This is a genomic window from Leptospira saintgironsiae (assembly GCF_002811765.1).
Taxonomy (GTDB): Bacteria; Spirochaetota; Leptospiria; order Leptospirales; family Leptospiraceae; genus Leptospira_B; species Leptospira_B saintgironsiae.
Genome location: NZ_NPDR01000001.1, coordinates 288,358 through 346,028 on the forward strand (window position 1 = coordinate 288,358; position 57,671 = coordinate 346,028).

Genomic DNA, 57,671 nt, shown 5'->3' on the forward strand with positions numbered 1-57,671 from the left:
GGAGGCTCTGCAAAGTAGGATAGAAGATTGTAAACCAAGACTGATCGTAACTTCCGACGGAGGTTATAGAGGTGGAAAAAGTCTAGACCTCAAAAAAGCTGTGGATACTGCTTTGGATCAATCTTCTGAAAAAGTAAATAATGTGATCGTTGTCAGGAGAACCGGACAAGAAACAGAACTAAATTGGAAAGAAGGAAGAGATCGTTGGTGGCATTATTTAATAAACGATCCGAATCTTCCTGCTTATTGTAAGCCGGAGCAAATGGATTCGGAAGATCCTTTGTTCATTCTATACACTTCAGGTTCTACAGGGAAACCTAAAGGAGTTCTTCATACAACTGGAGGATATCTTTTAGGGGTCAATATGACCTTTCATTATGTTTTTGATATCAAACCTACAGATACATATTGGTGTACTGCTGATATTGGTTGGGTAACTGGTCATAGTTATTTAGTGTATGGCCCACTTTCTAATGGAGCTACTTCTATCATGTTTGAAGGAGTTCCTACATATCCTGATGTGGGAAGATTCTGGGATGTGATCGATAAACACGGAGTTACAGTATTCTACACTGCGCCTACTGCCATCCGTTCATTAATGAGAGAAGGAACAGATCCTATCGAAAAAAGAAACCTAAGCACTCTTAGATTGATTGGATCCGTGGGAGAACCTATCAATCCTGAAGCTTGGGAATGGTATTTTAAATATGTAGGAAAATCCAAATGTCCTATCGTAGACACTTGGTGGCAGACAGAAACTGGAGCGATCATGATCTCTCCTTTGCCTGGGGCAATTGCACAAAAACCTGGATCTGCAACTCTTCCCTTCTTCGGAGTTCAACCTGTTCTTTTAAATGATGAAGGAAAAGAGATTAACTCCAAAGGAGAAGTTTCCGGAAACTTAGCGATCAAATCTCCTTGGCCTTCCATGATGAGAGGAGTGTTTAAGGACCCGAAAAGATTTTTCGATACCTACTTCTCCATTTATAAAGGATACTATTTTACCGGAGACGGAGCAAGAAGAGACAAAGACGGATATTATTGGATCACTGGTCGTGTAGACGATGTAATTAACGTATCAGGTCATAGGATCGGCTCAGCGGAAGTAGAAAGTGCACTTGTAGAAAATCTTTCCGTTGCAGAAGCAGCGGTTGTAGGATTTCCACATGATATCAAAGGCCAAGGAATTTATGCGTACGTCACAGTAAAAGAAGGTGTGACTACAAATGATTCTCTTAAAAAAGAACTGATAACCACTGTGGAAAAAATGATCGGAAAGATCGCAAGACCTGATGTGATCCATTGGGCACCCGGACTTCCTAAAACAAGATCTGGAAAAATTATGAGAAGGATCTTGCGTAAGATCGCATCCGGCGAATTCGAAGGTTTAGGAGATATCTCCACCTTGGCTGATCCAAGTGTAGTTGAAAAATTAATAGATGATAAGAAGAAGTATCACAGTTGAGTAAAATCGGTCCGCAAAGAATCGTATGTTTAACTGAAGAGACCACGGAACTTCTCTATTTATTAGGAGAAGAAGAAAGGATCGTGGGAATCTCCGCGTATACAGAAAGACCTCCTCAGGCAAAAGAAGAAAAGCCTAGAGTATCCGCTTTTATTAACGGAAACATTAAGAGGATCAAAGAACTGGATCCAGATCTGGTCGTTGGTTTTTCGGATATTCAGGCACAACTTTCTCATGATCTAGTAAAAGAAGGACTGAATGTTCTGATCACTAATCAAAGAAGTTTGGAGGAAATTTTCCAAACCATTTTGATGGTGGGATCATTGATCGGAAAAACGGAACAGGTTTCGAAACTTGTAGAATCGTATAAGGAAAAATTAAACGATATCAAAGAACGTTCTTCTTCTAAACCAAAACTTAAGGTGTTTTTCCAAGAATGGGACCATCCGATTATAACAGGGATCAGATGGGTTTCCGAATTATTGGAGATTGTAGGAGCAGTAGATTGTTTCGGTCATTTGAAAGAAAAATCCTTGGCCAAAGACAGGATTATAAGTCTCCAAGAAGTAGCTGATGCAAAACCGGATCTGATTATCGGAAGCTGGTGCGGAAAACCTATGGACTTCGAATGGGTGCGCACCAGAGAAGAATGGAGAGACATTCCAGCGATCAAAAACGATAAAATTTTCGAAATGGATCCTGCGATCATTTTACAACCTGGGCCGGCCTTATTTGAAGAAGGCATCCTAGAAATGGATCGTATTTTAGAAGAAGTGAGATCTTCTCATTCTTAAGATCCGAAACTAATATTAGGCGAATTTAATAAATTAAAATCTGCCGGAAGGTGAATGATGAATTCCATGGTAAATTCCGCGATCTCTAAAGAATCGTCTATAGCGAAAATCTGGACGAACGGTGCTATCGTTATCAACCGGATCCGCTTAGGATTAGTAGTTCTTTTTATTCTAACCTTGATCGGGGTTTCTAAAACAAACCATCCCACTCAGGTAATCGCTCATTCTGTGGGAACAGGTTTGATGGCATTATACTGCATCTTCGAATTTTTTCTGGCGAGAGGTGGAAAGGTTGGGATCAGATTCCAAAAGACATTAGTGATTTTGGACGTAATCATTCTTTCTGCGATCATGGCTGCTGACTGTAGTATCGGTGCGATAGTGGCGAGAGATACCCTTGCAAACATGATCCTATTCTTCATTTATTTTTATATAATGATCTATTCTTCTTTATTGGGAGAAAAAAAATTCGTACTTCTTATTGGTTTATTGACCGCCATCGGAGTTGCAATCGCACTTTATGTAGGCTGGAAAAGTGGACTTATATTAACTGAGAATGCAAGTAAGGCAAAAGACCCTGACACTCTGATCTTCTCCGTTCAAATCGTAAAGATCGGTTTTATGATCACTGCAAGTGTGATCCTATACCAATTGATGAGATTATTCGAAAATCTCACTGCAGAAGGTTCTAGATTATTTGGAGAATCCCAAGTATTCTTAACTCAAATCAAAAATAACCAAAACATCATTCGCAACTCAGCGGAAAACTTAGAAACATCTATTAAAGAATTTGCAGGTTATATTGCAAGGACTGGAGAAAAGATGGAATCCCAAGCTGCCGCTTTGGAGGAAGTAAATGCAGTATTAGAAGAACTTTCTGCATCTTCTATCAATAATACTCAATCGATTGAAACTCAAAATGAAGGTATTTCGGGATTAGCTTCCAACTCTCAAAAGCTGGGAGGTATCATAGGAGATATTACAGAATACAGCGAAACACTTTCCGTATTTGCAGAAGAGAACAAAGCAGATATGGAGAATGTTACCATCGCCGCCGAAAAAACGAATTCATATCTCGCAGACATTGCAAACTCATTCAATAAAGTTGATGAGATCAACCAGATCATGGGGGAGATTGCAGATAAAACAAACCTTCTCGCATTAAACGCGTCTATCGAGGCAGCTAGAGCAGGAGTTGCAGGAAGAGGATTCGCTGTAGTAGCAAACGAAGTCAGCAAGCTTGCAGATTTCACTTCTGAAAATGCAAAATCCATCTCTTCTATCGTGAAACAATCTCAGAGTTTTATCAACGAAGCAAAAGTCGCTTCAGCAGAAACCGGAGATTTAACTGAAAAACAAAAATTCAAACTGATCCAAACCACTGATCGTATCGTCCAAATGAACGAGCTCTATAAGGAGCAAAAATTCATTCTCAAAAGTTTCCTAAACGAGTTGGATACAATCAAGTCTGCGTCCACGGATATTCTGGAATCCACAAAAGAACAAACTCTAGGTCAGAACGAGTTGATGAAGACAATGAGTCAGTTGGAAAAAGACATAAACGAGATCAGTGAAGAATCCACCAAACTGAACACTGAGATCGACAAGATCAATAGCCAAGCTTCAGAGTTAAGAGTATTGAGCGGACATTCTTCCGAATAAAAGAACACCAACGTTAGTCTGATTAGGGAAATTCCGTCTACTTATCTTAGTCGAGGTAAGAATGGAAACTTCCCATCTAAAAACCGAGTCCACGATTTTACAAATCTGGAAGAACGGAGCTATCGTAATCAACCGGATCCGATTGGGCTTGGTCTTACTTTTTATTATTTCCTTAGCGGGAGCTTATAAAAGTTTTCAACCTCTACAATTTCTAGTCCATGCAGGTGGCACCGCCTTCATGGGCATTTACTGCATTTTCAATTTTGTAGTGAATCGTAAAAGGAATATGTCTATCGGATACCATAAACTTTTTGTGTTATTCGATGTGAATGTTCTAAGCGCCACCTTGATCTTGGACACTTTCGTTTCTCCGGACGTTGCAGCTGGGACATTAAAGAACGTTGTCTTATTCTTCATTTATTTTTACATAATGATCTATTCCTGTCTTTTAGGAGAAAGGGTTTTCGTTTTGATCGTTGGAGCATTCTCTACTGCAGGTGCAATCATTGCTCTTGTATGTGCGCTTCAAAATGGCGTCGGGTTTGTGAATGATCCGGAAGCAGCAAAACTTCCCTATAACCTAAGCGGTTCTACTGAGATTATCAAGATTGCATTCATATTTGTTGCAAGTGTGATACTTGCCCAGCTAATGAGATTATTTTTAAGATTAACGGAAGAAGGAAATCGCCTCCATACCGATTCCAAAGAGCTACTCGAAAAATTAAGCGAGAATCAAACAATCATTAAAGATTCTGCAATTAGTTTGGAAGATTCTATCGTTAAATTTGCACAGTTCATCAATCGCACTGGAGAAAAGATGGAATCCCAGGCTGCTGCTTTGGAAGAAGTTAATGCAGTGTTAGAAGAACTTTCCGCCGCTTCTACAAATACTTCTAGATCGATTGAATCACAGAATATTAGTTTGAGCGAACTTTCAGATGATTCTAAGAAGTTGGGCGAAATAGTTTCTAATATCACAGGTTATAGTGAGGCACTTTCTACATTCGCAAATGATAATAAAGCGGATATGGAGAATGTGACAATCGCCGCTGAAAAAACAAAATCCTATCTTGCTGATATCGCGGGCTCCTTTGACAAGGTGGATCAGATCAACCAGATCATGGGAGAAATTGCAGATAAAACGAACCTTCTCGCATTAAACGCATCTATTGAAGCTGCCCGTGCGGGAGAAGCAGGGAGAGGATTTGCAGTAGTAGCAAACGAGGTCAGCAAGCTCGCAGATTTCACTTCTGAAAATGCAAAATCCATTTCTGCAATCGTAAGACAGTCTCAGAGTTTTATCCAAGAAGCAAAAATTGCATCTGCAGAAACAGGAGATCTGACCGAAAAACAAAAATTTAAAATCCTGGAAACGTCTGATAGGATCGTTCAGATGAACAAACTTTATCTGGAACAAAGAAATATTATCCGTAAGTTCTTAAGTGAATTGGAAAGTATCAAATCAGTTTCAAATGAGATCCATGAATCTGAAAAAGAACAATCCTTGGGCCAAAAAGAAATGATCCGAACCATGTCCCAACTAGAAAAAGATATTAATGAAATTAACGAAGATTCAGCTAGCTTAAACTCAGAGATTGATCGGATCAAAACGAAGGCTTCTGAACTAAAAGTATTGAGCGATAATTCCTAAAACCTTTTCATTTCCTTCTTCTTTACAATAGGACCTATATTTCGATATATGGAATTTATTCCGATTCAAGGAGAAGGATATGGGGACTAAAGTAAAAGCTGCAGTTATCGGAGGCACAGGTCTCTATAGTCTGGATGGAATGGAACTCGTCGAAGAAGTTCTTCCAGAAACTCCTTGGGGCAAACCTTCCGACACGATCAAGATCGGAAAGATCCATGACAAACTAATCGCATTTCTCCCTCGCCATGGTGTGGGACATTTTATCATGCCTCACGAAGTCCCAACAAAGGCAAACATCTGCGCACTTAAAATTTTAGGCGTAGAGGAAATAGTAGCATTTAGCTCCGTTGGAAGTTTGAGAGAAGAGATCAAACCTTTGGACTTCGTCCTCCCAAGCCAAATCATAGACAGAACGAGAGGAAGAGAGTCCACATTCTTCGGAAAAGGTGTAGTGGCTCATGCTCCTTTCGCAGATCCTTTCTCTCAAAATTTAAGCGATAGAATTAATAAAGCTGCCGCAAAAGTAAATCTTCCGATCCACCAAAACAAAACTTTGGTTTGTATGGAAGGTCCTTTATTCTCTACAAGAGCAGAATCTCATATGTATCGTTCTTGGGGTGGAGACATCATCAATATGAGTGTTCTTCCAGAATCAAAACTTGCAAGAGAAGCAGAGATCGCTTACCAAATGGTCTGTATGTCCACCGACTACGATTGTTGGAGAGAAAATGAAGAAGCAGTCACTGCAGAAATGGTGATGGCAAACCTTGGAAAGAACGCAGAAAATGCTAAAAAACTTTTGAGCGCTCTGATCCCTGCACTTGGAAACGGAGATGATCTGAGTTTAAAGAATAGTACCAAGTATTCTATCATCACAGCACCTGAACGCAGAAATCCGGACACTGTTGCAAAACTGAAAGTGTTATTCCCGGATTATCTCTGAGAATTTGATTTTCTTCGGTTTAAATGGACCGCTCCTAAAATATTAGCCAATCCCTTTTGGTATTCTGGAAAGAAGGAGAGATTATTATGATTTCCTCCTTCTATTTCCAGAAACTCTATTTTAACTCCAGATTCCAAAGCGGTTTTGAATAATTTCTTTCCTTGTCTGAATGGAACGATCTCGTCTTCGTTTCCATGTATGATTGTTACTGGAGAATGTAATTTCCCGATCTTATTTTCTGACCTAAGAGAATAAGCTAAAAACCATTCAGGCACAAATGGGTAATATTCTTTTGCTAGATCTGCCAAAGAAGTATAAGGAGTTTCTAATATAATATAACCTGGATTTGTTTTGGTTCCTAAATCTACTACAACTCCAGTTCCTATAGATCTTCCATAAAGAATGATCTCATTTTCTTTTTTCAATTTATCCGTTTTCAAATATTCATACCAGCGTTCTGCATCCTGGTACATTCCCTTCTCGCTTAGCTTGGCTCTACTTTTGCCATAACCCCTATAATCGGTCATAAGAAGGTCCCAACCTCTTGGGACAAAGTCCTCTGCAACTCCGCCCCAACTTCTTAAACTCCCTGCGTTTCCATGAAAATACAGAACAGTACCTTTGGAAGGACCTTGGGCGGGAAAGAATAATGCATATATTTTCTCTCCATCCTCTAACTCTAAAGAAACCTCCTGGAATGTATAAGGGAAGGAGAAGTGAAAATCCTCAGGCAAAATTTCAGGGAAGAAAATCAGCTTGTCCTGATTTGAATATAACAAGCCGAAAAGCCCCAGAAAAATAATGAATATAACCGAAAGAAGATATAACATAAATTTTTGGATTTTCATTTGGCCTTTATATCCCTGGACCAAAGTTCTATTCCGGCAGAATCAAAAACTCTAAACACCAAGCTCCTTTGTTTTAAGGGACCTGTAATTTCTATCGTTCCAAAATTTCTTTTATCATCCACCATTGTACCTTCTATCCTTAATGGATTTTTTTCGGTAATCGGTGGATGTGTAGAAGAAGTTAAAGGTGAAACTGTAAAATCATATACTGGATATTCGAATCCTTCCTGAATATATGATAATTCTGTAAAGTGTCTATCTCCGGTCAAAAATACCAGGTTTTTTATCTTCAATTTGGAGATTTTGGAAAGAAGTTTTTCCCTTTCTTCTGCATATGTTGAATAATTTTCAAAGACGGATAACGGATTTAAGACCTGGCCACCAACTACTACAAACTTAAAAGTCGCTTTGGAAAATGCTAGGCCATTCACCAGCCAATCCAGTTGTTCTTCTCCGAAAAATGATCTGGGGCCAGTTTTATTATCATTTGCAGTCCTAAAACTACGATCGTCCATCAAAAAGAATTGTGCATCTCCCCAGGTGAAAGAACCGTATATTCCTTTTTTCGAATAGTTTGGGTTTGCCCAAAATAGTTTGAAAATTTCTTCTGCGGTAGCACCCATCCAAAAGGAGCCGTCTCCATCATTTGGCCCCCAGTCATGATCATCCCAAACAGCATAATGATGAACATTTGCAAGTAATGGTTGGAGTTCCGCCAAAGACCTTTGTTCTGTATAACGATAAATGAATCCAGTTCTAGATTCCCAATCAGGTTCTCTTAGATAAATATTATCTCCCATCCAAAGCATGAAATCCGGCTTTTGAGCAGAGATGGATTTGTAGATAAAATATTCTCCGCCGTATGGTTTTGCTTGTGTATCGTATTTAGGATCGTTTACGAACGCGCAACTTCCCAATGCAAATTTGATATCCGGAGGACCACTTGGCTTTCCTATCCAAATAGGTTGCGCTCTAAATTTTTGTTCCGACTTAGGTTCTTGGTATTTTCCGTTTACATAAATTATATATTCGTATGTTTTTCCAGGTTCCAATACGTCCGCGATCAAATGAGCAACATTCCCTTTATGATGTTCTGTATTTACTTCTCGAGTTACATGACTTTGTTCTGAATTTCCGGAAATAAAATATTTCGCATAAACTTTAGAAGGATTCTTAGTCTGAACCCAAATTTTCACTTCTTTATGAGTTGAGTAGCCTAACATCGGCCCCGATTGGATACTAGAAGGCGAGGCTGTGTCGGTTGACTGACTTTTTCCATAAATTGCAAAATCGATGTAAAAGAATCCAAACAGTAAAATCAACAAAGAGGTGGATGATAAAAGCGATATGCGTCTCATTGTCATGAAATATCTTGAAGCCTTAGGCTTCTTTCAAATCAAAAAAAAGGGAAAGAACGGAAATGACGAGGGGAGAATCTAGAAAACTCAGATGGAGACTGACCTTAGGCTTGGAGCTACTAACTTCAGTTCTTGCCGTCCCTTTGGCCGTTTTATTTATTATCGCTGCCGGAGCGTATGATTTCAATAAGGCGATTGCACTCATTGGGTCGTCCACAGTCGTATTGACCACCTCATATTTTTTCCCTACAATACGATTTTTATATTTAGGAAGGCTCTTATCGAAGCTGGAACCCAATAATTGGGAAAAGTTAAACACAAAAGGAAAGGTAGATGTTAAGAAAAAACTTCTGAACTTCCCTCTTCTCAACACTGGATTTTATATCGTACAATGGAGTTACGGAATTCCAGCAGCTTGGAAAATGATGCATTTATTCTTCATCCCCGAATTTTTCGAGTCTGCTCCATTTCTGCTCTTACCTTTGATCATTTACCCTACTTTAGGAATTTCTCATTTCTTTTTAACCGAATCCGTACTCGCAGAAGTGCTGGAATCAGATAGATTAAATGGCCTTCCGTTAGAGGAAAAAGATATTCGTAAGGTTTCTATCTTCATAAGGATTATTTCTACAATCGCATCAATCGCTATGCTGCCTGTGGTGATCTTCGGATATCTTTTAGTAGAAGAGACTTCTGGTTGGTTGAAACTGGGAGATGTTACCTTAGCACTTTCCCTCACTATAGTTTTTATGGTGATCACTCTTACTATCTCTTCGTATCTATTGGCTTCCAGTATTCGTAGGAACTCTAAAAATATGATGAATGCGTTTACGGAAATGTCCCAAGGTGAATTGAACATCCTACTTCCTATGGTTTCAACGGATGAACTGGGAAGAAGTAGCAAAATGTTAAACGATTTTGTGAAACGACTTAGGATCGTTGTTAAGACTGTAATTAAAGAATCAGAAAAACTTTCTCAAAGTTCCAGAGTTTTAGAAGAAAAAACAAAAGGTCTTTCTATAAAAATGCAAGAACAAGCTGCTTCCACTGAACAGATGAGTTCAGGGGTAGAAGAAATTGCGGCATCTATTCAATCTACTTCCTCCAGAGCTGAAAGCCAATCAGATACTGTAGAACAAGCATCTGCATCTCTTATCGAACTCGAAGATAGAATCCGCAATGTTCATACTTCTCTTATGGATACAAAAAACGACGCGGAAAGAATGAGATTAGAAACTTCTAATGGAGAATCCGCGCTACAGTCAACCCGAGAAGCAATGGCAGAGATAGAATCCAATACAGCTAAAATGGAAGCGAGTGTGAATGTGATCCATGAGATTACGGATCGAATCGGACTTCTTTCATTGAATGCAGCTATTGAAGCTGCCCGTGCTGGAGAAGCAGGAAAAGGTTTTGCAGTAGTAGCTCAGGAAATTTCCAAACTGGGAGAACAAACCCAGGAAAATGCAAAAAGGATCCGAGCAACATTAGCAGAAGCAGTAAAGGCAACCAACTCAGGAAGAGAAGTTTTAGGAAACACTGAAGTCGCTTTCAGAAGAATAGGAGATACTGCCCAAAATACATCTCAAAGAATTTTGCAGGTGTCTTCCTTATCTGAATCGCAGTTAATCGCAAGCGCTCAGGTAAAGAACGCATTTTCTGAACTGATCCGATCTGCAGAAGAGATCCGAAATCATACAAAAGAACAATCCCAAACTTCTTTAGAATTTTCTAAAACGATTGGAAGTATTTCAGAAGCTACTGAGTTTTTGAATGGGATAGTAAACGATATTGATTCTCTTGCCGAGAAGCTGGCTCAGCAAGCAAGCTCATTGAAAAAAGAAGTAGAATTCTTTAAAACCTAAATTACATCTTAGGAAGAAGTACTTTAAATACTGTCTTCCCAGGTTTGGAGTTGAATTCTATTCTTCCTCCATGTTTTAAAACGATCCTTCTGGAAATATCTAGGCCAAGACCGCTTCCTTCTCCAGGAGCTTTAGTGGTATAAAAAGGATCAAATATTTTAGATTTAATTTCCAATGGAATACCAGGACCGTTATCCGAAATTAGAACGGAAACATCAGAGTCAGAATCCAAAATGGAAATTTTAATCTTTCCTTTGAACTGCATGGCTTGAAGAGAATTGTAAATTAAGTTTGTCCAAACCTGGATCAAATCATCTGGATACGCATGGATAATCGGTCTTGCTTGGAAGTCCAATTCTACTTCTACTCCATTTTTGATCTGATTATGATAGATTGTAAGAACAGTCTCTATATTTTCTGCAAGATCTGTTTCGATCTTACCTTCTCCAGAATCGATATGGGCAAAACTTTTAAGAGCATAAACTATCTTAGAAGTTCTATCCACCGCCAGACGAATAGATGCAGCATTTTTATATGTTTGGATCTCTTCGATCGCAAAATCCAAAAGCGCAAGATTTGACTTAGCTTCAAAAATTTCCGGAAATTCTTCAGTGGAATGATAAAGCCCTACGTCCATCAATCTGTCTGCAAGATCATATGAATTTTCAAAACCAAGATCGCTCAGTGTATTTTTTAATTTTTTAAGAACATTCCTTCTTTCTTCTCTTGAAACCTGAATTTCTTTATTCGAAATTCCTGCACGAATAAACTCTGATAACCGTTTGATATAACTCGGTTCTGTGTCTGCAAAGACTGGACCCAACTTTTTCAAACGTTCCGGAGAAGAATCTAAATAAGCTCTTAATTCACCGCTTAATGCAGAGATTGCTCCTAACGGGTTATTGATCTCGTGAGCAATACCAGCAACCAACTGTCCGAGTGCGGCCATCTTTTCAGAAAGAATAAGCTGGTCCTGGGTCTTTTTCAAGTTATCCAAAGCAGAAGCGAGCTCAGATGTACGGATCAGAACTGCGTGTTCCAATTCTTCTTTTGCTTCTCTTCTTTCAGAATTTAATAATAGCTGAGTGACTTGTTCTGCAACTGTGACTACGAATTGTTGTTCGAAACCTTTCCATTTGCGAAGAGTGCCTCTATGTTCTAAACAAATGACTCCATAAATTTCACCTCTTAAAAAGATGGGGGCATCTAACAAAGATTGAATGCCGAGAGGAATACTATACGTTTCCGCAAATTCAGAAGTCCTTGGATCGTTAACCACATCATATGCATCCACAAATCTTTCCGTCTTTATCGATGCAAAATAACGAGGATATTGTTTTAGATCCATTGCGACAGGATCCATATGCGTTTGAAATTTTTGATCCCAGCCTGAAACCAAAGACCAAACAGTTTTTTCTTTATCAGAAAAAAGCCATATAGAGGCACGATCACATCCCAAAGTTTCCGTGCACATCTTGACTATATTATTCAAACCTGCAGAAATATTACCCGAAGCAAAATCAGGATCTGTCGCCATATTCAATAGAACTCTTGCCTGTTCGGAAAGTTTTAAGTTCTCTTCTTCTTTTTCCCTGGCTGCAGCCTTTCCTGCAGTATTATCTTTTGTAATAGCTACGATTGCGGGTCTTCCTACTAAATTTACAATACGACCCGAAAAAATTGAATCTACCCTAGTTCCATCCTTTCTAATAAAAGGTATATCAAGATCCCTTAATATTCCTTCTTCTTTCATTTGATTTACTAATTTATGTTTGAGATTAGGATCAGGCCAAATCCCAAGATCTATTGAGTTCTTTCCGATCGCTTCTTCTTTCGTGTATCCGAACAAATCATAGAACATTGAGTTTACACTTATATACTTACCAGTTTCTAGATCAGAAATACATATTGTATCCGGATTTAGATCGAATACTTTTTCGAAAAGGTCTTTGCTTTCCTCTAACTGGAGAAGATACTGATCTCTTTCTTGTTCTATTTTTTTATTGTCAGTTACGTCGATCAGCAGAGCCAAAAGCATCGTTCTGTCGCCGATTTTAAATATCCTATTACCAGAAATCACATGTCTTTCGGTATTATCAGATCGATTGATAGTTGCTTCTATATTTTTGGACCAACCAAATTCTTCTAATTCTTTGAGGATCTTTGCTCTATCTAAAGGTCCTTTCCATATCCCTAATTCGAAGGAAGTTTTTCCTATAATCTCTTCTCTTGAATAGCCGATTAGCTCGCAGTATGCTTGGTTGATCTCTTTGTAAGTTCCGGTTTCTAGATCGGAAAGAGAAACGGCCGCGGGATTCATCTGGAAAATTTTCTCGAAAAGTTCCTTATTATGTCGAACTTCTGCGTTCAATTTCCTGGTTTGTTCTTCTGCTTCTAGACGATCTCTAATATCTGTTGCAAGAGAGATAACGTGAGGTCGACCGTTTAATTTTACGATCCTTCCGGAATATAGAACAGGAATGCCAGTGCCATCAGCAGCTCGAAAAACTGTTTCGATATTACTGACCTCACCTTTCTCATCTAGTTGTTTATAAATTTCGGCCCTTCTATCCGGATCGTAATCCCAAACCTTGATATCGGTAGTAAGCTTTCCGATCACTTCAGATCTTTTGAGTTTTATAACTTCTAAAAATCTTTCGTTCACATCTATGATCTTTCTGGAAACCAAATCAGTAAGAACTACTGCAGAAGGAATTAATTGAAATAATCTTTGGAAAAGTTCCTTACTCTTTTCTAACTCAGAAGCAAGGTTTTCTAAGTCGGCTTGTGCTTCTTTGATATGAGTGATATCGTGACCAACGGCTAAGATCTTTTTTTCACCGCCAGCTTCTATTACTCTAGCGGAGAATAGAATGGACCGGATCTTTCCATCCGCAGTGCCCATCTTCACTTCTAAATTGTCTACAGCACCTTTTTGGAGTAGAAGCCCACGGATAATTTCTCTATCACTTAGATCGTAATAGACTCCTAGATCAGCAGGCGACTTGCCTATGATTTCTTCGCTTGTTTTTCCAATCAGACTTAAAAATAGATCATTTGCATCTAGGTAAGTTCCATCAGATTTGGACAATGTGATCGCAGTAGGATTTAATCGAATGATCTGATTTAATATTTCTTGGTTCTCTTTTAGCTCATCTAAAAGTTTTTGTTTTTCTACTTCTTCTTTTACCCTGTCTGTAATTGGAACCGTGATCGTAAGAAGTTTTAAGGAACCCGCATATTCAATCGGGTGGGCGGAGAAGAGTCCCCAAAATTCTTCTCCAAGCTTATTCGTAAAACGTAATTCTATATCTCGGACAAAACCTTCTTTTTTGATCGCTTCTACTATATCCGCTCTTGTTTCTGCAGAACTCCAGAAGCCAAGGTCTAATGCACTTTTACCAACGATTTCATCCTCAGAATATTTTACCTGGAGACAAAACTGTCTGTTTACTTTGAGATATTTTCCTGTTTCGATCTCTGTGATCGCCATAGGCAAAGGATTCATATCGAAAAATTTTTCGAGAGCTCTCCATCCTATCTCCGGATGAGTTATATCTTCTTTAGAAAGTTCACTTTGTTGTTTAGGAGAGCGAATGTGGATCCAGGTTGTAGATTCTGGATCAGACTCACCTTGGATCTTAAAACCTTGGCAGTAGAATGTCCTGATCTCTTTACTCTTAAGCAAAAAGTAGCCCAAATACCAGTTTGTCTTTTCTTCTTTTTTGAGATTTTCAAAAATCCCGTTTCGAATATCAGAGATCAGATTAAAATCTATCTCCTTCAACTCTTTGTAGGAATAGCCTAAGATCTGTAATGCAGCAGGATTTGCTTCGATCAGATTTCCAGAGGAGGAGAATACAAGAACTCCGTCCCCGATCCTTTCGAAAAACTGTCTGAGGATGTTGAGCTGTGAAAGGGAAGATTCCAAACTTTTATCACCAAGGGAATAAGCCCTCAAATACTAATGGACTAAATAACGCTAGAAACTACTTTTCTAAAACTTTCATTTTTTTTCCAAAATTTAAGAAAGTTGTGATCCTCAAGGACGCGTTACTCGAAAAGGCCTACCTATTATGGAATTTTTCATCGGTTTATTAGCATTCTTTGCCGGAGTATTCTACCTTATCGTTCCCTTCATTTTATTGTCCAAGATCAACGGACTTTCGGAAAGGATCCAAGATCTGGAGAATCAATTAAGGGAGAAGGGGCCTTCTACCCTTCCAGAAACTCAGGTAGAAAAGAAAAGGCCTCCTATCAAAGAAGAAAAGCCTATCTTGGTAAAAGAAACAATCCCAGAAGCCAAGAAAGAAGTCCCTTCTTCCAAGCCAGTTACAAAAACTCCAAAACCTGCAGCGATTGTACCTCCAACTATTATAAAACAAGAACCTCAACCTATAGCTAAAAAATCAGAGGCTTGGGAAAAATTTGAGAAACAGATCGCGAATAATTGGACCGGGATCTTAGGAACAATCATACTTGTGATGGGTGTTGGATTCTTAGGAATTTATGCAGCCTTGAACATGTCTCCATTCTTCAGATTCTTAATGGTATTAGGGATCGGAATCGGCCTATTCGTAATTTCTATTCTTCTAGTTAAAAAAGAATTCTGGGAACAGATCGGATATTGGATCAGAAGCGGTTCAGGTGCAGTCATCTTATTCTCTTGTATAGCAGCAGTTTCTGTTCCAGGAATGAAATGGATAGAGTCTGAACTTTATGCGCTCCTCTTAGTCATTGCTGGAATTTTAGTAAACCTAGGACTTGCATGGCAGACTTCTCAGCAAAAGTTTGCGAGTCTTCATATAGTATTAAGTTTAATCTCTTTGGCGATACTTCCACTGAGCACTTTGATCTTCTTCTTAGCTGTTGGAGTTTCTGCTTTCAGTGTGGTTTTATCTTATAAAACTAAATGGGAATTTCATTTAATACAAACTGCGATCTCCTTTTTGATTTTAAATTTTCTTTATAAAGGACATTTCACAGAACAACTACATGTGCTAAATTCTCCTCATTCTAGAACTTGGGGAATTTTAGGAACTCTTGTTGTTGGAATTCCATCCATCTTAGCTCATTATCGAAAAGTATATTCTTCTCCAAATCTCCAAAGACTTCCTTTTATAACTCACTTGATTATTTGGGCCGGGATCGGTTTAGGATTATCAGTCTATTCAACAGGATCTAAATGGAATCCTCCTGTACTGATCTCTGTTTCTATCGGATTATTTTTCTGGGCCAGGACCGCTCGAGAAAAATTAAACATTCGTTGGCTTTATCTCACTGATACTTTAGTCTCTTTAGCTCTTGCTTCTATCGGGATCATATTACTCACTCGATGGGAAGTCGATCTATTCCTGATCAATGTATATGTTTCACTTTTATTCTCTATCTTCTTTGTCATAAGTGCCGAAGAAAAAGAAAACCTACTTAAGAATATAGGAGCAGTACTTCTTCATATTTCTTGGGTTTGGTATATTCTTCTTCTTATCATAAAATACTTCGGTGGATTGAATTTAGGAGCTTGGCCAATCATTATCACCACGATAGTGATGATCATCCTTACATTCTTGATCCAATCCTATGATGAGATCCGAAATAAGGAAAGTTCTACTGCAAGCGACGATATTTATGGTGTCGGAGGAGATGATAGAATTTCTCCGGCAGGACTTTTTTCAGGATTATTAGCTTCCGCTATTTGTTTCCAATTATTTGATTGGAAACATTCGGAGCTATATCTTCCTGCGTTCGGAGTAATTTTGTTGGTTATCCGACAAAATAGGAATTGGAACGGTTTAGGAGTTGGGATTTTCTTCTTCGTTGCTGCATTACACTTTGAAGTGATCTATAGAATTTATTCTTTGGAAAGATGGGAAGTACTACTAAGAGATCTTCCTACGATCCTATTCTGTTTCTTGATGATCCCTCTTTCTAAAGTGAAGATGGGTTCAGACAAGATCAGATATTTTTCTTCTCCAGGGGCGACACTTCTATCCTTACATATCGTATTCTTGGCTTACTGGACTACTCAAAGTCTTTCTCCATTCTTACCAGGAATACTTTGGCTTCTTCTTTCCTTGGTATATTTAGAAACCAAAAACTTTTTCTCAGAAAGAGAGAAAATTTGGGAAAACACTTGGAAGTCTTCCATCAATTCTGCGGGGTCTGTGTGGCAATTTTTTGCACTGATATTCGTGGGATTGTTTTTAAGCGCTCATATTCTGGTCCATCTACAATCAGAATTATATGTGGGAATTTTCAAGATCAGATTTTTGATCCAAGCATTAGCAATCGGAGTATTTTTATATTGGGCAAAAAGCCCAAATCCTAAAGAAGAAACTCCAAACTATTGGAATTCTCTTTTACCATTGTTCTGGGAATTAACGGGAATATTTATCACTGCAATCATCGCATTAGAAATTCCGAATACATGGTTACCAGTAGCTTGGGTCGCTTGGGCATTCTTCTTAAATCAGATCAGTTTAAAAACTTCTTGGGAAATTTCCAGATTCAGATTTTATTCTCTCTGTTTTTATTGGTATTCATGTATCCATGTAGCATTCATTTCCAGTTCTTCCCTAACTCCTTCTGAATATTGGGCGAACCAAGAATGGTTGGGTGGACTTGTCGGGATCGTGTTACAGACTGCTTACTTAGTAAGGATCCAGCTTCTTCCTCCATTCCAAGGAATAGAAGCAGAAGGTTATCCTGGTAAGATCAGAAGCCTTTCTGAAAAACTGGACCAAAGGTCTGACTATACAATATTCTATCCTTTGTTTGCAGCAGGAGCTTTCTTCTTATTCTGGAGTTTTGATTCTTCTTTATTAACTCTATTATGGATGGTAGAAGTGTTCATCGTATTCTCAATAGGACTTATTCTGAAAAAAGAACATTTCCGTTATGTGTCCTTGGTAGCAATGCTCATATGTCTACTTAGATTGATCTTCTGGGATCTTTCTCAATCTTCTACGATCACTCGTGCTTTAGTATTCTTGGGAGTGGGAGGAATACTGATCCTAATGAACACTCTCTACAGCAAATTTGGGAATAAGGAGAAAACAGATGCTCCGTAATCGATTATTATTCTTTGTTATACTTTTAGCATCAGGAGCAGCCATCTCATTTTTGGCAGTAAAGAGTAAGGCGAATGTAGAAATGCCTGCCACTCTTTCTCCTGCATTTCAGTTATTGGGAAAACCGATCAAAACCTTGGATCGTTCTCTCACAAAGCTAATGCCTATTAGCGATTTGGATGAGAAGAAGCTGGGAGATTCAGTTGCATTACGTTACGAGTCCTATGCAGATGAAAAAGATCCAGATCTGATCTATTTAAGAAGTTTAGTTTCAAATCTTACAATTGGGAAAGAGAAAAGGTTCGAATATAGGATTTTTATAATGGATTCTTCCGTTCCAAATGCTTATGCAATGCCAGGAGGCATCTTATTTGTAACAAAGGGACTTCTCTCTATGGTAAACTCAGAGGCAGAATTAGTAGCTGTAATAGGGCATGAAATTGGTCACGTAGAACTTTCTCACTGCATGGATATGGTAAGAGGAGAATTATTAGCGAAGAAGATCGGTGCCTCTACTTTAGGAGAGCTTGCAGACCTGACTGCATCTTTACTCTTAAAATCTGCTTTCGGAAAAAATCAAGAAGATGAAGCGGATTCTTACGGTTACGATCTACTGCTCAGGGAATATTACGACCCATTTGCAATGGGAAGAACCTTTCTAAAACTTCAGGAAGCAAGCGGTGGAAAGGAAAATGCCTCTTCTCCCATCCAAGAATATTTTATGACACATCCTTATCTTTCTCACCGTTCCGAAAAATTTACGGAAAAAGCAAAACGAGAAGAAGAAGGAAAATATTATGTAGGGAAGAAGAACTTAAAAAAACGAGTCAGCCGTTACCAAGACGAACTCGATAAAGAATTCGTAAAATACTGAAAGTTTCTTCTTACAAATTTCATTTTTTATAACTTGGAATAAAATCTAAAAATCCGGAACCGTTCGGGAATTTCCCCGGACGGAAAAAGGTCTTACCTCTGGAGTTTTTATGAAAAAAATATTATTCGGGTGCATATTATTATTCGCTAGCTTCGGTTCCACATTTGCAGAACAAGAAAAAGTTCTGATTGTTAGCGGATTCTCCAAAGTTGCAGTTCCTGCAGAACTTATAGAAATTCGTATCGGAGTAGAAACAGAATCCAAAACAGCAGAAGAAGCTCATGAGAAAACTTCCTCAAAGACTGATTCTCTTGTAAAATATCTCAAAAAGCAGTCTTTACATTCGTTACAAACAGAAGCAATTCGTCTGCAAACAATATACGAATATCCTAAATCTGGAGCGAGACAGATCAAAGGTTATGTAGCGTCTAATACAGTTTTAATAAGAGCTAAAGTAGAGTCTGCAGGCAAACTAATTGATGAGTCCATACAAAATGGAGCAAATCAAATCATTGGGATCCGATTGCAGGCAACGGATGCAAATTTGGAGAAGGCTTCTCAAGAAGCTTTGCAGTTAGCAGCAAAGGATGCTCGCAAAAAAGCTGATATAATTCTCTCAGCACTCGGTTTAAAATTTAAGGATTTTGTTGAGATAAGAGCAGACTTCCAAGAAATTTCCGAACCACTCCCTATCATGGATGGTTTTCAAACTATGAGCGCAAAATCTGCGACTCCAATCGAAGCTGGAAATTTATTTCGTGAAGCGAAGATCTTATTGAAGGTTTCTTATTAAAAAAACAGTTCGTAAGTGAAAAAAATCTGTCTTTTCAATCGGTTATATGGGTATGGTATTTATGGATTGTTACCTAAGTACCAATAACCCGGTAAATAGTTAACATATATCCAATTCTCTTCACTATTCTCACTACGTGAGCGGCCCTTTCGGGGGCCGCTCCGGTCTTTTGTTTTTTTCCTTGCTCTCATCTAGAATAATTGGTGTTTTGGGAAAAAAATTATTACTCTGGCACCTCATGAAAAAAAAGATCCTAGCTTTATTGGCAACTTACTTAGTTTGCTTTTCCTTATTTGGACAAACACCTCCGAATAATCAAAGACAACCTAAAAATCAACCTACGAACAATAACCAACAGCAACCACCTCAGAACCAAGCTCCTATCGGAGGCAGCGATTCTTATAACTCTTCCTCAAGTAATGGAAGTGCATATGGAAATGGTTTATTACATATTTTGGAATTAGATGGAGTCGCAGGAAGCCTGAACCAAGGTGGACCTCAATCTATTAACGGAATCTTGAATAGTGTAAGGATTGCAGGAAGCGCATTAGGCGGAACTCCTGAATTCTTCAAAGAAGATAGTAAGACCACTCCAAGTGGCGGATTTCCTAAGATCAGATATTCTCACCAACTATCTGATAATACATTCATAGGTATTGTGGCCTCTTTGGGAGAGAAATCTACAACTGAAACTACTACTACAAGTACTTCTAATAGATATACTACTGATAAAATTACTACAACCACCAATGAATGGAAGGTAAAGTATGGATGGGGACCTCTCAACTTAAACACTTCGAATGATGTAAGCTACGAATTTTCAATCGGTTATGGACAAAGTAAAACCAGTGGAGATTATTCCAATTTCGGACTCAAGCTCCCAGGTTTTAGTTCAGGAAGTTCCGATGGAATGTCAGGGTATGCGATTGGATTTGGAGATCTTAGATATAATATCACTACACTTTCTTTAGATTACGGTGTCGCAGTTCCTATGTGGAGCTGGATGAACTGGTACTTCCGAGGTGATACAAGCTTCTTCTGGGGAACCTTATCTTTAAGTTCCGCTCAGTTAGGTGTAGATACAGGTGCTACTGCAGGTGCATATAATGGCTTGGATTTTAATGCGTTCAAATCCAAAGACGGATTCTTTGCAGGAGCTTCCGGATTTACTATGACTTTCGAAACAGGTTTTGTAATTAAACCTTTCGAAACATTCGGTATTCGATTTGGCGGATTCTATCAGCTTACCTATTTCAGTGTAGGAGAAGTTAAAGGGCCTTCTATTTCCGGTGGTCAGGTCGTGGAAGCAGGCGCAGTGCCTAATTTAAGTTCCACTACTGACAACGAACAATTTGGAAATTACGGCGGAACTGTAGGATTAGTTAAGAATTTATAGTCGGTAACGCCGGCTTCAAGAGCAACGCGACTATAGTCCGCATTGCGGGCTATAGCTCTTTTAAAATTTCTGCCTTCTTCTTCTCGTATTCCTGTCTAGAGATCAATCCCTTATCCAAAAGATCCTGTAAAGTCCTCAGGCGATCTTCTATAGTTTTAGGGATTTTTTTGGTAGGAGTTCCTACGTTCTTCTTAGAAGGGTTCGCAGTCCAAAAGCCATTCTTTACTAGAATACGATTTTTAACCTCTTCTCCTTCATTTAGTAAAACAAGATAGTCTAGCCCTTCCGGTCTGATCTCAGGAAGATAAATAGAATTATCGGAAGAAGGTCCTGGCTTAATGATAGGAACTAATGTCCAGTCCTGAAAAGAGTAAGTAGTTTGAAAATCAAGCACCTGTCCTACTTCAGAAAATTCTAATACGATTCCTTCCGGGCTATTTCTAATATAAAAAATAGTCCTTCTGATCCTGAGCCCAGGACGGATAGGATCTTCTCTTTTAATAATTACTTGGTAAGCTTGTGGAAGTCCGTCTGGAATTTCCGTCTCTGCTCTGTATAATAATTCTCCCAGGCGGGAAGATTCTTCTTCAGTAAATAGTCGGACTGGTTCCGAATTAAAAACTCCTGAATTCGAAATTCCAGTGAATTTAAAAAGTTTTTCCCATCTGGAAATGAACTCTGCCTTATCCAATTGGTCCGGCCCTGCTCCAGTCAAAACTCCGGAAGCGATAGGCAACCAAGTCTCAGCCTGTAAGAAAATTGGAGTCTCTGAGGTTTTTTTAAGATAATATAATACGATTGAATCCGAAGAGGAAGCCATTCCCTTTCTTTGGGAAGACAAACAGGAAATCGTAAATAGAAGGGTAAGAAAGAAACTTAGAAGATTAAGATTTTTCTTTTTTGCCCGAATCGGTTTTTTTAAGCATGCTGCCAATTTTTCCCAATTCCTCCGGCTTAATTTTCGCACCGGCGGCCTTCTTGTTCTCAGCCTGGATTTCACGATACACTTCCGCTCTGTGAACGGAAACTTCTTTAGGAGCCTTGACTCCGATCTTTACTTGATCCCCTTTGATATCCACGATAACGATCTCAATATCGTCACCTATGATAATGGATTCATTAGTACGCCTAGCTAGTACGAGCACTTAGGACATCTCCACAGTGGCGCTTTCCAAAATTCTTTCACGTACAGAATGGATCTCGTTACGTGATACGAATTGGCGACCTGTCAAATCAGTCTTATTAATTAAAATAGGGCCTTGTAGATTTGCGGTCATAGAAGCCGGATCGTCATTCGGAATCGTCACAATGACTAAGGTCAAAGCTTCCGAAACATCCTGCAACCCGATTTGAGAAAGTTCTTCCTGGCTCAAAATGGGTTTATATTCTTTTTTAAATAAAGAAGGTGGAATTACAACAAAAGCAAGGTCCACTTCGTCGATGGACTGCAACCATTTGAATACTGACTCTTCGTCTTCTTCGATTAGGGCGAAACTTTTGTATCCCCCGAAACCTAGAAGTCCTTCCGGAAATTTGATAAGTTGTCGCTCCGAAACTTTTATTTTTCCGAAAGGTTTGCTTTGGATCTCAATCATCGACCGACCTATTTTTCAGAGCATGGCTCTAAGTTTATACTTTTTTCAAATCACTACAAGAAGAATTCCCCGACCTAATATCGGAGAATTTCACTCTTATCTTAGAAAGTCCATTAAAGTAGATTTGATTACCTTGGAGCCTACGTTAAGTGCATATTGATGGATTGTTTCCAGCCACTTCAAGTTCATGATAGTTTCTGGGAAATCGATCCCTTCGTTTTTAGCAAGTAACTCGGTCATATAGGATTTATCGAAGGAAACTCTTTGAGAATGTTCCTCCATACGATTCATCCTTGCACCAACAATGGATCTATAACGAAGAACATTTTCTAATGCAAGATCCAAGTCTTGGATATCACGACCTGAAATTCTTTCTTGGTCTTTCTGGATCAAATCGTTCCTGAATTGGATCAATACATCGAATACTGAAAGTCCAGTAACAGTTGCAGATTTACTGTAATTATTAGGAGGTTCAGAATTGCCAGAATCGATCAAACCGATATCTCTCAGAACAGTTCCGCCATCCACATCCTCTAACCAGATCTGGTGAGGTGCGGTGGAGCTAAGACTGATATTATCTTGAGCGAGTTTATTCGCCTTAGCCTCGATCGGAGAGTTATTGATCTTATCTATGATATCATCGATGGTATCGCCAGCAGAAACCTGAACTTCTACTCCATCTATCTTAAACTTTTGATCAGAGACTGCAACGTAACCTGAGTTATCCACACGGCTGGTAACACTCATGTTCGTTCCCCAGAACACTTTGTTTCCAGGAATAGTAACTGGGATATATTCTCCCTTTTCGATCTCTCTGATCTGCTCTCCGATATCTCCTCTGTATTCTACTCCGATGTATTGGTTCTTTAATTCCAATCCTTGGAGTCCTTTAATTTTGGATTCAATCGGTTCAAAAGGAGGTCTTTCGATCACATGTCCGCCAAAGAGAGGTCTTCCAGTGGCATCTCTAGTGTTTGCTATATCGACTAACGCTCTAAGTAATTCATCTATCTCTTTACCAACAGCGACTTCTAATTCGAAACCTTTATCACCTTGATAAATACCGTTAGAAGCTTGGACCGCAAGAACTCTCGCTCTTTGGAATAAGTTACCTATTCTGTCTAATTCGCCATCGATCTGTTGTAATCTTCCAAAGCCATCGTCAATGTTTGCTTGGAAAGTATCCAACTCGTTCATTCTAGATCGGAAGAACATTTGGTTGGTCGCCCTGCCAGGATCATCGGAAGGAGTCCTAATTCTTTGTCCTGTCCCCAATTGGTTTTGGGTTTCGTCCAAAGACAACTGGTGACGATTCAAAGTCCTCACCAGACTGTTATTTTGCATCATGTTAGTGATCCGCATCATGGCTTCGCCTCCTTGCTATTCCGGCGGAATTATGCGCCCAAACGATTGATGATCGTATCTAGAATTTCATTCATAGTGTTGATCATCTTCGCAGACGCATTGTACGAGTGCTGGAACTGGACCATATTGGCCATTTCCTCGTCCAAACTTACACCCATCACCGACTGTCTCATATTTTCGAGTTCGGTCATAAGATCTGATTGGATCCCAAATTCTTGTTTTGATTCTCTTGCTTCTGTTGCAAGTTTAGAGATCAGACTATTATAAAAATCATCTGTGGTTTTGGAATAATCCACCATCACAGGATTATTTCTAAGGGAAGAAGCTACTAAAAGAGCATTCCTACCGTCCTTATGACCCCCAGGAGAATTATAATCTCCTGTTCCACCAACGTCCTTTCCTCTTGCTGCCGCGATATTTGCTACGTTATTCGCAATATGCTCATTCACTTTAAAATGAGAAGAAGGATGAAAATGTGGAGTTAAAGTAATGTCTTCCGGCTTAGATTGAAGTTTGGTAATTTCTCCCAAACGTTTATAATCATAAGCACCAGAAGGTCCGGAAGCCATCAGCATTCCAGTCAAACCAACTAATAATTCTCCAGAATCTTCAATATGTCTAAGAATGAAGTTTTTCTTAGGAGAATCTTCTGCAACAGTCGCTTTGAATGCTAATTGGTTATCATGGTTCATATAAGCCACAACACCAACCTTAGAAGCATTTATACGTTTAATAATACCGTTCAGAGTATCATTTGCAGAATAAGGAATTAAAACCTGAGTTTCTTTTTCGTCAGGTTTTAAGAATGTCATGGTTCCGCTGATCCCTACAGGACGATCCGGATCCAAAGTATTCTTACCTGTTACTCTAAAGATCGCAGAAATATCATTCTGGCCATCGCCGTCTGAATCATATTCACCGAAAGTATTCAAAGCCAAAGAACGAATATCGAAGAAGTTCTGATTCGTATTTCCATTCAAACCAAAACCGTCTTTATGGATCTCGTTGATCACGTCCATAACGTTGATCGCAAGAGCATCCACTTGATCGATTTTCTCACCCAGGATCTTATCTCTAACTTCGATCAAACCCTGTAATCTTCCTTTTCGGAGAAGGACGGGATCTCCAGTAACCTTCCAATAAAGATCTAATAAACCATCTTTAGAAGGATTTCCTAATATATCGACTTTATTGAGCTTGCCACCTTGGACAAGGATCTGCTGGCCAATAAATACCATCAGCTCGTCTTCATCACTTCTACCAATTGTGATATCAGTTAAGCCAGAAAGTTCTTGGAGAAGAGCATCTCTTTTGTCGTAAAGATCGTTCGGTCTATCGCCTAAAGCTTCCGACTTAGCAATCCTTTCGTTTAAAGTACGGATATTCTCCCCGATCGTATTCAGATGAAGTGCATGAGCTTCGATCTCACGGTTCGATTGATCCCTCAATTGAGAAAGTTTACGATACACATCTTCAATTCTACTTCCGAGGCCTTGTGCTTTTTCTAAAACTACGGAGCGATGTGCGTTATCTTCAGGATAATTTGCGAGTTCTTCCCAAGAAGACCAGAATTTATCCATTAAAGTTCTAAGAGTAGTACCGTTAGGCTCGTTGAAAATATTCTCTGCTTGGTAGAGATATTCATTCTTTGCTGCCCAATAATCTTTTACACCAGAAGTTTCAATAATTCGATCATCGATAAAATTATCTCTAACACGTTCGATGGAACCGATTTCAACACCTTGACCGATCTGGCCAGGAAGATGAGCGCGATTCAAAGAAGGTTCGTACAGAGGGTCAGTCGCTTGTAAAACAACTCTTTGGCGAGAATAATGTTTATTATCCGCGTTTGAAATATTATGGCCGGTAGTTTGTAAGGCCTGCTGATGAGCCGCAAGACCTCTTTTACCAATTTCTAATCCGGAGAATGTGGATCCCATACTTCTTCCCTCCTATCCAATCTTACGCGGAAGCGTTTACGAGCACCGAGGAACGTTTCTTTTTGTTCCTAACAGTGCTTGGATTTTCATCCTCGTAAACTGCGACTTCTCCGCTATTTGCGTTTGTTCGCATCGCGTCGATGGTGGCCTTCAAAAATTCCTGTCTGGTTCGGATCAATTTATCATTGGCTTTGATCTTATCTTTAAGCCTATGAACCGTATCCTTCAATCTTGTTCCGAGTTGTTTCAACTTGTGCTCGGATTCACGGTCTATCTTATTTAAAAAATCAGTAAGAGTAAGTTCGCCTTCTTTAGGAATTCCTAAATTACCTGATGTATAAACATCATGAATAGCGGACATACGAACTCTTTCCAGTTCGCTTGCGTGAACGATCAATTCATAAGTCTTTTTAGAAATCGTTTCCAAAGATCTTCCGTCCGCTTTCGTGATCGATTCAGTCTTTTCTTTCTCTAACTCCAGGATTTCGGAGTACAGTCGGATTTCTTCCTCGAAAAGAGAAGACACCCGATCCAACCATTCCTCTTTATTTAATATCATTGTCCGGTCCCTGTTCTTTGTTTCGGCGGAATCCAGAATTTTATGAGGGGTTTTTTTAGAAATTCAGAGGCTTAAAAAGTGGAGATGTAGAACTAGGAAGAATTTTCTAAAGAGAAGAAGGTGATTTGCTGAAATCCGGAATTCCCATAAGAGACATAATTTTTCTAGACGTTGGAATTCCAACATCTAGAAAAAAGGCTGAATTCTTACTTTCACAGGATTTCTTTATCAAAGCATACATATGAAAGCCATTCAAAAAATAACTCTCCTTCTTTCAATACTCGTCGTAGCTGTGAGCAGTTTATATACCGCTTTCGATAAAGGAATCATCTGGTTTGTATATCCATCTGAATCTAAATATCCGATCCGAGGGATTGATGTTTCTAATCATCAAGGAGATATTAATTGGAAGAAGGTCTCAGAAAACAAAATCAACTTCGCGTATATTAAGGCTACTGAAGGTGGAGATTGGAAAGATAAAGCCTTCTTACGAAATTGGAAAGAAGCAAATCAGTTAGGGATCAGAGTCGGAGCCTATCATTTTTTCACATTATGCCGTTCTGGAAAAGAACAAGCTGCTAATTTTATTTCATTAGTTCCCAAAGATCCTGAGTCATTACCTCCCGTTGCCGATCTAGAGTTTGTTGGAAACTGCAAAGAAAGACCTCCCATACAGGACGTGAAAAAAGAAATCCAAGATTTTTTAATCGCATTAGAAAATCATTATGGTAAAAAGCCGATCTTATATCTTACCTACGAATTTATAGATCAATATTTAGAAGACGATTTTTCGGAATATCCAGTTTGGATCCGGGATATATTCGGACATCCATCCTCTTCTTTCAAAAGGAATTGGATCATATGGCAATATCATAGCAGAGCAAGATTGGAAGGGATAGAAGGTCCGGTAGATCTGAATGTTTTGAGAGGTACTGAGGAGACTTTAAAGAATTTATAGAAGTTTAAATGTATGGCGAATAAAATTTACACCGTAAACAAGATCATTCGGATGCAACATTGTGATCCGGGAGGAGTCGTTTTCACACCTCAATACTTTAACTTATTTGTAGAAGCGATAGAAGATTGGTTTAGAGAAGGAATCGGATTCGGATTTTCTCAAATGGTGAGTAGAGATCATCAAGGTATTCCTGCTATGAAGATCGTAGCGAAATTTTATAAGCCCTCTAAGTTAGGAGATATATTAGAATTTCGAGTAAAAGTAAAACGTCTTAGGCGCCAGAATATCTTGATCCATGTGGAAGCTCTGTGTGAACAAGAAAGGAGATGCTCCGGAGATTTTTTACACGGATTTGCATCTCTTAAAAGTTTAAGCTTAACCGATTGGCCTCAAGACATTTATCGTAAATTAGAAGAATATCTATAACTTCTATCTTTTCGTTCACAATAAATAAACGATCGTTTACATACTCAAATATTATTCTTTCTTGAATCCTAAACGAATCCGAGTAATATTCGCCCCTATCATGCCCGCCGATCTAAAAGAAGAACTGCAAACTTTTCCTTTCCCCACTGATTTTCCAGAAGTACGTTCCAAATATATACATGCTAACGGACAAAAGTTTTTTGTATTAGAGTCAGGCCCTAAAGACGGAAAACCATTATTATTATTACATGGGTTTCCGGAATTCTCTTATGCCTGGAAAAACCAAATCGGTTATTTTGCAAAGCTTGGATATTTAGTGATCGCTCCAGATCAACGAGGATATGCAAGAAGTTCTAAACCTAAATCTATCTCCGATTATGGATTAGATATTTTATCCGAAGATATTATTTCAATTCTAGATGTTTATGGAATTTCCAAAACGGATATTATAGCTCATGATTGGGGAGGAGCAGTAACATATTGGACTCTCTCCAAGTTTCCAGAAAGATTTAGAAAAGCATGCATTTTGAATGTCCCTCATCCAACGATCATGAAAAGAAAAATTCTTTCTGATAAGTCTCAAAGAAAGAAGAGTATGTACATTCTTTTCTTTAGGATTCCTTGGTTACCTGAATTCTTACTTTCCAGATTAAATTTCAGAAAATTAGAAAGATCCTTAACTAAAACATCTATGAAAGGTGCATTCTCTCCAGAAGAAATCTCTCTTTATAAAGAAGTTTGGGCAATACCCGGATGTATAAAGTCAATGCTACATTGGTACCGCGCAGCAGTCAAAAATCCTCCTAAATTGATCCGAAGCAGAAAGATCAAAGTCCCTACTAGGATTTTCTGGGGAGAGAAAGACAGGTTTTTAGCGAAAGAAATGGCAGAAGAAACTTTGGAATTATTTTTAGATGTATCCGTTCGTTTCTTTTCTAAAGGCACTCACTGGATCCATCATGAGATCCCTCAGATATTAAATCCTGAATTAGAGTCCTTTTTATTAGAAGAATAGATTCTTTCCAAATTTGGAAAAATATTTCTGTACCAATATACGTCTTATCCGATTATAAGAATGTCCGTGTCTCGGACTCCTTTTTCCAATGCGTATCTTTTCTAAAAATATCTTTCTATTTGTATCTCTAATTCTCTTTTCTAGCTCTTTACATTTTGCAAAAGAGACTATTAAAAAGAAAAAAGAAGAACCTAAAAAAGTTTCAGTTGTTCCAAAGCTGAACCACATTGCTCTAAATTCTAAACCAGAAAAGAAGAAGGAGGAGAAAAAACCTAAGACTGTTGTCTCGGAACAAAAAACATCTAAAAGATTAAAAGGTGAGATAGTAGAAAAAAAGGAAGAACTGTTTTCATTCTCTCTTGCTGGTAGAAAGTTCGCACAAGGTGAACTTCTATTTTTAAGAATAAAACCTTTGCCTAAAATTTTAGATAAGCTCGGAAATTTTACAATCAGCTGGGAAGGGCAAGAGATCCCATTCAATCAAAGAGAAGGTTATATACTCACCTTTCTTCCTATCTCTCCTGAATTTTCAAAACCATACGGAGTTTTGGAATTAACCGAAAAACATCTCTTCACTAAAAACGATTCCAAGAAGTACGAGATCCCGATCCAAAAAACTTACTTTGCGACTTCTAAAGTTTCTCATCTTACAATGGATAAACAGTATACGACTGACGAACTTTCAGAAGAAACAAAAACATTCATCAAAGAATGTTCCGAAGCAAAAGCAAAGGCATTTCAATCTAAGTCGGATCTTCAGATAGAAACGGATTTCGAATACCCGGTTCACAATCCAATCTTAAACAGCCCTTTTTATAAACGTAGGATCTATAATAAAGAGAAGGGTCGTCCTCATGGTGGCTCTGATTTCAAAGGTGGTATTGGAGATCCAATTTACGCAATCAATGATGGCACCGTGATCTTAGCAAGATCTATGTACTACGAAGGAAACTTCACAGTGATAGATCATGGGTTGGAAATTTATTCCTTATATATGCACCAATCTGAAATTTTAGTAAAGCCAGGTGATAAAGTGAAGAAGGGAGATTTGATCGGCAAGATAGGAACTACCGGTATGTCAACAGGTCCCCATTTGCATTTGGGACTTAGAGTTTTAGGAACAATGATCGATCCACTTTCAGTTGTTCAAACAGATCTAATAGAAGTTAGAAAGAAAACTTCCAAAAAATAATCCATCGAATCGGGAGAGAAGATAATATCTCTCCCGATAATAGGTCTTTTCAATTCCAAAGTTTTCCGTCCTCTCCTGTATAGATCGCATCCGGTCTTAAAATTCTTTCCTGCATTTGTTCAAAACAATGAGCAGTCCAACCCGCCGCTCTTCCCATTGCAAATACCGGAGTAAAAATCTCAGTCGGAAATCCTAATCCATGAAGAAGTAACGCAGTATAAAATTCTACATTGGTTTGCAGAATTCGATCCGGTTTATATTCTTTCAGCAAATCTAAAGCAGTTTTTTCCACAAACATTGCAAGATCATAAAATTCCCTTTTTTCATCGTTGTCGTATAGAATTTTCGCTGCTTTTGCAAGAACATCCGCACGAGGATCTCTGACTTTATAGATCCTATGTCCAAAGCCCATTAATCTTTCGTTATGTTTTAATTTTTCTCTTAGTACCTTCTCCGCATTTTCTTTTGTTCCTATCTCGAAAACAGTATCCAATGCAGGTCCAGGTGCTCCTCCATGTAGAGGTCCTTTTAATGCACCAAGTCCACCGGTGACAGCAGAGATCATATCAGATTGAGTAGATATGATCACTCTTGCTGCAAAAGTAGAAGCATTCAATCCGTGATCGCATACAGTATTCAGATATGTATTTAATGCACGAACACTTCTTGGATCAGGATCGGTGCCATTCAACATGTACAAAAAGTTGGCTGCAATATCTAAGTCTTGTCTAGGAAGAACGGGAGCCTGCCCTTTCAACAAACGATAGGCCCAAGCAACAATTAAAGGAAATGTAGAAAGAACAGCCATCGCATCCTTTTTCGGATCTTCTTTTTCAGAGCCTAAAGAAAGAGCAGCAGATCCAATCCGAAGTATATCGATCAAAGGAAGATTTGCATAGACTGCTTCTTCAATGATAGTACGTATCACTTTAGAAAATCTTCGAGAAGATCTGAGTTCCTCAGAAAACAAACTTATTTCAGTAGGTTTTGGTCTTCTATCATTCCAAAGAGTGAAGATAGTTTCTTCAAAGACTGCTTTGCCTGCAAATTCTTCTACAGGATAGCCTGCAATGATCAACCTTCCTCCCTTTCCATCTACCTGGGAAAGTTTGGTTCTTGCCGCAGGTATTCCTTCTAACCCCGGACTATAATTTTTCTCTTTTTCCTGTTCAGAGATTAACATAATATTTCTCCTTTGTTTCTATTAGAGTTTAGCGGGTTGACAGATTATAGTCAATGTTGATTATATTGTCAATATATGGCTTTTTCTTCGAAAAAACCGTTCTTGAATGCGGATGAAGCTGCATCCGCCTTAGGAGTAGAAGTCCAAACCATATACGCATACGTTAGTCGCGGCTTATTACATTCCGAATCCGGAGGTAATAAAGACAGAAGTAAAAGGTATAGAAGAGAAGATATAGAACAATTATTGCTAAGAAGAGAAGAAAGGAGCCAACCTGGCAAAACAGCAAAGGCTGCTTTATCTTTAGGCCAACCTGTTTTAGAATCTTCTATCACTTTACTTGGTGAAAATTCTCTCTTTTACCGAGGAAAAGATGTTTTAGAACTTTCTGAAAACGTAAGTTTTGAGGATATAGCTTGTTTACTTTGGGAAGCAGAAGAAACAAATCCTTTTGAATCAGATTGGCCTGTATTATCTGAAGAATGTAATAAAATCTTAAAATTATTAGAAGGCCGTCCTATCTTAGATATTTCCAGAATATTACTTCCTTTTTTAGAATATGAAGATGCAAAAGCATTTAGAAAAGATCCCAAAACTTTCAGAAAAACTTCTTCTTCTATCTTAAGGTATCTTGCTCTATTCTCATCCGGCAAAATAGAATCAGTAGGAAAAATTTCAGAAACACTTTTGAGCAGCTGGAATTCTTCCAGAAAAAAAGAAGATCCTAATTTCTCTGCAAAACTTAAACTTTTAGAAGCAGCATTAATTCTTTCTGCTGATCATGAATTGAATGTTTCTTCCTTTACTGCAAGATGTGTTGCTTCTAGCGAAGCTTCTCTTTATCAAGTTGTGCTCGCAGGACTTGCTGCTTTGTCCGGTCCCAAACATGGATTACTTACGGAGAAGGCGATCCTTCTTCTTTCCCAAGCAAGCGGAAACAAAAAGAAAGATAAACAACTCTTAGAAGAAAAATTAAGGAGCGGGGAAAACATCCCAGGTTTTGGTCATCCTCTTTATAAAAAGGGAGATCCTAGAGGGAGAAAATTAATCCAGATGGTAGAAAGGTTTTTTTCAGATGATCCTGATGTACAACTCTATCTACAATTCTTAAAACAGATAGAAGAACTTCTGGAAGATTATGCAACGATTGATGCAGGACTTGCACTTGTTTCTAAAGCACTTAAATTACCAAAAGGTGCAGGCATTGGAATTTTCGCAATAGGTAGAACTTCTGGTTGGTTAGCTCACGCAATGGAACAATATGATTCGGGAAACCTGATCCGACCTAGAGCAAAGTATATCGGAAACCTTCCCCAAGAATAATCAAATTCTTGACTCTTTCTATCCTTTACCTTAGTTATAGGAAAACAGAAATATAAGAACTGCGGAAGTGACCTATGTCGGATCATAATTTTTCTAGAAAAGAATTCATTCAAAAAGCTGTTGTTTCAGGAGTTCTAGCAAGCTCTACAACTGTATTTGAATCCTGTTCTAATGCTCCAACAGGTGTAAAAGAAAGAGGACTTCAATTTTCTAATTTTTCAGAAGTGAATACAGAGTTAGAAAAAATACTTCTCTCTAAAACAATCGTTCCGTATGGAGAATGGAGTCCGAGCCAGATACTTCTTCATTGCGCTCAAAGTATTTATTATTCTATTAAAGGTTATCCTGAAAACAAATCCGAAGTTTTTCAAAATACTTTAGGTAAGATTGCTTTCTGGAATTTTTCCAGAAAAGGTAAGATGTCTCACGATTTAAATGCACCTATTCCTGGCGCAGATGTTTTACAATCTGGTGTTTCAATTTCAGATAGCGTTCTTGAGCTGAAAAAAGCGATCTCAGCATTCTCCAATTATAATGGAGAATTTGCTCCTCATTTTGCTTATGGAAAACTAACTAAACAAGAGTATGAACTCGCTCATGCAATGCATATAGCGAATCATTTAGATTACGTAAGTATTAGTTAAGAGCCTACTCTTCAATCTTTACGCTGGTCAGGATTTTTTCCACGGATTCTTCGTGTCTTCTTCCTTTGATAAGACTTTCGTCTATGATAAAGACCAAACTGTAAGGTTGTTTGTGTTTTGCTAAGAAGAACATTCCGGTTTTTGCATATCTTGGTCTGAGAACATCGTAGAATGTCCAAAAGGTCCCGTAATATCTGTCTTCGAAAACTTCTCTTTCTAATTCGTTCAATTCCTGGATATCTCCTCTTTGCACTTGGAGATCCAAAAACTTTTTGAATTCGGAAAGTAGTTCTGACTCATCATCGAATCTGAATGGAACAAAAAAGATCCTAATAGCTGGATAACGATTCGGATCTGAATCGCTCGTCGAAATAATTCCAGCAATCTGTCCAATACCTGTTTTATCTTCCAAATTTAAATTTTTAGGATTATGAAAATAAAATTCTTCCGGAAGATGAATGCTTAGTTTTAGATCTTCGTTACTTAAGGTTCTATTCTCTTCGTTGTAATTCCAACGAGATAGGTCCTTTTGTTCAAAATCAGGTTTGAACATTGAGTAAGCCACGAATATCTCTGCCTTCTGCAAACTTTTAAAACTGATAAGTCCAGAGGATAAGATAACTAATCCTAATAATCCGATTTTATAATATGTTTTGTTGTCTATAAGTCTTGCGCTTAAAACTCCAGCTGCATAAACCAAAAGAAAAAGAATGCCGGACCTGTTCTCAAAAAAGCCAGTAAGCCAACATGCAAGAATTGAAAAAGCAAAGAAGCCAACTTCTACCCAAGGAACTAATTTGATTGTGGGTCTTTCGATCCCGACTTCTGCAAAAATCGCAGGTAAAACGATCTTAGTTTCTAATTTTCGGAATGCGAATACGATCCCCCAAAAAAGAATACTGGATACGAGGTAGCCTATCAAAGCCAAACCGGCCATCCAGAATAACGGGAGATGAGCCTCGTGATAGAATAAAAAATATAACGCAAAAACGGAATATACCAGGAAGAGCTTTTTAGTTAAGGAAAGTTCTTGCAGCTTTCGAGACAGGGCTGTTCTCTTTTCCCATCCTGGAATTTTAGGGAACGAATTAATGAACCAGATCACCCAGTTTTTCTCCAATCTAAAAGCTGACTTTGACAGGTTAAACCAATCGTTGGACGACCTGGTGAAAACCTATAAAGCCATCGTTCATTTTCTGGATTTGATTTCAAATCTCTTTCCTATCGATTTGGTTTTGGTTTTATTACTTTCCCTGCCTTTATTATACGTTATCAATACCTTATCTCCTTCTACGCCAAGAGCGAATTATACAATCTCTGTAGTTTTTATCTCAGGACTTAGATCTTTTTTAAATCATACGATTTCCGAGTCTTGGGAAATTTTTGCGGTTACAAAGACGGCACTCATCCTTCTTCTTCCCGCTTATACTTTGGTGGTGTTTAAGTTCGGATTTTCTTTATTTCGCAAGTATAGGATAAAGAAGAAGGCACTCTCCCCGGGACATTTAGAATCTTCTTTTATAAGTTTGCAAAAGGCCTATCACGATCTAAGCGCGGAAATATATTCTGAGCTTGGAAAGAATGAAGGTAAAAGTTTTGTAGATGGGCAGAAGTTTTTGCCTAAGATCCAAGATCTGGAGACTTCAATTACCGGGCTAAAAACTTTGATCCAAAAACCGGAAGATACTCCTCATTCTTCTGAATAAAGGAATACTCCAGGTAGATTCCTAAATTTGCCGTCATAGTCTAAACCATAACCAATCACGAATTCTTTTCCTATATTCCAACCTACGTATTTGATTGGATACCCTACAGCTTCTCCACCTTCTTTAAATAATAGAGAAGCAATTTCTAAAGATTTAGGTTTTTTAGAAAGAATATGAGAGATTAAAAATTTGAGAGTGCGGCCAGTATCCACGATATCTTCTACAATTAAAACATCTCTTCCTGAGATATCCGCATCCAGGTCTTTGATCAATTCTACGTTTCCAGAAGATTCAGTTCCGACATATGATTTTGCTTGGATAAAATCTAATTCAATTGGAATAGGAACAGCTTTGGTTAGATCAGAGAAGAAATAAACTCCTCCCCTTAAGACACATATAAAAATTGGATTTTTTTCTATATAGTCGCTTGCAATCTGTAAACCCAGTTCCCTGACTCTTGCAGTAATCATTTCGTTACTGTATAAGGTTTGGAAGGGTATATTATTAAAATTTGAAGTATTATTCTTCATGGGATCCAAAACCTTTTGAGCCGACAACTTTGCCTTCCTAGATCCGCCCAATCTTTTTGATCTGTTACTAAACTAATAAAAGAAGAAGTGGGAAATTTTTCGAAAAGAGTATCCGTATCATTTCCTAATAATAAATAATTTGCCAAGTCTTCCATTCCAGGATTATGACCTACTAAAACTACATTATTAATTTTAGAAGATAGACCTCTTAAGATCCTAAGTAAGTCAGAATACTCTGCCTCATATATTTCACTTATAATCTTAATGTCCTTTGTAATATTCTGAAGACCTTGTAATATCTTCCAAGTTTCTGAAGTTCTGATCGATGGCGAAACAAGGGCGACATCCGTAACAAAGGAAACCTTCTTCACATATTTTCCTAAAAATCGCGCGTTTTTACGACCTCTCTTAGATAAAGGCCGTTCCTTATCCTTTAAATGAGTGTCACTCCAATCGGATTTAGAATGTCTTATGAGATGAATCTCTTTCAAAATTCTCTCCTCCGCGATAAAGCTTCAAATTTGGAATTTCATTGACAAGGATCTTTCCTGACGATAAAACTCATGAGCTATGTTAAGGATGTATATTATCGGGGTTGTCCTATTAATATCCTTTGCCACAAACCTTTCTTCACAAATTGCAGGAACTCCTGATGAGGAAAAGGCTAAAAAAGAATTACAAAATCAATGGTCTAAAAAATTCCCAGGAGACAGAATACTTTCCGTCCAGGCCGCAGGAAAACCTAAGCTGATCGAGAAAGAAGCTCCTGAAGAGAATGCACCTACTGATTTAAGATATAAATTTTCCTTCTTCGTTACTACTCGCAAAAAAGAAGGCCAAACAACCAAAACTCCTGTTGGAGTGATCTACCAATTCGTGAGAGAAAAAGGTTGGATCTTCTCTGATATAGGAATGGCAAGATCTGTTGTAGTAACCGAACCAGGTAAAGAACCTCCATCTAAAGACGAAGTCTACCAAATAGTAGAAGAAGCGATTTTAGAAGAGAAGGGAAAATCTAAATCTGTAGACTTAATTCGTTTAACAGAACCTGAATTCGGTCAAAATCTAACTCCTAATAAAGAACAATTCTGGTTTAGGTATGAGGGAGATTTTGAAGTTTCTGAAAACGGTTCCAAAACAGTTTGTTCAGATATAGTAATTCGTTTGGTAAAGGAACAAAACTCTGCTGTCTGGAAAGCAGAATGGGACGAAAGAGGAAAATGTAAAGTGTCGGAAGAATAAGATTAGATATTATTCTTTCCCACTAATTCGCTAATTGATCTCGCTCCTGTTTTCTTCAGAACTCCATCTAAATATTCTAATATTCTAACAGGTAGGAAAGGTCCGTTGTATACATAACCTGTATATAATTGGATCAGATCTGCGCCTGCTAAAATTTTTTCCAATGCAGCTTCTCCTGAGTCGATACCACCAACTCCGATGATAGGAAGGCTTCCTTTTAAGATGGAGTAAGCATATCTTACGAACTCTGTGGATCTTTGGCGAAGAGGTTTTCCAGAAACTCCACCTTCTTTTTCTACGTTTGGATATCTTGTTAATACTGATTTGTCTATAGTAGTGTTAGTAAGAATTACACCTGATAATTTTGTATCTGGCAGGAGTTCCAACAAACCCTTCAATTCTTCTTTTTCCATATCCGGAGCGAATTTTACAAAAGTAGGAACGGGAAATTTTCCACCTAAACCACTTTTGATACCATCCATCAGCTTGGTAAAATTTTCTTTCTTTTGGAAATTTCTCAAACCAGGAGTATTGGGAGAAGATATATTAATCACAGCATAGTCTGCGTAGGCGGTGAGTTTTTTTAGGGAATATACATAATCATCTACTGCATCTTCTTCCGAGACAATTTTCGTTTTGCCTACGTTAATCCCTCTTATGCAGTTCTTTTTTTGTTTTTGAATTGTTATTTCCGCAGCATCCGCGCCAGGATTATTAAATCCCATTCGATTGATTAAAGCTTCGTCTTCCGCATATCTGAAAATTCTTGGCTTTGGATTTCCAAGTTGCCCTTGACCGGTGATTGTTCCGATCTCAATCGAACCAAAACCTAATCTGGAAAGAAACGGATACAACTCTCCAGTCTTATCAAAACCTGCACCTAATCCGACTGGATTTGCGAACTCAATTCCTGCGACCTTTGTTTTCAAACGATTACTGGAATATGTCATGAGTGATTCCAAAACTGGAAACACGAAGGGAAGTTTTTTAGAAAGCCCAAGTAAATTTTGGGCTAAGTAGTGAGCGGATTCCGGATGAATACTTAAGAAGAAAGGTTTGGCGGTTTTTTCATAAACCCATTGTTTCCATTCTGAATTCATCCCGTCCCCTTGCAGATAGATATGTTAAGACCAGCGAAATATACGAAGCCCAACACCCAAGAAGAAAAATCCGATCCCGACCATAAACACACAAGGGTAAACTATTTCTGCGAGTCCGGCTCCTTCTATAAATACTGCTCTTAAAGAATCAGCTACCAAGGTCAAAGGTAGATGTTTTATAAAAGGAAGCACTATGTCTGGAAAGTTTTTATAACTGAAGAAGATCCCGGATAAAACCATCATCGGGAATGTGAATGCGTTTACTAGTCCGTTCCCCACCTGAGCACTTTGTGCTCTTGAACCAACAAAAATCCCGATACATGCGAATACGAAATTTCCAGTTAGGAAGATCAAAAATGCCGCAGGAATAGATCCGAAAAATGCATTTTCAAAAACGGTAAATGTAAACGTTAAGAAGATGATAGATTCTACAGTAGTTACAAAAATCCGAGTGAAGAAAAAAGACATTACAAACGCCAACTTATTCATTGGAGTTGCGGACATTCTTCTTAAAAGTTTTTTCATCCTCATCTCGATTAGATTCCAACCAACTCCCCAAAGACAAGAGTTCATCACTCCCATAGCGAGCATTCCAGGAACCAGATAATCAATATATCTAGTACCTTTTGAATCCAATCTTCGGATGCTTGAACTAGATTGTTCTTTTCCTTGCATTGTTAAAATGGCATTAGAAAGAAGAAGGTAATCTCTCTGTGCATTTGCATTGCTTGGATCAAAAGAAAATTCTAAATTTCCTTTTTCATCTTCTTTTACCAGAAGATTGATCTCTCCTCTTTTGAGTGCTTTGATCGCATCTTCGTCCGTAAGAACTTGAGGAATGATCACTCCTAAACCGTTGGAATTCCCACCAGAAGAATTAGAAAATGCTTTTTCAATCTTCGCAGAAAGCCCACTCGCATCATGTGAAGAAGAAATAATTGCAACTCTAGTTTGGGGAACTCCCTTAGTTGTGAATGCGAGTCCTAATACACCTGCGATAGCAATAGGAAAAATGAATGCCCAGAAAAGGATCCCAGGCTCTCTATAAAATTCTTTTAATTGAATTGTGACTAAATGATAGATTTGTTTCATTCTTCCAACCCTCTTCCGGTCATGGAAAGGAATAAGTCGTCCAAAGTTTTTTTATGACATTCCAGTTCTTTTAAAACGATACCTGCTTTAGAAAAAGAATCCAACATAGAAGGAAGATAATCTGTAATTCTTTCCACATTGATGCGGCCTTCTTTCGTGTCGGAATTCCAACTAAATTTGAATTTGCCTTTTTCAGGAAGATAGCCACTTGGATCAGCTCCATTCTCCAAAGAGAAACGAACGATTTCCCCACCACCCAGTTTTCCTAAAAGATCAGATAAAGTTCCTTGGTCTAAAATTCGGCCCTTATCCATTACTATAATTCTTTCGCAGAGAACTTCCGCTTCTTCCATATAGTGAGTAGTGAGAATCATAGTTGTTCCGTAAGCTCTTAGATCTTCTAAAATTTTCCAGATATCTCTTCTGGCTCCTGGATCTAAACCTGTAGTTGGCTCATCCAAAAATAAAATTTCGGGTTTGTTCATGATAGAAACACCCAATGCCAATCTTTGTCTTTGGCCCCCCGATAAACTGTTCACGAAGGATTTATTTTTTTCAGTAAGTTTAGTTAGTTCTAAAATTTCATGAAGTCTGGATTCAGGCGCCTTATAAAAACTTCCGAATAATTTCAGAGTTTCCCAGACAGTGGCTCTATCCATAAATCTGGTTTCTTGCAAAGCGAGACCAATATTACTTCTTAAAAATGTTTCGCTCTCTTTCCAGCTTGTGCCTAAAATTTGGATCTTCCCTGAATCTGGAAATTGGATACCTTCCAACATTTCGATGAGAGTTGTTTTACCAGCTCCGTTCGGCCCAAGCAAACCTACAAATTCTCCCTTTTTAATTTCCAGAGAGAGATCGCTAACGGCGGTTACATCTTTGAATTTTTTAGTTACATTAGATACCGATATGATCGGATTTTGAATTTTATCCACAGTACAACCTTAATTCTTACGTAGCTTTTCCGCTTTTTTCACCCAATCTTTTTTGAGATATTCTAGGATCTGATCTTTCTTCTTTAACGCGTCTGATTTTCCCATCTCGTAAGCTTCTCTTACACCTTTTGCATTTGTGTAATCGAAAGAAGTGATCGGCAAAGTTTTAGAAGGAGTTACTAAAAAACAACGATCTAATAAATGAGGATCTTTTCCTACTATGGTAGTCGGTTCGTAATGTATTCCTATAATTTTTGCATTTGGAGGGAATGCTTCTAAAAGTAAGTTATTAGTGAGTCCTCCATCCAAATAATATTCTTTTCCAAGATTCTGAAAAGAAACAATAGGAGGAATAGAAGAAGAATTCATTATGATCTGTTCAATCACACTCGGATCTCTGAAATCTGCTTCCGTAAAAAGAATTTCTTTCATATTCCAATTTCTTAAAACACGAAATGTTCTTTCTGTATAAAGTCCCTTATTACGATCTCTTTCATCTTCTAAAAACGCTTTTCCAGTTTCTGCTATCAATCTTGCGAGTCTGAATGTGTTCTTGTTGGAATCTGATTTAGGAAACGCTTTGATCGTATGAATAAAAACTTTTGCGCCAGAGCGAATGATTTTTTCGAAGTCCATTCCAAATCGGATTGTTCTACGATACATATCCTCGTGAGGAAATGCCTTCTCACCATTGAATAAACGAGTAAAATAAAAATTACGTGGGTTCTTACGAACGATTCTTTCAAAAAAGGAAACTGATTCTTCTTCCGTTTCGCAAAGCAACGAAAGAACCATTGCAGCGCCCGCGGAAACTCCGGACACTTGTCTGAGTTTTAATCCCCAGGTTTTTAATTCATGACCAAAACCTAAACCGTAGAATGCCTTACAACCACCACCTGCAATCGCAAAACAGATCTCATCTTCTAACCAAATCCCTTGCAGAACCTCGCCAAATTTGGAACCTGAATCTGACTTTTTAGAAGGAAGTTCGTATTCATCTATGATAGGCATATAGTTTCTCCGGAGCTCTGACTCCTTATGACCATTTTCCAATTTCAAATCGGAATTCTAAAAGTAAAAAATCAAAGATCCAAAAGAACCAGAACCTCGAAATGTTTGGTTCTTGGAAAAAAATCTGTGAGAACGATTTCCTTCGGCTTATACCCTACGTTTTTTAGGATCCCAAGATCTCTTGCCAAAGTGCTTGGATTACAGCTAGAATAAATAACGCGAGAAGCCTTAAATCTATCCAGAAAATCTAATAAGGAAGAAGAAGCGCCAGCCCTCGGTGGATTTAGGATACACAGTTCTGCATCAAAAGAATCCAGTTTTTTAGGCAGAGAAGCATTCAGATCCAATGTATGGAACTCTAAGTGAGAATACCCAAACTTCTTCGCATTTTTTTCAGCTGCTTGGACAGAAGAGTTGGACAACTCATAACCGGAAAGATGACTCACTAAATGACCGATCGCCAAGCTAATCAACCCAGCTCCTGAATAAAATTCTAATACAGGACCAGGATCTTTTGGGATCCAAGAACGGATCTTGAGCATCCATTCTTCCAAAAGAAAACGGTTCACTTGGGTAAAACCTTCTGCAGGAATCGTCCATTCTAGTTTTTCAGGAAGATAAGGGCCAATCTTCACTTCTTTTTTATCATATTCTAAAATTTCGCCGGAGGAATATCGAAGTCTCCAATCCCCCTTTCTAGAAAATGTTTTCTTATTTCCTAAATTCTTTCTGACATATTCGTTCATCTCAGTAGGAAGATGTTTACAACCTTCTTTAGGAAATGAAACCAAGGAGTTGGAATTCTCTTTATAGAACCCAGCGTTTGTTTTTCCTTTTTTGAATTCAATTTTGATCTGAGCAGTATTGCGATAAGCGTCAGAAGGCCCGCTTAAAATTTCAATTTCAGGAATTTGAGAAGGATCTAATTTTGAAACATATAAAAATGAATCCGACAAAAGAGATTTTTTGATCTGAAGTTCTTCCTCATACTGAATATGGCGATATGAGCAGCCTCCACATTCAGGAAATGCAGAACAATCAGACTCGATTCGACGCGTAGAAATATTTTCCGCGGATACAACAGTGCCCCAAATCAGTTTAGAATTTTCTTTATCAGTTCTGATCCGAACTGTTTCTCCCGGAACAGCTCCTTTTACAAAAACGGTTTTATTTTCCGCATGAGAAATGCAAGTACCAAGATTGGCCCATTTCTCCACGACCAATCCTGAAATTTCTCTACGGTTCTTTTCCGTACTCATAGGTAAATCACCTTGACAGGGTCCCCCATCTTGTCAGTAAAGTAATCCTTAACTGGAGAAGTGGCCGAGTGGTTTAAGGCAGCGGTCTTGAAAACCGTCGTGGGTAACTCCCACCGTGGGTTCGAATCCTACCTTCTCCGATGGAACACTGCTGGAGATGTGCCTGAGTGGCTGAAAGGAGCAGTTTGCTAAACTGTCGTATGGGGTAACCTGTACCCAGGGTTCGAATCCCTGCGTCTCCGAAAGTTCCAAACTCTTACTCTGACCCCGAGAAATAAGAAGATGTCTGACCAGAGATTCAACACCCGGGAATTCCTGGAAGAGACCAAGCGATTATTAGAAGGGGATGAATATCCCAATTTATTCGCTGCTATTTCTTATATTCCTTTTTTAGGATGGGTCATTCCTTGGTTTTTCAGAAAAAAACAAGAAATTTGTAAGTTTCACGCACTCCAAGCAATCAAGTTAAATCTAGGATTTGTATTTTTATACTTGGTAGTTTGGTTCTTAAGAGAGTTCCCTATTTTAAGCACCATCTTAAAATGGATACATGCGAATCCAGTCGTGACCGACTTTATCAGCTATGTCGCATGGTTGGCTTTATTAGGTTACGGAATTTTAGGAGCCTTACAAGCTTACCAAGGCAAACTGTTCGTATTACCATTATTCCCGGAAATAGAGAATGAAGTTCGAAAAATACTCAGCAAAATTAGAGGAACTCAAGGCTAAGGCCTTCGCTTTTCTCTCTCCGTACTGGACCCAAGCCAAAACATTTATTAACACCGAAAGATTTCGTATCTACTTGGTGACTCTTCCTTTATTCGGAAATTGGCTCATCGGATTTTCTTTCTACTCAAACGAATCAGAAGTTTACAGACATTCCAAACTTTCCTTTTTGAATGTTCTCTACTTTATAACATTCTTAGTGCTATCTTGGTTCTTCTCTTTTATTCCTGTTGTAGGTGCTTGGTTAGCTAATCTTGCTCATTTAGCAGGAGTGATTATCTATCTTGGTCTTTCCGGTTTACTGCTATACAATTACACTAAGGGAAAAAAACTGGTCCCGAAACTTCCCCAAGAGCATTTAGAACTTTTGGAAAAGAAATTCTTTTAATCACCCGCGCCCATAGCTCAGCTGAATAGAGCGTCTGACTACGGATCAGAAGGTCGGAGGTTTGAATCCTTCTGGGCGCACCAACTTCTTCTTTCCCCCATAATCTCTGACTTTATGTCCCATATAATTTAGAAAATATTCTAAAATTTTCATGAGAAAACTTGACTTTAATACTGAGTCTCAAAAACGATAGTTATAGAGAAAGAGATCGGGAACCAGAATGGAAAAGTGCCATTGCGCTCAAATCACATTTGAAAAAATCGTAGAGACTGCTAAACAACAAGGGCAAGACTATCGTGAAGTGGTAAAAGCTTGCGGAGCTGCGGATACCTGCACAGCCTGCACAGATTACCTTGTCGCGTATTGCGAGCAACATCTACAACTTGTCACGGCCGGATAAATTACTCATCGATCAGGAGTTATTCGATAAACTCCTACCACTTGCTTCCTCTTCTGCTAGAGGAAGAACCAATCACAACTTCCACGAACTACTAGAACCATATCAGAGATTTCTGAACGTACTTACCAAGGACACTTACGTCCAAGCTCATCGTCACAAAAATCCTCCTAAGCCTGAGACCTTTTTAGTGCTAAAAGGAAAACTAGGCTTCATCCTATTCGAAGAAGATGGTACAGTCAGAGATAAACATATCCTGAGTTCGGACGGACCGATCTATGGGATAGATATTCTTCCGGGAGTGTACCATACATTGGTCTGCCTTACAGAAACCTGTATATGCTTCGAAGGAAAATCAGGACCGTACGATCCGACGACGGACAAAGAGTTCGCTTTTTGGGCTCCACCGGAGAACAGTGAAGGCAAAACTCAATATCTGGATTTTCTCAGATCTCTTTTCTAAAATCAGAAACGATATAGTCGCAAATCTCCTGAGCCCACGCGAGCGCAGATTATTATCAAGGCTTCTGATCGAAAATATCCTCGTACAATTCCCGGATCTTTTTCAAATTTCTTCCTGGCGGGGAAGGAAATGGAATGATCCTGCCTAAATTTTTCGCCGTACCGGTTTCTTTTATATCTTCCGATTCTTTATGATTATGTCTGTTTAAAGGGGGGAGATTCTCTCTCTCCATAACTTATACCTTCGGAAATTCGAAGTCCTAAATTCAGTGACATTCGCTAGATTTTTTAAAAACGAAATCAGAAAATCCGGTTTGAAATTTACGAAAACTGTTGCCATAGTATTTTCCCAGGCAAACATGCGAATGGTTTGAAAGGATTTTGCTTTTAGGCGATTCCAATCATATCCTATTCGAACTTCCCCTTAACGGAAAGGAAAAGTATGCCTGAATTCGATCAAATCGATCTGTTCAACTATGCCGCTTATGGCAATGAAGACGATCCTCAATGGGACGATATACGTAATTATATTCGCTCTAATGCCAACGCTTCGAAGGAATATGAAGAGATCAAAAAAAATCTCACTAATGTTCAACCGAAACGAAAACAAAAAGATTTTGGAAGGCTCCGACAAGAGATAAAATCCTCTGATGGAGATCCGAACTCGGACAAGCCTGCAGGACAGGATAAAAAATGGTGGAGCGTTTTCTTAGGAGAATAGTCACTTAGGAAGGTTGACCGTGGAGAAAGAAGCAAAGACATATCTTCGGATCAAGAATTTCGTGGCTCCCTTTATAGGTTTGGCCGTGGATATAACTGCGTACGGAACCGAAAATATAGTAACTAACGGTAAAGTAATTCTTACCTGCAATCATAGATCCGATATGGATCCGTTTATTCTTTCTTATACTTTTCCTAGATTCATTTCTTGGATCGCTGCAGAATACACTTTTAGAATTCCTATCTTCAGAGACCTTGCAAAGATCGCTGGCGGAATCCCGATGTCGATTGACGGAAATATTTCCATCGGTTCCATCAAGATGATCCAACAGGTTTTTAAAAAAGGAGAGACCCTAGGAATTTTCCCAGAAGGCCATGACTATATGGTCAAAAATGATTTTAAATCCGGAATGGTGGACTTTCATTCAGGATTCGCAGCATTCTCTATCCGCAACAAAGTGGATATTCTTCCTTCTGTAATCATACCTGTCGAAGAATCTTATTCCGATATCCCAATTCCGCCTATCGTTCGTAGCTTTATGGGAATGCCTAAAGAAGTTTGTGAGATCAAAAAACGTGCGATCTACAAAAAGGTAAAAGTGATCTACGGAGAAAAAGTAGATCATAGAGAATTTCTTTCAGGTACATTAGAGGAGAATATGAAACAACTCTCCAATGTAGTTAGAAACAGAATGATCGCCTTACAAGAAGGCCAGTACGCGGAAGCTTAAACTTCCACGACTCCGCTAAAGACTTCTGTAGCCGGACCAGTCATTAATACATGACCTGATTCCAGCAACTGCACTCTTAAGGTGCCACCTCTTAGATCAATACGAACATCTTTTCCTGTTTTGCCATTTAGGTGAGAAGCTGTCATAACAGCGCAAGCACCTGTTCCGCAGGCTAATGTTTCTCCAGCACCTCTTTCCCAAGTTCTTTGGTAGAGATGATCTTTTCCTCTCAAAGATACGAATTCAACATTCACTCTGCGAGGAAATAATTCGGTATGATTTTCTATTAGAGGACCGATCTCTCTGACTGGAAACTTATCCGGATCTTCTACATAAATAATGCAGTGCGGATTTCCCATACTTACTGCACTGAATTTTAGATTATAAGATGAATAACCTGGTAATCCACTCAAGAAAGAAAGTGGCTGCTCCAAGATTGGATTTTCATTCTCCCATTTAACAGGGATTAAAGAAGGAACTAAGATCGGTTTTCCCATATCTACGGAAACCTGTTCCACTTTGCCGCTTCCGTTTACTTTCAGGTCGAGTTCTAAAACTCCCGCTCCGGTCTCTATCTTAGGTTGTTTTTTATTTGTAAGACCGTGATCGAAAACGTATTTCCCAACGCAGCGGATCCCATTCCCGCACATCTCGGAAGAAGAGCCATCCGCATTATACATATCCATTTGGAAATCGCCTTTATTAGATGCACGAATGAAGATCACACCATCACCACCGATCCCGAAATTACGGTCGGAAAGTTTTTGGATCTGCTCTGGACTCAGACGTAAATCGTCTTTGGTTGCATCCACATACACGTAATCGTTTCCGATCCCTTCCATCTTGGTAAAATGTACTTTAGCCAAACGAATCTCCTAATCAAACCTGAGAGGTTGTTTCCATGCTTCCAATGGGACCTTCTCCGGAAAATCCAAAAAGCCCTGAACCAGCTTTGTTTTTTACTGGAATTTAGAGAATGAAACCTAAGGATAAACTATCTCTCCAACGGAAACTCCCTTTTGAACCAGACCTGTTATCTTTGCGGAAGCCAGAAAAACAAAACCTTATTCGTAGAAAACGGAATCCCAATCGTGCGTTGTCTAAATTGCAGCCACGCATTCTCGACTTACGAACAAGACGAACATTACGAAGGATACTGGGACGACGAAACCGGTTATGATTTAGACTGGTGGGACGTTGCTCATAGAGACATCTATAAGGACTTCATTGGAAAATTTCTTTCAGCTCCTAAAGGAAGAATTTTGGACGTTGGCTGCGGACTCGGTTTTTTCGTAAAGACGATCGGGACTTCAAGACCAGGTTGGGAAGCAGTAGGATACGAGATCTCCGAAAAAGCGGTTAAATTCGCGAGAGAAAAAAACGGACTCAAACAAGTTTTCCCTGGAATCGTTCAAGACAGCGGACTTCCAAAAGAAAGTTTTGATATCATCACTCTTTGGGACGTGATTGAACATATCCCTAAACCACATAGCCTCATCCAATATCTGTTCGGACTTTTAAAACCAGGTGGATTCTTATTTGTTCAAACTCCTAATTTCCCCGTCCAGCTATTCAAAGCAAATTTGAAAGTTGCATTAAAAGGTATGCAAGAAGGCGGACATTACCTCGAAGCAAAAGATCATATTAATGATTATACAGAAAAGACACTTGGACTTCTGGCAGAACAATGTGGATTCTCTTCTGTAGAATTTTCTATCTTAAAACCGATCGCTTCCGTATCAGGAGTTTCAGGTCCCAAAGCAAAACTAGGGGTCTTCTTAAAGAAGGCATTCTATTACGGAACCTTAATGCTTTGGTATCTCACATTCAAACAGGTAAATTTAAATCTTACCTTGTTTGCATTGCTTAGAAAGAAATGAGAATACTATTAACAATCTTCGTCGCTTTAATCCAAATAAATTGCGGATTATTCGAAAAGACTATATTTGACGATGATGTTCCTGGGTTAAACGAAAATCGAGTTCATATCACTAAAGAAAATTTACCTAAACCTGGAATTACAAAAGAATCCGAACTTTATGACCTATTTCAAGGATACTATTGTAAAAGATACAGCTACGCATTAGAAAGAAGAAAAGTTTTCGATAACAAAAGTATTACCTACAATAGGATCTATCATTATGTAGAGACCGTTAATAAACCGATTAAAGGTCCTGGATATTCCGGACATGTAGGCTTAGAAAGAAAATTTTTAACAATCTTCACATTAAATGGAATAGTCCAAGACTTCGTTATAATACACTACATTAAGAAAAAGGTAGGATCGGAGGAAGAGTGGCGTGAAGGGCCATTGACTAATTTCGCCGCAGAAAAATACCATCATGACTGGCCAGATGGATCAAAAGATTTGTACGACTATTATACGCAGCCAGGAAAACATAGAATTCTCGATCCAGAATCCCTAGAGGCTATATTGAGAGGTGTTAATAAACATAAGGATCCAGTAAAAACTTACGTTGTTGGATCGGAAAAAAAATAACTTAGTTAAACATTTCCACTAGCCTAGCTACGGCACCTTCGGAATGCATCCATTCTGTCATTTCTAAAGAGTCCCGTGCTTCATTCGCGGCCCTAATCTGCATTTGTTTTTCGTATGCTTCAATTGCTGCATGTATATCTTTAAAATCTCCATTCGTAAGATAATCACTTAACTCAAGAGAATCGAGCATGGCCAAATTTACACCTTCACCAGATGGGGGCATTGGATGTGCAGCATCTCCCAAGATTGTAAGATTCGGTAAAGTGTTCCAGCTCTGATCTAAAGGCATACAATATTGAGGGCGAAGTAAAAGCGGCAGACTTACATTTTCAGCCAACTCAAGCCATACACTGTCCCATTTTAAGAATTCTTCTTTAAACCATTCAAAGACTTGTGTTTTATCTGAAAAATTTATCCCGCCATCTTTTATCCAGTTTTCGTCCTTCTTGCAACTAACATAAAAATCTAAACTTCCATCACCTTTGGATGATACATGCAAAAATTTCTCGCCGTCGTACGCATAAATTTTTCCACCTTTCAGTAATTGATGAATATTGGGTGTAGATGTTTCTGAATCTGGTACATTACCCTGTATGATTGTTACACCAGAATAAAAAGATTTTATAGAAGTTATATATGGTCGGATCTTAGAGTTTGCACCATCTGCTCCAATTACAATATCCGCAGTTGCTGTTGTACCATTCTTAAATTCAAGTCTCCATGTATCCCCAACTTGTATCATAGATTTAAACTGACTGTCCCAAACAACAGTATCAGGCTGCAAAGAATTCAGTAACATGTTTCTTAAAGGCCCTCTGTCAATTTCAGGTCTGAACATTTCATCATCAAAATTTTCATTCGATTCTTTCTCATGCTCGTCGTAGATTATTTTGGTATGAGTATCTACAACTCGGCCTTTGTCCGCACCCGGCCGGTAATTTGCTTTGAAAGAATCCATCAAGCCTGCTGCTTTCATCACCTTCAAACCTGACTCAAAATGTAGGTCAAGGGTCGCGCCTTGCACTCTAACATCTTTATTAAAATCCCTTTCATACACTTTTACATCTACTCCTTTGAGCTGTAAAAGCCTCGCAAGTGTTAAGCCGCCTGGCCCACCGCCTATGATTGCTACCCGTTTGTTTTCTAAGTTTCCTTTCATACGTAGAAATATAGACGGCAAAATATTTAAGTAAATTAAATATTTTATTAATTTAAATATTTATTTGAATAAAAAATTAATCCGATTTACCTATTATGTCGACTGGAGAATAATGCCTTATGGGCCTCCGAGAAATCAAAAAGGATAGAATGCGCAAATCTATCTCTAATCTTGCGACTCGACTTTTCATAGAGAAGGGTTATCATAACGTCACAATGGCGGAGATTGCTGAGAAAGCCCAAGTCTCCGTGCCGACCCTATTCAATTACTTTTCGTCGAAAGAAGCTTTAGTATTCGATGAAGATAAAGAACAAGAGAAGGAACTAATTGATGCCGTGGTGACTAGAAAACCTGGCACGTCGATCCTGGATGCTCTTAGAGAGTTTACGATCCAGCACGCAACTCTCGAGCCTGAAGAATTAAAAAATTTCAAAACGTTCAATCATCTGATCGATTCCACCCCGGAATTAAGCAATTATGCAAAGTCAATGTGGATGAGACACGAACAAACTTTGGCTTCTACAATCCAAAAAGAAGCTAAGAAGAAGATCAGTAAGATCGAAGCGGAGGCGATTGCTCATTTCTGTTTGGATTCTTTACATCGATCCTTGAAATTCGCAAATCCAAAAGCGAGTATAGATTCTCTATTTTCCCTGTTAAAGAATGGCTGGAACGGATAAATAAATCTTAAACTAAGATTTTATAAAACGATCCCTTTTTCTAAACTTAAGATATAGTTTAAAGCAGAAGATAGATCGGGGGATTCCCAATATTCTTTTCCTTCTAAACTTTTCTTTTCCAGAACTGATTTAGTTTTGCTAGAAGAGATTGGACTTTTCAAATAAAAAGATTCTAACCCGAAAGCAAGTCCTCCTCCGACATCGTCTTTCAAAGAATCTCCAATAATATATGACTTTTTAGGATCCACACCTGCTAAAGCTTTATTAAAGATCAAAGCAGAAGGTTTTTCTGCTCCACTCTCTTCTGAAGTTACTAATTTATATTGAATGTCTTTAGGGAACAGGACGGATAATTTCAGTAATTGAGTTCTGAGAGATTCGTTTGTGATGATAACTAAATCCTGGACTTCCTGCAAAGCTCTTAGTAAAGACAAAATCTTTTTGAACTCAATAGCATTCTTCTTCTTCCAATCTTTAATCCCTTGTAGAAAAAAACTAAAATAAGCAGAATCCAATTTCAAAACAAACGCTGGATCCGATTTTCCAAATAGAAGTTCAGACATCTTCTTGAAATAAAGAATTCGTAGTCGATTGACTGGATTATTTGGAAGTTCCTTTTTAACTTCTGCGCGAACAGCGTCGTAAGCTTTTTTGAATTCTTTGGAAGAAGAGAAACCCAAAACCTTTGCCTTTTTCTCCATTTCGCGGATCGTAAATTCATAGATCCCTAAAGAATCAAAGACCGTATTATCTAAATCCAAAAGAACTGCCATAACTCTAAAATTCCCGGACCGATCGGAAAGCCAAGGAGAGTTTTGGAAAATGTTTAGGAAATTTCTTTTTCCTTGCTTCTTCTTCCCTTAAAACTAATCTGCAATCCGTTCATTTATGTCCGAAGATCGTTTTTCCAGAAAAGTATTCCTTTCCGCTTTAGCATTCTGCGCGGCCCTTTTAGGGATTGGTTCTTATTTCAGATTCAGAAAAAAAAAGATCCAAGGAAGTATATTAGGCCCAGATAGAGAAACTGGTCATAGGATCAGACAAGCAAGGACAGACTTTTCTCCTACAAGTACAATCCAAACAAAGGTGCTCATCGCAGGAGGAGGAATTTCAGGACTTTCTTCCGGATACTATTTATCCCAATTCGGAATTTCAGATTATTTGATCTTAGATCTAGAGAAGGATATTGGTGGCAATTCAAGATATTCCGAAACCAATTCCTTAAAATATCCCTGGGGTGCACATTATCTTCCACAACCAGGTCCTGAGTCAGTATTAGTTCGTAAATTTTTAGAAGAGAATGGATTGGTCCAAGGTAAAGACTCAAACGGAAATCCAATCTATCCAGAAAAGTATCTATGTTTTGATCCGGAAGAAAGACTTTTTTACCAAGGAAGATGGCAAGCAGGCTTAGTTCCTAGAAGAAGTGGAGAACCTGATTCTCAAGAATTATTATTTCGTAAAATTATAAACTCTTGGCAGAACAAAAGAGGAAGAGACGGGCAAAAAGCATTCTGCATTCCAATTGATCATTCTTCCAGAGATCCTGAAATTTTAAAATTAGATAGGATCACTTTTTCTGATTACTTACAATCATTAGGAATCCAATCACCTGAAATTCTATGGTATGCTGATTATTGCACTCGAGACGATTACGGTGGGAATTCCGACAATATCTCTGCTTGGGCGGGACTTCACTATTTCTGTTCTCGTTTAAGAGAAGATGAAGATTCTCCTCCTGTCCTTACATGGCCGGAAGGAAATGGATTCCTGTTGGAGCTCCTACAAAAGCCTTCTAAAAATAAGATCAAAACTTCTACACTTGTGGAAAGAATTCGTAAGAATTCAGGAAGCTGGGAAATCAATGCTTACGATGTAAAAGAAAAGAAAGATATTCTTATAAAAGCAGAGCAAGTGATCTACGCTCTACCTTCTTTCACCAGAAAATATATTTTGGGAGAGAGGGAACCATTCTTACAAAAATTAGAATATTCTCCTTGGTTAGTTGCAAATCTATTTGTGGATGAACTTCCGCAAGGAAAGGGACATCCTCCAGCTTGGGAAAATGTAATTTATAAGAGCAAATCTCTCGGCTATGTTATATCCACACACCAAGACTTACGAGCGCTCAGGCCCCAATCGGTTCTTACTTATTATCTTGCTTTTGGAGAAAAAGACACTCTTGCGGCAAGAAGATCAATTCTTCCTAAAACCTGGGATAATTGGAAAGAAGAGATACTTTCCGATTTAAAAAGGCCTCATCCAAATATAGAAAGTTTGGTTTCTCGAATCGATATCATGACTCACGCACATGCAATGGTCCGCCCTGTTCCAGGTTTTCTTTGGGGAGGAGAAAGAGAGAAATTAGCAAAATCGGAATCAGGAATTCATTTCGCACATTGTGATCTAAGCGGAATTTCCATTTTTGAAGAAGCTTTATATAGAGGATTCGAAGCTTCTAAAAAAGTACAAACTTCCTCCAAGAGAAGTTGATGGAAGAGAAAAATCTACATAGCCCTTGGATCATTTCTAAAAGATTCGATCTTACTTGGTTTATTGCACCAGGACTGATTTCAGTAATTATCGTCTTGGCGGTACACCACCTTGGATTTCCGGAACCTTCTCCGCTTGGTTCTTCCAGAACAAATGGTAATGCATTACCCCCTTGGCTTTGGTTACTTCTTATTCCAGGGATAGATGTTTCACATGTATACTCTACTTTGTTTAGAGCCTACTTCGATAAAGAAGTTTGGAATCGAAAAAAAGTCCTTCTTAGTTTGATTCCATTCCTTTGTTTTATAGCAGCATTGATACTTTACTCTTTCGGAAAATTATTCTTCTGGGGAGCGATGGCGTATCTTGCGGTATTTCATTTTATCAGACAACAATATGGTTTCTTAAGTTTATATGCGAGAACAGAATCCAAGACTGAAAACAAGATACCATTTCTATTGGATAAGATCTGCTTGTACGTTGTGACCGGCCTACCTGTTTTATATTGGCATACGGTTCCAGGTGGAAGGCATTTCGAATGGTTTATGGAAGGTGATTTTTATCAATATCCAAATCATTCTCTTTCAGACTCCATTCGTATATTATTTTGGGTCTGGGTGATAGTATACTCATTGAGTCAAGTTTACCTTCTTCTTAAAGGAAGAAGTATCAGTGTTGGAAAACTTCTACTCTTATTAAACACAGCTTCTGTTTGGTATGTGGGTATCGTATTATTAAACGATGATTTTGCATTTACTCTCACTAACGTGATTAACCATGGAATTCCTTATATGGCCTTGGTATTCGCTTATTCTAATTTCAGAAAGAAGCAGCTTCCTGCCTTCTTCTATAATAGCTTTCGTAACGGAGCACTGGCCATTCTAAGTTTCTCATTAGTATTATTGGCATTCGCATTCTCTGAAGAATGGCTTTGGGATAGTTTTGTATGGAGGGAACATCCGTATCTATTCGGAAACTCTTCCTTAATAAAAGCAGAACTAGGATTGGGCCTTGAGGGAATCTTAGTGCCTATCTTCTTTCTTCCCCAATTCACCCATTATATCTTAGATGGGTTCCTTTGGAAGGGAGGAAAAAACAACTCAGAGCTGGAAGGCTTTATAGGCCTCCGAAATTTGGGCCCATAAAGCCCATCCGAATTGAAAAACGAGTATCTTACGGTTTTCCGATAGACAAGCCCGGTTTTCATCTCATAATGACGAAAAAGGAAAACAGGATCTACCTCAATGATCATCGTAGAAGGAATCGATTATATTGTAATACCTACCGGGGATATAGAAGCCTCTGTAAAATTCTATTCCGAACTATTTGATTTCGAGACGATCGAGGAAAAAGGAAACGAATTCGCAATCATCGGTTTGGATTCTGTGAACATTAAACTCCTCAATACCAACGGAGTTAAAAGTTCTTTAACCGAAGTTAAGTCCCCTGTCCTCAGTTTCGTATTGGATGTGGATGATTTTACCGAAGCGATCGTAGAACTCGAGTCTAAGTCAGTTCAAATCGTAAGAGGACCAGAAACCAGAGACGGAGGAGAGTTCCTTCATTTCTTGGATCCGTCCGGTAATATTTTAGAGATCAATTACAAAGAAGATTAAAACTTTAACGTATCTCTTTAATAAAGAAAAGCCCTCAAATTTGAGGGCTTTTTTATTGGGTTTAGACAAGCGAGCCAAAAGAAGTTAGGAGATCTTGTCTACAAATGCTCCCTTAGTTTTATAAATATCGCCCGCATAACTAGGATTCATTGCTTTTTGGTCAAAGACCTCGGCCTGTTTATTTTCGTAAGGCTTATTAGGAATTCCTTCCACCTTAGGCATTTTACGTGGATCAGAAGAGGCCTTTTCGGCGAGTCCGAGATATATAGAGGTTATTGTTGACATTCAGTGATCCCTCCATTCCGATCCTAATCCAAATCGGAGAATAAACCAAGTATTTTTTTACCCTAAAAATCAAGGAAAAGATACGGTACAATTCCCCTTTCCTGCCGTCACGAACATCTGAACTGTATAATAACTGGAAAAGCTCAACGTAGGTTCGAATACCCAGGTATTTGTATCCGAAAAAGTTCCTACGTCTGTTCTACCGCAGGTTTTAGAAAACTTAGAATAGATCAGATAGGTTTCACAAGCAATCTTAACATTGGTAGGACCCTCAGGATTCAAGTCGATCCTAAGAGCTTTGGTTCCTGTCTGACCGGTAATTTGGAATGTCTTTGAATCAGGATAAGATACTCCTAATTCTTCTCCATATAGATTGTCGAAAGACTTATAACAATCTACGTAGAATGTCCTACCATAACAATTAGTAGCTGTATCCCCATTATTCGCATCGCAGATAACAGGCCCATCTTTGGTGACAAACAAAGTTCCGGTAGAAGCTCCAGCAGGTACCACGGTGACGATCTCTGTGCTAGTAGCACTTAGAACACTTGCAGACACTCCGTTAAATTTAACCGTTGTTAAACTTGTATCTGCAGAAAATAAACGGCCCTTAATTGTGACTGTTGTTCCAGCAGTGGACCCTATTGGAGGAGAACCACTAGGAGGATCAATCTCTGTAATCACAGGATTTCCCAAACCTAATTGGGTAGCAAGGTCCGAGTCTTTGCTCGAAGAACAACCAAGTCCAAAGATAGATAGAGATAAAATAATAGCTAATATCTGAGTCTGAAATCGCATTTTTTCTTTAACCTAGAACCGTTCGCACGTAACGCTTTTGCTTGCCGTTTTTAAAAAACCGCAGAATCTACCCAATTATCGGAAAGATTCAGCCTATCCGGGAAAGATTTTTTAGAAGGCAAACATGAGCGAGACTGTTCTTTATTCCATCGAAGATTATACGTGCATAATTAGTTTAAATCGACCCGAAAAACGAAACGCAATTTCTAGAGAACTGCTCTACCAACTTATGTCTCATATAGAAAGGGCAAGTAAGGACCCAAAAATCCGCGCTCTAGTACTCAGGGGAGAAGGTTCCGTATTCTGCGCAGGAGCCGACCTCAAAGAAAGAGCGGATATGTCTGAGAAAGAAGTACATAAATTTCTGGACCAAGTAGCGAAATGTTTTCTGGCTTTGGAAAATCTTCCCTTCCCAACAATAGCTGCTTTAGATGGAGATGCTTACGGCGGCGGATTAGAAATGGCTTTATGCTGTGATTTTATTCTTATGAGTGCAGAAGCAAAAGTTGGTCTTACTGAAACAGGACTTGGTATTATCCCAGGTGCCGGTGGGACCCAAAGGCTTCCGCGAAGAGTAGGAAAAACAAAAGCATTAGAACTTATTTTAACTGCTTCTGTAATAGATGCACAAACCGCATTGGATATCCAACTAGCGAATTCTGTATGGCATGACTCCGCATTTATGGCCGGAAAAAAGCTGGCCTCCTTACTTTCTGAAAAGGCACCCATCTCCTTAAAGCTTGCTAAAGAAGCAATTAAAGAAGGAGAAGGAAAAGATATAGGAACAGCCTTAAAGATAGAAAGAAAACATTATAATAAAACCTTAAGAACAGAAGATAGGATAGAAGCTTTAAAGGCTTTTAGAGAAAAAAGAAAACCGGAATTTAAAGGAAAATAGAACTCCGAAAAAGGGAGGCGAGACACAAGGCCGACCCGAAAATAGGCAAAACAAGGAAGCTGGAATACGAATGATTCTGACGGGTAAGGAAATTAAAAAAAGATTAGAGAAGGACATCATCATAGATCCTTACTCCGACAATAGATTAAATCCGAACTCTTATAATCTAAGGCTTCATAACGAATTGGTTCGTTATACAGAGAGCCCGTTGGATATGAAAAAATCCAATCCTTCCGAAAACTTGATCATTCCTGATTCAGGACTACTCTTACAACCTGGAGTTCTATATCTAGGAAGAACCGTAGAGTACACTGAAACACATAACTTGGTCCCAATGTTAGAAGGTCGCTCTTCTATCGGTAGATTAGGAATGTATGTGCATGTGACCGCAGGGTTCGGGGATGTAGGATTTAAAGGATTCTGGACTCTCGAAATTTCAGTGATCCAGCCTCTAGTTATTTATCCTAATGTAGAAATTTGCCAGATCTTCTACCACACTGTCGAAGGTGAGATCACAGAATATAAATCAGGCAAATATCAAGGTAATAAAGGTATCCAAACCTCTATGCTTTATAAGGATTTTGAGAACGGAAAATATTAAACTTCTATCAAGAAGCTTTTCTATCTCTTTCGATCAATCTAACTAATTTCTGAGCGTTCTCGTCTTCTGGGTCCTTCTCCAGAGCTAAATGAGCGTATTCCAATGCTAATTCGAATTGTTCAGTCTGGCGATATAGGTCGGAAAGATTGATCAGATTCATGGAATTATCCGGTTGGAGTTCCTCCATTCTTTTTGCAGCCAAGATGGCTTCGTCCATTCTTCCAATCCTACGATTCGCCAAAGAAAGATAATACCAGTATTCTACTAAGTCGGGATCCGATCCAAGATACTTGTTCAGAACTTCTACTGCTTTGCCGTAATTTTTACCTTTAAAACTGAGAAGCCCGAGTAACTTGGTCACTTTTGTATTTTGAGGATCTGATTTATACAAACCTTCAAGTGCACCAAGGGCTTCGCTCAAACGGCCACCCATATAATCTTCTTTTGCTTTTTTATAGATGAACTTCCAATCGAAAGGATCAGTGATCTCATCTTCTTCTCCGTTTCTTACCGGAGAAGCAACAGGAGAATATTCTATTCTAAGAAGAGAAAGGTCATCGGTTAATTCTCCTACTTTGAGAACTTCTTCTTCTATTCTTTCTAGATTACCTTGGCCTTTTTCCACCATTTGTAAGAAGAGCATCTCGTCTTCATTGATGGTACGGACTTCTTTTTCAGGAGTGAGATCCAAGTCGTCTTTACCGTCAGAACCTATGATCAATACATCACCAGGTTCTAATCTTCCTGTATTGACCTTAAATTCGTATTCTGAATCCAATCCTATCTTTCTAAGAGTAAGTCCTGTTTCTAAGAATCCAGCTCGTCCATCTCTATACATTACGGAGAACGGGTGCTCCGCGTTGAAATACCAAAATTTACCTGTATCATCTTCAACGACGATAAATGTTCCGGAGATCACCATAGATCCGTTGAATGATTTAAAAACGGACTGCATCTCTTTATAAATTTCAGTTAAAAATTCAGAAGGAGTAGTATCTAATACTCTATCGTTTGCAGCAGATCTTGCAAGAATGGAGTTAACCACAACCCCCATCACAAGAGAGCCTCCAGCTCCTTGCATGGACTTACCCATTGCGTCCCCGTTCATCGCGAAAGTATAACGTTTATAATCGTTCTCTTTTCCAAGACGAAGATTTCCAGTCACACAAAGGTCTCCACCCAAATCCGCATGTTTGCCTTTGAACTCGAATTTTTTCTTTTGGCGAAGAATAAAATCAGTGCTTACCCTTGGAGATTTATTCGCATTATAAAAAAGAGGTTTTGCTAATAAAGAAGTTAGGAAGTAATCTCCATCTTGTTGCACCTTAAGACGTTGGAGTTCCTCCATCTTTTCAGAAAGTTCTCTGGTTCTTTCTCTTACCTTAGTTGCCAAATGTTCCGCGTAATCTTGCAATTCCCCTCT

Annotated in this window: 55 protein-coding genes and 3 tRNA genes (2 of these 58 only partly in view); 34 read left to right on the top strand and 24 right to left on the bottom strand. The window is 38.6% G+C overall.

Annotated elements, in window-relative coordinates:
* The 5 genes from acs to mtnP all read left to right on the top strand — a co-directional run.
* Positions 1 to 1,465: the 3' portion of an acetate--CoA ligase gene (gene acs / locus CH362_RS01345; protein WP_100708560.1), read on the top strand. Its footprint begins 503 nt before the window's first position; only the last 1,465 of its 1,968 coding nucleotides appear in the window; the start codon falls outside the window, past its left edge; the stop codon is at positions 1,463 to 1,465.
* A complete protein-coding gene (locus tag CH362_RS01350; RefSeq protein WP_100708561.1) occupies positions 1,462 to 2,259 on the top strand; it encodes a cobalamin-binding protein in 798 nt (265 codons plus the stop codon). The genes acs and CH362_RS01350 overlap by 4 nt, the downstream gene beginning before the upstream one ends.
* Positions 2,260 to 2,325: 66 nt before the next feature.
* A complete protein-coding gene (locus CH362_RS01355; protein ID WP_208859528.1) occupies positions 2,326 to 3,921 on the top strand; it encodes a methyl-accepting chemotaxis protein in 1,596 nt (531 codons plus the stop codon).
* Between the two features lie 61 nt (positions 3,922 to 3,982).
* Positions 3,983 to 5,572, top strand: coding sequence for a methyl-accepting chemotaxis protein (locus tag CH362_RS01360; RefSeq protein WP_100708563.1), 1,590 nt, complete (start codon positions 3,983 to 3,985; stop codon positions 5,570 to 5,572).
* Between the two features lie 79 nt (positions 5,573 to 5,651).
* Positions 5,652 to 6,515 carry an S-methyl-5'-thioadenosine phosphorylase gene (gene mtnP, locus CH362_RS01365; RefSeq protein ID WP_100708564.1) on the top strand — a complete coding sequence of 288 codons (864 nt, stop codon included), beginning with the start codon at positions 5,652 to 5,654 and terminating at the stop codon, positions 6,513 to 6,515.
* Here mtnP and CH362_RS01370 read toward each other — a convergent pair.
* Both CH362_RS01370 and CH362_RS01375 read right to left on the bottom strand, forming a co-directional pair.
* A complete protein-coding gene (locus CH362_RS01370) occupies positions 6,506 to 7,363 on the bottom strand; it encodes an alpha/beta hydrolase (protein WP_100708565.1) in 858 nt (285 codons plus the stop codon). The genes mtnP and CH362_RS01370 overlap by 10 nt on opposite strands.
* A complete protein-coding gene (locus CH362_RS01375; RefSeq protein ID WP_425269002.1) occupies positions 7,360 to 8,721 on the bottom strand; it encodes an alkaline phosphatase D family protein in 1,362 nt (453 codons plus the stop codon). Before CH362_RS01375 ends, CH362_RS01370 begins: the two co-directional genes overlap by 4 nt.
* Positions 8,722 to 8,783: 62 nt before the next feature.
* On the opposite strand from CH362_RS01375, the gene CH362_RS01380 reads away from it, so the two are divergent.
* On the top strand, positions 8,784 to 10,586 hold the full coding sequence (locus CH362_RS01380; RefSeq protein ID WP_100708567.1) for a methyl-accepting chemotaxis protein: 1,803 nt from the start codon (positions 8,784 to 8,786) through the stop codon (positions 10,584 to 10,586).
* A 1-nt stretch (position 10,587) separates the two neighbouring features.
* Here the strand turns inward: CH362_RS01380 and CH362_RS01385 are convergent, their stop codons facing one another.
* The gene (locus CH362_RS01385) at positions 10,588 to 14,517 is read right to left on the bottom strand and encodes a PAS domain S-box protein (protein WP_100709226.1); all 3,930 of its coding nucleotides are present in this window, start codon (positions 14,515 to 14,517) and stop codon (positions 10,588 to 10,590) included.
* Positions 14,518 to 14,662: 145 nt separating this feature from the next.
* Here CH362_RS01385 and CH362_RS01390 point away from each other — a divergent pair, with 145 nt between their 5' ends.
* The 4 genes from CH362_RS01390 to CH362_RS01405 all read left to right on the top strand — a co-directional run bounded on the left by CH362_RS01390 (position 14,663) and on the right by CH362_RS01405 (position 20,719).
* Positions 14,663 to 17,656 (top strand): DUF2339 domain-containing protein, encoded by a 2,994-nt coding sequence (locus tag CH362_RS01390; protein ID WP_100708568.1) that lies wholly within the window; start codon positions 14,663 to 14,665, stop codon positions 17,654 to 17,656.
* Positions 17,646 to 18,530: a M48 family metallopeptidase gene (locus CH362_RS01395; RefSeq protein WP_100708569.1), complete on the top strand. Its 885-nt coding sequence runs from the start codon at positions 17,646 to 17,648 to the stop codon at positions 18,528 to 18,530. The genes CH362_RS01390 and CH362_RS01395 overlap by 11 nt, the downstream gene beginning before the upstream one ends.
* A gap of 109 nt (positions 18,531 to 18,639) precedes the next feature.
* Positions 18,640 to 19,323, top strand: coding sequence for an SIMPL domain-containing protein (locus tag CH362_RS01400; protein ID WP_100708570.1), 684 nt, complete (start codon positions 18,640 to 18,642; stop codon positions 19,321 to 19,323).
* A gap of 238 nt (positions 19,324 to 19,561) precedes the next feature.
* Positions 19,562 to 20,719: a hypothetical protein gene (locus CH362_RS01405; RefSeq protein WP_165780215.1), complete on the top strand. Its 1,158-nt coding sequence runs from the start codon at positions 19,562 to 19,564 to the stop codon at positions 20,717 to 20,719.
* Positions 20,720 to 20,768: 49 nt separating this feature from the next.
* On the opposite strand, the gene CH362_RS01410 is transcribed toward CH362_RS01405, so the two are convergent.
* From CH362_RS01410 to CH362_RS01435, 6 genes are all read right to left on the bottom strand, one after another.
* Positions 20,769 to 21,686: an SHOCT domain-containing protein gene (locus tag CH362_RS01410; RefSeq protein ID WP_425269003.1), complete on the bottom strand. Its 918-nt coding sequence runs from the start codon at positions 21,684 to 21,686 to the stop codon at positions 20,769 to 20,771.
* A complete protein-coding gene (gene csrA / locus CH362_RS01415; protein WP_020769544.1) occupies positions 21,604 to 21,864 on the bottom strand; it encodes a carbon storage regulator CsrA in 261 nt (86 codons plus the stop codon). The genes CH362_RS01410 and csrA overlap by 83 nt, the downstream gene beginning before the upstream one ends.
* On the bottom strand, positions 21,865 to 22,314 hold the full coding sequence (gene fliW, locus CH362_RS01420; RefSeq protein ID WP_100708573.1) for a flagellar assembly protein FliW: 450 nt from the start codon (positions 22,312 to 22,314) through the stop codon (positions 21,865 to 21,867). It lies immediately after the preceding gene.
* A 96-nt stretch (positions 22,315 to 22,410) separates the two neighbouring features.
* Positions 22,411 to 23,676, bottom strand: coding sequence for a flagellar hook-associated protein 3 (locus tag CH362_RS01425; RefSeq protein ID WP_100708574.1), 1,266 nt, complete (start codon positions 23,674 to 23,676; stop codon positions 22,411 to 22,413).
* A 32-nt stretch (positions 23,677 to 23,708) separates the two neighbouring features.
* The gene (gene flgK, locus CH362_RS01430; protein ID WP_100708575.1) at positions 23,709 to 25,619 is read right to left on the bottom strand and encodes a flagellar hook-associated protein FlgK; all 1,911 of its coding nucleotides are present in this window, start codon (positions 25,617 to 25,619) and stop codon (positions 23,709 to 23,711) included.
* 22 nt (positions 25,620 to 25,641) lie between these two features.
* Positions 25,642 to 26,178: a flagellar protein FlgN gene (locus CH362_RS01435; RefSeq protein ID WP_162494895.1), complete on the bottom strand. Its 537-nt coding sequence runs from the start codon at positions 26,176 to 26,178 to the stop codon at positions 25,642 to 25,644.
* Positions 26,179 to 26,419: 241 nt separating this feature from the next.
* Between CH362_RS01435 and CH362_RS01440 the strand changes: the two genes are divergently transcribed.
* From CH362_RS01440 to CH362_RS01455, 4 genes are all read left to right on the top strand, one after another.
* Entirely contained in the window at positions 26,420 to 27,136 is a 717-nt protein-coding gene (locus tag CH362_RS01440; RefSeq protein WP_100708576.1) for a glycoside hydrolase family 25 protein, read from the top strand.
* A 12-nt stretch (positions 27,137 to 27,148) separates the two neighbouring features.
* On the top strand, positions 27,149 to 27,562 hold the full coding sequence (locus CH362_RS01445) for an acyl-CoA thioesterase (RefSeq protein WP_100708577.1): 414 nt from the start codon (positions 27,149 to 27,151) through the stop codon (positions 27,560 to 27,562).
* A 100-nt stretch (positions 27,563 to 27,662) separates the two neighbouring features.
* Positions 27,663 to 28,577 (top strand): alpha/beta fold hydrolase, encoded by a 915-nt coding sequence (locus tag CH362_RS01450; RefSeq protein WP_100708578.1) that lies wholly within the window; start codon positions 27,663 to 27,665, stop codon positions 28,575 to 28,577.
* 88 nt (positions 28,578 to 28,665) lie between these two features.
* Positions 28,666 to 29,769: a M23 family metallopeptidase gene (locus CH362_RS01455; RefSeq protein WP_100708579.1), complete on the top strand. Its 1,104-nt coding sequence runs from the start codon at positions 28,666 to 28,668 to the stop codon at positions 29,767 to 29,769.
* 49 nt (positions 29,770 to 29,818) lie between these two features.
* Here the strand turns inward: CH362_RS01455 and CH362_RS01460 are convergent, their stop codons facing one another.
* A complete protein-coding gene (locus CH362_RS01460; RefSeq protein WP_100708580.1) occupies positions 29,819 to 30,952 on the bottom strand; it encodes a citrate synthase/methylcitrate synthase in 1,134 nt (377 codons plus the stop codon).
* 75 nt (positions 30,953 to 31,027) lie between these two features.
* On the opposite strand from CH362_RS01460, the gene CH362_RS01465 reads away from it, so the two are divergent.
* Together CH362_RS01465 and CH362_RS01470 are read left to right on the top strand one after the other, a co-directional pair.
* A complete protein-coding gene (locus CH362_RS01465) occupies positions 31,028 to 32,275 on the top strand; it encodes a citrate synthase family protein (protein WP_100708581.1) in 1,248 nt (415 codons plus the stop codon).
* Positions 32,276 to 32,349: 74 nt separating this feature from the next.
* Complete coding sequence (locus CH362_RS01470) at positions 32,350 to 32,919, top strand: DUF1569 domain-containing protein (RefSeq protein WP_100708582.1); 570 nt, start codon at positions 32,350 to 32,352, stop codon at positions 32,917 to 32,919.
* Positions 32,920 to 32,923: 4 nt separating this feature from the next.
* Here CH362_RS01470 and CH362_RS01475 read toward each other — a convergent pair whose 3' ends face one another.
* Positions 32,924 to 34,024, bottom strand: coding sequence for a hypothetical protein (locus CH362_RS01475; RefSeq protein WP_100708583.1), 1,101 nt, complete (start codon positions 34,022 to 34,024; stop codon positions 32,924 to 32,926).
* Here CH362_RS01475 and CH362_RS01480 point away from each other — a divergent pair.
* The gene (locus CH362_RS01480; protein ID WP_100708584.1) at positions 34,011 to 34,625 is read left to right on the top strand and encodes a hypothetical protein; all 615 of its coding nucleotides are present in this window, start codon (positions 34,011 to 34,013) and stop codon (positions 34,623 to 34,625) included. The two genes, CH362_RS01475 and CH362_RS01480, sit on opposite strands and share 14 nt — an antisense overlap.
* On the opposite strand, the gene hpt is transcribed toward CH362_RS01480, so the two are convergent.
* Both hpt and CH362_RS01490 read right to left on the bottom strand, forming a co-directional pair.
* A complete protein-coding gene (gene hpt, locus CH362_RS01485; RefSeq protein ID WP_100708585.1) occupies positions 34,610 to 35,155 on the bottom strand; it encodes a hypoxanthine phosphoribosyltransferase in 546 nt (181 codons plus the stop codon). The genes CH362_RS01480 and hpt overlap by 16 nt on opposite strands.
* A complete protein-coding gene (locus tag CH362_RS01490) occupies positions 35,152 to 35,646 on the bottom strand; it encodes a SixA phosphatase family protein (RefSeq protein ID WP_100708586.1) in 495 nt (164 codons plus the stop codon). The genes hpt and CH362_RS01490 overlap by 4 nt, the downstream gene beginning before the upstream one ends.
* A gap of 88 nt (positions 35,647 to 35,734) precedes the next feature.
* Here CH362_RS01490 and CH362_RS01495 point away from each other — a divergent pair, with 88 nt between their 5' ends.
* Positions 35,735 to 36,397, top strand: a complete 663-nt coding sequence (locus tag CH362_RS01495; protein WP_100709227.1) for a hypothetical protein — start codon at positions 35,735 to 35,737, stop codon at positions 36,395 to 36,397.
* 2 nt (positions 36,398 to 36,399) lie between these two features.
* Here CH362_RS01495 and CH362_RS01500 read toward each other — a convergent pair whose 3' ends face one another.
* The 5 genes from CH362_RS01500 to CH362_RS01520 form a co-directional block, all read right to left on the bottom strand.
* Positions 36,400 to 37,497 carry a quinone-dependent dihydroorotate dehydrogenase gene (locus CH362_RS01500; protein WP_100708587.1) on the bottom strand — a complete coding sequence of 366 codons (1,098 nt, stop codon included), beginning with the start codon at positions 37,495 to 37,497 and terminating at the stop codon, positions 36,400 to 36,402.
* Between the two features lie 24 nt (positions 37,498 to 37,521).
* A complete protein-coding gene (locus tag CH362_RS01505) occupies positions 37,522 to 38,589 on the bottom strand; it encodes an ABC transporter permease (RefSeq protein WP_100708588.1) in 1,068 nt (355 codons plus the stop codon).
* Positions 38,586 to 39,524 carry an ABC transporter ATP-binding protein gene (locus CH362_RS01510; RefSeq protein WP_100708589.1) on the bottom strand — a complete coding sequence of 313 codons (939 nt, stop codon included), beginning with the start codon at positions 39,522 to 39,524 and terminating at the stop codon, positions 38,586 to 38,588. The genes CH362_RS01505 and CH362_RS01510 overlap by 4 nt, the downstream gene beginning before the upstream one ends.
* 9 nt (positions 39,525 to 39,533) lie before the next feature.
* Positions 39,534 to 40,535, bottom strand: a complete 1,002-nt coding sequence (locus tag CH362_RS01515; RefSeq protein ID WP_100708590.1) for a patatin-like phospholipase family protein — start codon at positions 40,533 to 40,535, stop codon at positions 39,534 to 39,536.
* 71 nt (positions 40,536 to 40,606) lie between these two features.
* Complete coding sequence (locus CH362_RS01520; protein WP_100708591.1) at positions 40,607 to 41,794, bottom strand: class I SAM-dependent RNA methyltransferase; 1,188 nt, start codon at positions 41,792 to 41,794, stop codon at positions 40,607 to 40,609.
* Between the two features lie 54 nt (positions 41,795 to 41,848).
* Here CH362_RS01520 and CH362_RS01525 point away from each other — a divergent pair.
* The 8 genes from CH362_RS01525 to CH362_RS01565 all read left to right on the top strand — a co-directional run bounded on the left by CH362_RS01525 (position 41,849) and on the right by CH362_RS01565 (position 45,218).
* Positions 41,849 to 41,934 (top strand) — tRNA-Ser (locus tag CH362_RS01525).
* Positions 41,935 to 41,947: 13 nt separating this feature from the next.
* A tRNA-Ser gene (locus CH362_RS01530) sits at positions 41,948 to 42,036 on the top strand.
* A 40-nt stretch (positions 42,037 to 42,076) separates the two neighbouring features.
* A complete protein-coding gene (locus CH362_RS01535; protein ID WP_100708592.1) occupies positions 42,077 to 42,523 on the top strand; it encodes a magnetosome magnetite crystal formation protein family in 447 nt (148 codons plus the stop codon).
* Positions 42,477 to 42,908 carry a hypothetical protein gene (locus CH362_RS01540; RefSeq protein ID WP_100708593.1) on the top strand — a complete coding sequence of 144 codons (432 nt, stop codon included), beginning with the start codon at positions 42,477 to 42,479 and terminating at the stop codon, positions 42,906 to 42,908. Before CH362_RS01535 ends, CH362_RS01540 begins: the two co-directional genes overlap by 47 nt.
* Before the next feature lie 6 nt (positions 42,909 to 42,914).
* Positions 42,915 to 42,991: transfer RNA gene (locus tag CH362_RS01545), tRNA-Arg, on the top strand.
* 300 nt (positions 42,992 to 43,291) lie between these two features.
* Positions 43,292 to 43,768 carry a WbuC family cupin fold metalloprotein gene (locus tag CH362_RS01555; protein ID WP_100708595.1) on the top strand — a complete coding sequence of 159 codons (477 nt, stop codon included), beginning with the start codon at positions 43,292 to 43,294 and terminating at the stop codon, positions 43,766 to 43,768.
* Positions 43,769 to 44,209: 441 nt separating this feature from the next.
* Positions 44,210 to 44,488: a hypothetical protein gene (locus CH362_RS01560; protein ID WP_100708596.1), complete on the top strand. Its 279-nt coding sequence runs from the start codon at positions 44,210 to 44,212 to the stop codon at positions 44,486 to 44,488.
* 19 nt (positions 44,489 to 44,507) lie between these two features.
* Positions 44,508 to 45,218: a lysophospholipid acyltransferase family protein gene (locus CH362_RS01565; protein ID WP_100708597.1), complete on the top strand. Its 711-nt coding sequence runs from the start codon at positions 44,508 to 44,510 to the stop codon at positions 45,216 to 45,218.
* On the opposite strand, the gene dapF is transcribed toward CH362_RS01565, so the two are convergent.
* Positions 45,215 to 46,084 (bottom strand): diaminopimelate epimerase, encoded by an 870-nt coding sequence (dapF, locus tag CH362_RS01570; RefSeq protein ID WP_100708598.1) that lies wholly within the window; start codon positions 46,082 to 46,084, stop codon positions 45,215 to 45,217. The two genes, CH362_RS01565 and dapF, sit on opposite strands and share 4 nt — an antisense overlap.
* Positions 46,085 to 46,237: 153 nt before the next feature.
* On the opposite strand from dapF, the gene CH362_RS01575 reads away from it, so the two are divergent.
* Together CH362_RS01575 and CH362_RS01580 are read left to right on the top strand one after the other, a co-directional pair.
* Positions 46,238 to 47,098 carry a class I SAM-dependent methyltransferase gene (locus tag CH362_RS01575; protein ID WP_100708599.1) on the top strand — a complete coding sequence of 287 codons (861 nt, stop codon included), beginning with the start codon at positions 46,238 to 46,240 and terminating at the stop codon, positions 47,096 to 47,098.
* Positions 47,095 to 47,718: a hypothetical protein gene (locus CH362_RS01580; RefSeq protein ID WP_100708600.1), complete on the top strand. Its 624-nt coding sequence runs from the start codon at positions 47,095 to 47,097 to the stop codon at positions 47,716 to 47,718. Before CH362_RS01575 ends, CH362_RS01580 begins: the two co-directional genes overlap by 4 nt.
* Position 47,719: 1 nt before the next feature.
* Here the strand turns inward: CH362_RS01580 and CH362_RS01585 are convergent, their stop codons facing one another.
* The gene (locus CH362_RS01585) at positions 47,720 to 48,877 is read right to left on the bottom strand and encodes an FAD-dependent oxidoreductase (RefSeq protein WP_100708601.1); all 1,158 of its coding nucleotides are present in this window, start codon (positions 48,875 to 48,877) and stop codon (positions 47,720 to 47,722) included.
* Between the two features lie 119 nt (positions 48,878 to 48,996).
* Here CH362_RS01585 and CH362_RS01590 point away from each other — a divergent pair, with 119 nt between their 5' ends.
* Complete coding sequence (locus tag CH362_RS01590) at positions 48,997 to 49,557, top strand: TetR/AcrR family transcriptional regulator (protein WP_100708602.1); 561 nt, start codon at positions 48,997 to 48,999, stop codon at positions 49,555 to 49,557.
* Positions 49,558 to 49,577: 20 nt separating this feature from the next.
* On the opposite strand, the gene CH362_RS01595 is transcribed toward CH362_RS01590, so the two are convergent.
* The gene (locus CH362_RS01595) at positions 49,578 to 50,330 is read right to left on the bottom strand and encodes an HAD family hydrolase (protein ID WP_100708603.1); all 753 of its coding nucleotides are present in this window, start codon (positions 50,328 to 50,330) and stop codon (positions 49,578 to 49,580) included.
* 115 nt (positions 50,331 to 50,445) lie between these two features.
* Here CH362_RS01595 and CH362_RS01600 point away from each other — a divergent pair, with 115 nt between their 5' ends.
* The 3 genes from CH362_RS01600 to CH362_RS01610 all read left to right on the top strand — a co-directional run bounded on the left by CH362_RS01600 (position 50,446) and on the right by CH362_RS01610 (position 53,666).
* Entirely contained in the window at positions 50,446 to 52,050 is a 1,605-nt protein-coding gene (locus CH362_RS01600) for an NAD(P)-binding protein (protein WP_100708604.1), read from the top strand.
* Positions 52,050 to 53,195, top strand: a complete 1,146-nt coding sequence (locus CH362_RS01605) for a hypothetical protein (RefSeq protein ID WP_100708605.1) — start codon at positions 52,050 to 52,052, stop codon at positions 53,193 to 53,195. Before CH362_RS01600 ends, CH362_RS01605 begins: the two co-directional genes overlap by 1 nt.
* A 99-nt stretch (positions 53,196 to 53,294) precedes the next feature.
* The gene (locus CH362_RS01610; RefSeq protein WP_100708606.1) at positions 53,295 to 53,666 is read left to right on the top strand and encodes a VOC family protein; all 372 of its coding nucleotides are present in this window, start codon (positions 53,295 to 53,297) and stop codon (positions 53,664 to 53,666) included.
* An 84-nt stretch (positions 53,667 to 53,750) separates the two neighbouring features.
* Here the strand turns inward: CH362_RS01610 and CH362_RS01615 are convergent, their stop codons facing one another.
* Positions 53,751 to 53,951: a hypothetical protein gene (locus CH362_RS01615; RefSeq protein ID WP_100708607.1), complete on the bottom strand. Its 201-nt coding sequence runs from the start codon at positions 53,949 to 53,951 to the stop codon at positions 53,751 to 53,753.
* Between the two features lie 69 nt (positions 53,952 to 54,020).
* Positions 54,021 to 54,749: an LIC10067 family putative lipoprotein gene (locus CH362_RS01620; RefSeq protein WP_100708608.1), complete on the bottom strand. Its 729-nt coding sequence runs from the start codon at positions 54,747 to 54,749 to the stop codon at positions 54,021 to 54,023.
* A gap of 124 nt (positions 54,750 to 54,873) precedes the next feature.
* Here CH362_RS01620 and CH362_RS01625 point away from each other — a divergent pair, with 124 nt between their 5' ends.
* Complete coding sequence (locus tag CH362_RS01625) at positions 54,874 to 55,647, top strand: enoyl-CoA hydratase/isomerase family protein (RefSeq protein ID WP_100708609.1); 774 nt, start codon at positions 54,874 to 54,876, stop codon at positions 55,645 to 55,647.
* 70 nt (positions 55,648 to 55,717) lie between these two features.
* Entirely contained in the window at positions 55,718 to 56,248 is a 531-nt protein-coding gene (gene dcd / locus CH362_RS01630; RefSeq protein ID WP_100708610.1) for a dCTP deaminase, read from the top strand.
* A 7-nt stretch (positions 56,249 to 56,255) separates the two neighbouring features.
* On the opposite strand, the gene CH362_RS01635 is transcribed toward dcd, so the two are convergent.
* Positions 56,256 to 57,671: the final stretch of a SpoIIE family protein phosphatase gene (locus tag CH362_RS01635; RefSeq protein ID WP_100708611.1), read on the bottom strand. Its footprint extends 1,779 nt past the window's final position; the window shows 1,416 of its 3,195 coding nt (coding positions 1,780-3,195); its start codon lies beyond the right edge, outside the window; it ends in the stop codon at positions 56,256 to 56,258.

Coding starts and splice junctions, on each gene's coding strand:
- CH362_RS01355 (WP_208859528.1), top strand. CDS start 2,326: ATGGTAAATTCCGCGATCTCTAAAGAATCGTCTATAGCGAAAATCTGG.
- CH362_RS01360 (WP_100708563.1), top strand. CDS start 3,983: ATGGAAACTTCCCATCTAAAAACCGAGTCCACGATTTTACAAATCTGG.
- mtnP (WP_100708564.1), top strand. CDS start 5,652: ATGGGGACTAAAGTAAAAGCTGCAGTTATCGGAGGCACAGGTCTCTAT.
- CH362_RS01370 (WP_100708565.1), bottom strand. CDS start 7,363: ATGAAAATCCAAAAATTTATGTTATATCTTCTTTCGGTTATATTCATT.
- CH362_RS01375 (WP_425269002.1), bottom strand. CDS start 8,721: ATGAGACGCATATCGCTTTTATCATCCACCTCTTTGTTGATTTTACTG.
- CH362_RS01380 (WP_100708567.1), top strand. CDS start 8,784: ATGACGAGGGGAGAATCTAGAAAACTCAGATGGAGACTGACCTTAGGC.
- CH362_RS01390 (WP_100708568.1), top strand. CDS start 14,663: ATGGAATTTTTCATCGGTTTATTAGCATTCTTTGCCGGAGTATTCTAC.
- CH362_RS01395 (WP_100708569.1), top strand. CDS start 17,646: ATGCTCCGTAATCGATTATTATTCTTTGTTATACTTTTAGCATCAGGA.
- CH362_RS01400 (WP_100708570.1), top strand. CDS start 18,640: ATGAAAAAAATATTATTCGGGTGCATATTATTATTCGCTAGCTTCGGT.
- CH362_RS01405 (WP_165780215.1), top strand. CDS start 19,562: ATGAAAAAAAAGATCCTAGCTTTATTGGCAACTTACTTAGTTTGCTTT.
- fliW (WP_100708573.1), bottom strand. CDS start 22,314: ATGATTGAGATCCAAAGCAAACCTTTCGGAAAAATAAAAGTTTCGGAG.
- CH362_RS01425 (WP_100708574.1), bottom strand. CDS start 23,676: ATGCGGATCACTAACATGATGCAAAATAACAGTCTGGTGAGGACTTTG.
- flgK (WP_100708575.1), bottom strand. CDS start 25,619: ATGGGATCCACATTCTCCGGATTAGAAATTGGTAAAAGAGGTCTTGCG.
- CH362_RS01435 (WP_162494895.1), bottom strand. CDS start 26,178: ATGATATTAAATAAAGAGGAATGGTTGGATCGGGTGTCTTCTCTTTTC.
- CH362_RS01440 (WP_100708576.1), top strand. CDS start 26,420: ATGAAAGCCATTCAAAAAATAACTCTCCTTCTTTCAATACTCGTCGTA.
- CH362_RS01445 (WP_100708577.1), top strand. CDS start 27,149: ATGGCGAATAAAATTTACACCGTAAACAAGATCATTCGGATGCAACAT.
- CH362_RS01450 (WP_100708578.1), top strand. CDS start 27,663: ATGCCCGCCGATCTAAAAGAAGAACTGCAAACTTTTCCTTTCCCCACT.
- CH362_RS01455 (WP_100708579.1), top strand. CDS start 28,666: ATGCGTATCTTTTCTAAAAATATCTTTCTATTTGTATCTCTAATTCTC.
- CH362_RS01460 (WP_100708580.1), bottom strand. CDS start 30,952: ATGTTAATCTCTGAACAGGAAAAAGAGAAAAATTATAGTCCGGGGTTA.
- CH362_RS01465 (WP_100708581.1), top strand. CDS start 31,028: ATGGCTTTTTCTTCGAAAAAACCGTTCTTGAATGCGGATGAAGCTGCA.
- CH362_RS01470 (WP_100708582.1), top strand. CDS start 32,350: ATGTCGGATCATAATTTTTCTAGAAAAGAATTCATTCAAAAAGCTGTT.
- CH362_RS01480 (WP_100708584.1), top strand. CDS start 34,011: ATGAACCAGATCACCCAGTTTTTCTCCAATCTAAAAGCTGACTTTGAC.
- hpt (WP_100708585.1), bottom strand. CDS start 35,155: ATGAAGAATAATACTTCAAATTTTAATAATATACCCTTCCAAACCTTA.
- CH362_RS01495 (WP_100709227.1), top strand. CDS start 35,735: ATGTATATTATCGGGGTTGTCCTATTAATATCCTTTGCCACAAACCTT.
- CH362_RS01500 (WP_100708587.1), bottom strand. CDS start 37,497: ATGAATTCAGAATGGAAACAATGGGTTTATGAAAAAACCGCCAAACCT.
- CH362_RS01505 (WP_100708588.1), bottom strand. CDS start 38,589: ATGAAACAAATCTATCATTTAGTCACAATTCAATTAAAAGAATTTTAT.
- CH362_RS01515 (WP_100708590.1), bottom strand. CDS start 40,535: ATGCCTATCATAGATGAATACGAACTTCCTTCTAAAAAGTCAGATTCA.
- CH362_RS01520 (WP_100708591.1), bottom strand. CDS start 41,794: ATGAGTACGGAAAAGAACCGTAGAGAAATTTCAGGATTGGTCGTGGAG.
- CH362_RS01535 (WP_100708592.1), top strand. CDS start 42,077: ATGTCTGACCAGAGATTCAACACCCGGGAATTCCTGGAAGAGACCAAG.
- CH362_RS01540 (WP_100708593.1), top strand. CDS start 42,477: ATGAAGTTCGAAAAATACTCAGCAAAATTAGAGGAACTCAAGGCTAAG.
- CH362_RS01560 (WP_100708596.1), top strand. CDS start 44,210: ATGCCTGAATTCGATCAAATCGATCTGTTCAACTATGCCGCTTATGGC.
- CH362_RS01580 (WP_100708600.1), top strand. CDS start 47,095: ATGAGAATACTATTAACAATCTTCGTCGCTTTAATCCAAATAAATTGC.
- CH362_RS01585 (WP_100708601.1), bottom strand. CDS start 48,877: ATGAAAGGAAACTTAGAAAACAAACGGGTAGCAATCATAGGCGGTGGG.
- CH362_RS01590 (WP_100708602.1), top strand. CDS start 48,997: ATGGGCCTCCGAGAAATCAAAAAGGATAGAATGCGCAAATCTATCTCT.
- CH362_RS01595 (WP_100708603.1), bottom strand. CDS start 50,330: ATGGCAGTTCTTTTGGATTTAGATAATACGGTCTTTGATTCTTTAGGG.
- CH362_RS01600 (WP_100708604.1), top strand. CDS start 50,446: ATGTCCGAAGATCGTTTTTCCAGAAAAGTATTCCTTTCCGCTTTAGCA.
- CH362_RS01605 (WP_100708605.1), top strand. CDS start 52,050: ATGGAAGAGAAAAATCTACATAGCCCTTGGATCATTTCTAAAAGATTC.
- CH362_RS01610 (WP_100708606.1), top strand. CDS start 53,295: ATGATCATCGTAGAAGGAATCGATTATATTGTAATACCTACCGGGGAT.
- CH362_RS01615 (WP_100708607.1), bottom strand. CDS start 53,951: ATGTCAACAATAACCTCTATATATCTCGGACTCGCCGAAAAGGCCTCT.
- CH362_RS01620 (WP_100708608.1), bottom strand. CDS start 54,749: ATGCGATTTCAGACTCAGATATTAGCTATTATTTTATCTCTATCTATC.
- CH362_RS01625 (WP_100708609.1), top strand. CDS start 54,874: ATGAGCGAGACTGTTCTTTATTCCATCGAAGATTATACGTGCATAATT.
- dcd (WP_100708610.1), top strand. CDS start 55,718: ATGATTCTGACGGGTAAGGAAATTAAAAAAAGATTAGAGAAGGACATC.